General features: G+C 55.2%; 51 protein-coding genes (1 of these 51 running past the window's edge). 23 read left to right on the forward strand and 28 right to left on the reverse strand.

Going from position 1 to position 49,581, the window contains the following annotated elements; genetic code table 11:
- From fliF to fliR, 13 genes are all read left to right on the forward strand, one after another.
- Nucleotides 1–1,548, forward strand: the 3' portion of a protein-coding gene (fliF, locus tag ACFQPC_RS06750) for a flagellar basal-body MS-ring/collar protein FliF (RefSeq protein WP_382270998.1). 210 nt of this gene lie to the left of the window's left edge; only the last 1,548 of its 1,758 coding nucleotides appear in the window; its start codon lies off the left edge, out of view; its stop codon occupies nucleotides 1,546–1,548.
- Entirely contained in the window at nucleotides 1,541–2,536 is a 996-nt protein-coding gene (gene fliG / locus ACFQPC_RS06755) for a flagellar motor switch protein FliG (RefSeq protein WP_012079296.1), read from the forward strand. Before fliF ends, fliG begins: the two co-directional genes overlap by 8 nt.
- Nucleotides 2,529–3,227, forward strand: a complete 699-nt coding sequence (fliH, locus tag ACFQPC_RS06760; RefSeq protein ID WP_382271000.1) for a flagellar assembly protein FliH — start codon at nucleotides 2,529–2,531, stop codon at nucleotides 3,225–3,227. Before fliG ends, fliH begins: the two co-directional genes overlap by 8 nt.
- Nucleotides 3,227–4,630 carry a flagellar protein export ATPase FliI gene (gene fliI, locus ACFQPC_RS06765; RefSeq protein ID WP_382271002.1) on the forward strand — a complete coding sequence of 468 codons (1,404 nt, stop codon included), beginning with the start codon at nucleotides 3,227–3,229 and terminating at the stop codon, nucleotides 4,628–4,630. The genes fliH and fliI overlap by 1 nt, the downstream gene beginning before the upstream one ends.
- 35 nt (nucleotides 4,631–4,665) lie before the next feature.
- On the forward strand, nucleotides 4,666–5,106 hold the full coding sequence (fliJ, locus tag ACFQPC_RS06770) for a flagellar export protein FliJ (protein WP_382271004.1): 441 nt from the start codon (nucleotides 4,666–4,668) through the stop codon (nucleotides 5,104–5,106).
- A gap of 23 nt (nucleotides 5,107–5,129) precedes the next feature.
- On the forward strand, nucleotides 5,130–6,305 hold the full coding sequence (locus tag ACFQPC_RS06775) for a flagellar hook-length control protein FliK (protein WP_382271006.1): 1,176 nt from the start codon (nucleotides 5,130–5,132) through the stop codon (nucleotides 6,303–6,305).
- 364 nt (nucleotides 6,306–6,669) lie between these two features.
- Complete coding sequence (gene fliL, locus ACFQPC_RS06780) at nucleotides 6,670–7,182, forward strand: flagellar basal body-associated protein FliL (RefSeq protein WP_382271008.1); 513 nt, start codon at nucleotides 6,670–6,672, stop codon at nucleotides 7,180–7,182.
- 4 nt (nucleotides 7,183–7,186) lie between these two features.
- A complete protein-coding gene (gene fliM, locus ACFQPC_RS06785; protein WP_012079290.1) occupies nucleotides 7,187–8,185 on the forward strand; it encodes a flagellar motor switch protein FliM in 999 nt (332 codons plus the stop codon).
- Nucleotides 8,178–8,597, forward strand: a complete 420-nt coding sequence (gene fliN / locus ACFQPC_RS06790) for a flagellar motor switch protein FliN (RefSeq protein ID WP_382271011.1) — start codon at nucleotides 8,178–8,180, stop codon at nucleotides 8,595–8,597. The genes fliM and fliN overlap by 8 nt, the downstream gene beginning before the upstream one ends.
- Nucleotides 8,594–9,043: a flagellar biosynthetic protein FliO gene (gene fliO, locus ACFQPC_RS06795; RefSeq protein WP_382271013.1), complete on the forward strand. Its 450-nt coding sequence runs from the start codon at nucleotides 8,594–8,596 to the stop codon at nucleotides 9,041–9,043. The genes fliN and fliO overlap by 4 nt, the downstream gene beginning before the upstream one ends.
- Nucleotides 9,033–9,791: a flagellar type III secretion system pore protein FliP gene (fliP, locus tag ACFQPC_RS06800; RefSeq protein ID WP_382271015.1), complete on the forward strand. Its 759-nt coding sequence runs from the start codon at nucleotides 9,033–9,035 to the stop codon at nucleotides 9,789–9,791. The genes fliO and fliP overlap by 11 nt, the downstream gene beginning before the upstream one ends.
- A 7-nt stretch (nucleotides 9,792–9,798) precedes the next feature.
- Complete coding sequence (gene fliQ, locus ACFQPC_RS06805; RefSeq protein ID WP_041296451.1) at nucleotides 9,799–10,068, forward strand: flagellar biosynthesis protein FliQ; 270 nt, start codon at nucleotides 9,799–9,801, stop codon at nucleotides 10,066–10,068.
- 43 nt (nucleotides 10,069–10,111) lie between these two features.
- Nucleotides 10,112–10,903, forward strand: coding sequence for a flagellar biosynthetic protein FliR (gene fliR / locus ACFQPC_RS06810; protein ID WP_382271018.1), 792 nt, complete (start codon nucleotides 10,112–10,114; stop codon nucleotides 10,901–10,903).
- Nucleotides 10,904–10,981: 78 nt separating this feature from the next.
- Here the strand turns inward: fliR and flgL are convergent, their stop codons facing one another.
- The 11 genes from flgL to flgB form a co-directional block, all read right to left on the reverse strand.
- On the reverse strand, nucleotides 10,982–12,196 hold the full coding sequence (gene flgL, locus ACFQPC_RS06815; RefSeq protein WP_382271020.1) for a flagellar hook-associated protein FlgL: 1,215 nt from the start codon (nucleotides 12,194–12,196) through the stop codon (nucleotides 10,982–10,984).
- A 12-nt stretch (nucleotides 12,197–12,208) separates the two neighbouring features.
- On the reverse strand, nucleotides 12,209–14,152 hold the full coding sequence (flgK, locus tag ACFQPC_RS06820; protein WP_382271023.1) for a flagellar hook-associated protein FlgK: 1,944 nt from the start codon (nucleotides 14,150–14,152) through the stop codon (nucleotides 12,209–12,211).
- A gap of 111 nt (nucleotides 14,153–14,263) precedes the next feature.
- The gene (gene flgJ, locus ACFQPC_RS06825; protein ID WP_382271025.1) at nucleotides 14,264–15,214 is read right to left on the reverse strand and encodes a flagellar assembly peptidoglycan hydrolase FlgJ; all 951 of its coding nucleotides are present in this window, start codon (nucleotides 15,212–15,214) and stop codon (nucleotides 14,264–14,266) included.
- Nucleotides 15,215–15,221: 7 nt separating this feature from the next.
- Nucleotides 15,222–16,349 carry a flagellar basal body P-ring protein FlgI gene (locus ACFQPC_RS06830; RefSeq protein WP_382271027.1) on the reverse strand — a complete coding sequence of 376 codons (1,128 nt, stop codon included), beginning with the start codon at nucleotides 16,347–16,349 and terminating at the stop codon, nucleotides 15,222–15,224.
- Nucleotides 16,350–16,372: 23 nt separating this feature from the next.
- Entirely contained in the window at nucleotides 16,373–17,041 is a 669-nt protein-coding gene (locus ACFQPC_RS06835; protein ID WP_382271028.1) for a flagellar basal body L-ring protein FlgH, read from the reverse strand.
- A gap of 16 nt (nucleotides 17,042–17,057) precedes the next feature.
- A complete protein-coding gene (gene flgG, locus ACFQPC_RS06840) occupies nucleotides 17,058–17,840 on the reverse strand; it encodes a flagellar basal-body rod protein FlgG (protein WP_012079279.1) in 783 nt (260 codons plus the stop codon).
- A 76-nt stretch (nucleotides 17,841–17,916) separates the two neighbouring features.
- Complete coding sequence (flgF, locus tag ACFQPC_RS06845; RefSeq protein WP_382271030.1) at nucleotides 17,917–18,657, reverse strand: flagellar basal-body rod protein FlgF; 741 nt, start codon at nucleotides 18,655–18,657, stop codon at nucleotides 17,917–17,919.
- Nucleotides 18,658–18,730: 73 nt separating this feature from the next.
- Nucleotides 18,731–19,981, reverse strand: coding sequence for a flagellar hook protein FlgE (gene flgE / locus ACFQPC_RS06850; RefSeq protein WP_382271032.1), 1,251 nt, complete (start codon nucleotides 19,979–19,981; stop codon nucleotides 18,731–18,733).
- 30 nt (nucleotides 19,982–20,011) lie between these two features.
- A complete protein-coding gene (locus ACFQPC_RS06855) occupies nucleotides 20,012–20,689 on the reverse strand; it encodes a flagellar hook assembly protein FlgD (RefSeq protein WP_382271033.1) in 678 nt (225 codons plus the stop codon).
- Between the two features lie 31 nt (nucleotides 20,690–20,720).
- Nucleotides 20,721–21,128, reverse strand: a complete 408-nt coding sequence (gene flgC / locus ACFQPC_RS06860) for a flagellar basal body rod protein FlgC (protein WP_382271035.1) — start codon at nucleotides 21,126–21,128, stop codon at nucleotides 20,721–20,723.
- Nucleotides 21,129–21,130: 2 nt separating this feature from the next.
- Nucleotides 21,131–21,550, reverse strand: coding sequence for a flagellar basal body rod protein FlgB (gene flgB / locus ACFQPC_RS06865; protein WP_382271037.1), 420 nt, complete (start codon nucleotides 21,548–21,550; stop codon nucleotides 21,131–21,133).
- A 187-nt stretch (nucleotides 21,551–21,737) separates the two neighbouring features.
- Here flgB and flgA point away from each other — a divergent pair, with 187 nt between their 5' ends.
- The 3 genes from flgA to ACFQPC_RS06880 are packed head-to-tail and all read left to right on the forward strand — an operon-like array spanning nucleotide 21,738 to nucleotide 23,345.
- Complete coding sequence (gene flgA / locus ACFQPC_RS06870; RefSeq protein WP_382271039.1) at nucleotides 21,738–22,442, forward strand: flagellar basal body P-ring formation chaperone FlgA; 705 nt, start codon at nucleotides 21,738–21,740, stop codon at nucleotides 22,440–22,442.
- A 57-nt stretch (nucleotides 22,443–22,499) separates the two neighbouring features.
- Nucleotides 22,500–22,859, forward strand: a complete 360-nt coding sequence (flgM, locus tag ACFQPC_RS06875; RefSeq protein ID WP_343217625.1) for a flagellar biosynthesis anti-sigma factor FlgM — start codon at nucleotides 22,500–22,502, stop codon at nucleotides 22,857–22,859.
- A 6-nt stretch (nucleotides 22,860–22,865) separates the two neighbouring features.
- Nucleotides 22,866–23,345 carry a flagella synthesis protein FlgN gene (locus tag ACFQPC_RS06880; RefSeq protein WP_382271041.1) on the forward strand — a complete coding sequence of 160 codons (480 nt, stop codon included), beginning with the start codon at nucleotides 22,866–22,868 and terminating at the stop codon, nucleotides 23,343–23,345.
- Between the two features lie 91 nt (nucleotides 23,346–23,436).
- Here the strand turns inward: ACFQPC_RS06880 and ACFQPC_RS06885 are convergent, their stop codons facing one another.
- Entirely contained in the window at nucleotides 23,437–23,745 is a 309-nt protein-coding gene (locus ACFQPC_RS06885; RefSeq protein ID WP_382271043.1) for a hypothetical protein, read from the reverse strand.
- Nucleotides 23,746–23,954: 209 nt separating this feature from the next.
- Here ACFQPC_RS06885 and ompR point away from each other — a divergent pair, with 209 nt between their 5' ends.
- A complete protein-coding gene (gene ompR / locus ACFQPC_RS06890) occupies nucleotides 23,955–24,722 on the forward strand; it encodes an osmolarity response regulator transcription factor OmpR (protein ID WP_041296449.1) in 768 nt (255 codons plus the stop codon).
- A 29-nt stretch (nucleotides 24,723–24,751) separates the two neighbouring features.
- A complete protein-coding gene (locus tag ACFQPC_RS06895; protein WP_382271045.1) occupies nucleotides 24,752–26,119 on the forward strand; it encodes a sensor histidine kinase in 1,368 nt (455 codons plus the stop codon).
- A gap of 95 nt (nucleotides 26,120–26,214) precedes the next feature.
- On the opposite strand, the gene ACFQPC_RS06900 is transcribed toward ACFQPC_RS06895, so the two are convergent.
- From ACFQPC_RS06900 to ispD, 3 genes are all read right to left on the reverse strand, one after another.
- The gene (locus ACFQPC_RS06900; protein WP_382271047.1) at nucleotides 26,215–26,523 is read right to left on the reverse strand and encodes a hypothetical protein; all 309 of its coding nucleotides are present in this window, start codon (nucleotides 26,521–26,523) and stop codon (nucleotides 26,215–26,217) included.
- Nucleotides 26,524–26,775: 252 nt separating this feature from the next.
- On the reverse strand, nucleotides 26,776–27,282 hold the full coding sequence (ispF, locus tag ACFQPC_RS06905; RefSeq protein WP_382271049.1) for a 2-C-methyl-D-erythritol 2,4-cyclodiphosphate synthase: 507 nt from the start codon (nucleotides 27,280–27,282) through the stop codon (nucleotides 26,776–26,778).
- On the reverse strand, nucleotides 27,279–27,986 hold the full coding sequence (gene ispD, locus ACFQPC_RS06910; protein WP_382271050.1) for a 2-C-methyl-D-erythritol 4-phosphate cytidylyltransferase: 708 nt from the start codon (nucleotides 27,984–27,986) through the stop codon (nucleotides 27,279–27,281). Before ispD ends, ispF begins: the two co-directional genes overlap by 4 nt.
- Before the next feature lie 202 nt (nucleotides 27,987–28,188).
- On the opposite strand from ispD, the gene mfd reads away from it, so the two are divergent.
- The 3 genes from mfd (at nucleotide 28,189) to ACFQPC_RS06925 (ending at nucleotide 32,957) form a co-directional block, all read left to right on the forward strand.
- Nucleotides 28,189–31,632, forward strand: a complete 3,444-nt coding sequence (mfd, locus tag ACFQPC_RS06915) for a transcription-repair coupling factor (RefSeq protein ID WP_382271052.1) — start codon at nucleotides 28,189–28,191, stop codon at nucleotides 31,630–31,632.
- Between the two features lie 36 nt (nucleotides 31,633–31,668).
- Nucleotides 31,669–32,511 carry a phosphoserine phosphatase SerB gene (serB, locus tag ACFQPC_RS06920; protein ID WP_382271054.1) on the forward strand — a complete coding sequence of 281 codons (843 nt, stop codon included), beginning with the start codon at nucleotides 31,669–31,671 and terminating at the stop codon, nucleotides 32,509–32,511.
- A gap of 86 nt (nucleotides 32,512–32,597) precedes the next feature.
- Nucleotides 32,598–32,957 carry a DUF4870 family protein gene (locus ACFQPC_RS06925; RefSeq protein WP_382271056.1) on the forward strand — a complete coding sequence of 120 codons (360 nt, stop codon included), beginning with the start codon at nucleotides 32,598–32,600 and terminating at the stop codon, nucleotides 32,955–32,957.
- A gap of 58 nt (nucleotides 32,958–33,015) precedes the next feature.
- Here the strand turns inward: ACFQPC_RS06925 and ACFQPC_RS06930 are convergent, their stop codons facing one another.
- From ACFQPC_RS06930 to ACFQPC_RS06975, 10 genes are all read right to left on the reverse strand, one after another.
- On the reverse strand, nucleotides 33,016–34,014 hold the full coding sequence (locus tag ACFQPC_RS06930) for an ABC transporter ATP-binding protein (RefSeq protein ID WP_382271058.1): 999 nt from the start codon (nucleotides 34,012–34,014) through the stop codon (nucleotides 33,016–33,018).
- A complete protein-coding gene (locus ACFQPC_RS06935) occupies nucleotides 34,011–35,072 on the reverse strand; it encodes an ABC transporter ATP-binding protein (RefSeq protein ID WP_382271060.1) in 1,062 nt (353 codons plus the stop codon). Before ACFQPC_RS06935 ends, ACFQPC_RS06930 begins: the two co-directional genes overlap by 4 nt.
- Nucleotides 35,069–35,965 (reverse strand): ABC transporter permease, encoded by an 897-nt coding sequence (locus tag ACFQPC_RS06940; protein WP_382271062.1) that lies wholly within the window; start codon nucleotides 35,963–35,965, stop codon nucleotides 35,069–35,071. The genes ACFQPC_RS06935 and ACFQPC_RS06940 overlap by 4 nt, the downstream gene beginning before the upstream one ends.
- A gap of 2 nt (nucleotides 35,966–35,967) precedes the next feature.
- The gene (locus ACFQPC_RS06945; RefSeq protein WP_124575073.1) at nucleotides 35,968–36,918 is read right to left on the reverse strand and encodes an ABC transporter permease; all 951 of its coding nucleotides are present in this window, start codon (nucleotides 36,916–36,918) and stop codon (nucleotides 35,968–35,970) included.
- Nucleotides 36,919–36,981: 63 nt separating this feature from the next.
- Complete coding sequence (locus ACFQPC_RS06950) at nucleotides 36,982–38,589, reverse strand: ABC transporter substrate-binding protein (protein WP_382271064.1); 1,608 nt, start codon at nucleotides 38,587–38,589, stop codon at nucleotides 36,982–36,984.
- A gap of 349 nt (nucleotides 38,590–38,938) precedes the next feature.
- The gene (locus ACFQPC_RS06955; protein ID WP_382271066.1) at nucleotides 38,939–40,111 is read right to left on the reverse strand and encodes a cystathionine beta-lyase; all 1,173 of its coding nucleotides are present in this window, start codon (nucleotides 40,109–40,111) and stop codon (nucleotides 38,939–38,941) included.
- A gap of 19 nt (nucleotides 40,112–40,130) precedes the next feature.
- Nucleotides 40,131–40,619: a hypothetical protein gene (locus ACFQPC_RS06960; RefSeq protein WP_382271068.1), complete on the reverse strand. Its 489-nt coding sequence runs from the start codon at nucleotides 40,617–40,619 to the stop codon at nucleotides 40,131–40,133.
- On the reverse strand, nucleotides 40,616–41,977 hold the full coding sequence (rimO, locus tag ACFQPC_RS06965; RefSeq protein WP_382271070.1) for a 30S ribosomal protein S12 methylthiotransferase RimO: 1,362 nt from the start codon (nucleotides 41,975–41,977) through the stop codon (nucleotides 40,616–40,618). Before rimO ends, ACFQPC_RS06960 begins: the two co-directional genes overlap by 4 nt.
- Nucleotides 41,978–42,078: 101 nt before the next feature.
- Complete coding sequence (gene phaR / locus ACFQPC_RS06970) at nucleotides 42,079–42,651, reverse strand: polyhydroxyalkanoate synthesis repressor PhaR (protein WP_012079253.1); 573 nt, start codon at nucleotides 42,649–42,651, stop codon at nucleotides 42,079–42,081.
- 179 nt (nucleotides 42,652–42,830) lie between these two features.
- Nucleotides 42,831–44,459: a PHA/PHB synthase family protein gene (locus ACFQPC_RS06975; RefSeq protein ID WP_382271072.1), complete on the reverse strand. Its 1,629-nt coding sequence runs from the start codon at nucleotides 44,457–44,459 to the stop codon at nucleotides 42,831–42,833.
- Between the two features lie 71 nt (nucleotides 44,460–44,530).
- Here ACFQPC_RS06975 and ACFQPC_RS06980 point away from each other — a divergent pair, with 71 nt between their 5' ends.
- On the forward strand, nucleotides 44,531–44,776 hold the full coding sequence (locus tag ACFQPC_RS06980; RefSeq protein ID WP_382271073.1) for a hypothetical protein: 246 nt from the start codon (nucleotides 44,531–44,533) through the stop codon (nucleotides 44,774–44,776).
- A gap of 17 nt (nucleotides 44,777–44,793) precedes the next feature.
- Here ACFQPC_RS06980 and pgeF read toward each other — a convergent pair whose 3' ends face one another.
- Entirely contained in the window at nucleotides 44,794–45,546 is a 753-nt protein-coding gene (gene pgeF / locus ACFQPC_RS06985; RefSeq protein WP_382271075.1) for a peptidoglycan editing factor PgeF, read from the reverse strand.
- 9 nt (nucleotides 45,547–45,555) lie between these two features.
- A complete protein-coding gene (locus tag ACFQPC_RS06990; protein WP_382271077.1) occupies nucleotides 45,556–46,536 on the reverse strand; it encodes an RluA family pseudouridine synthase in 981 nt (326 codons plus the stop codon).
- 92 nt (nucleotides 46,537–46,628) lie between these two features.
- On the opposite strand from ACFQPC_RS06990, the gene ACFQPC_RS06995 reads away from it, so the two are divergent.
- On the forward strand, nucleotides 46,629–47,426 hold the full coding sequence (locus tag ACFQPC_RS06995) for an outer membrane protein assembly factor BamD (protein ID WP_382271079.1): 798 nt from the start codon (nucleotides 46,629–46,631) through the stop codon (nucleotides 47,424–47,426).
- A gap of 70 nt (nucleotides 47,427–47,496) precedes the next feature.
- Here ACFQPC_RS06995 and ACFQPC_RS07000 read toward each other — a convergent pair.
- A partial coding sequence (locus ACFQPC_RS07000; RefSeq protein ID WP_382271080.1) for a beta strand repeat-containing protein occupies nucleotides 47,497–49,581 on the reverse strand: 2,085 nt, incomplete at its 5' end.

Here is a 49,581-nt window from a genome sequence, read left to right on the forward strand (position 1 = left end):
TCCAATTTCTCGGATCGCGACGGCGGTGCCATCATGTCTTCGTTGCAGGCATCCAACGTCCCCTACAAATTCGCCGAAGGTGGCGGTGCCATCCTGGTACCGGCAGATAAAGTCCACGAAATCCGCCTGAAACTGGCCGCTGAAGGTTTGCCGAAAGGCGGCGGCGTCGGTTTCGAGCTGATGGAAAATCAAAAGCTCGGCGTTTCCCAATTCCTCGAACAGGTCAACTTCCAGCGCGCACTGGAAGGCGAACTGGCACGTTCTATCCAGTCCGTCGGCGCAGTACAGGCCGCACGCGTACACCTGGCGATGCCAAAAGCATCGGTATTCGTACGCGACCAGCAAAAACCAACCGCTTCCGTCTTATTGAACCTGCGCCAGGGTCGTGCCCTCGACCAGCAGCAAGTCAGTGCCATCGTGCATCTGGTTGCCAGCAGCGTGCCTGAGCTGTCGCCGAAGAATGTCACCATCGTTGACCAGTCCGGCAACCTGCTGTCGGAAACCAACAAGCCGGCCGGTTCCAATACGCTGGACCCATCGCAACTCAAATATGTGCAGGAACTGCAGCAAAGCATTACCAAGCGCATCGAATCCATCATTACGCCTATCGTCGGCGCGAATAATATCCGTGCCGAAGCAACCGCCGATGTCGATTTTTCGACCAGCGAACAAGCGGCCGAAATCTATAAACCGAACCAAGTACCGAACAGTGCCACCGTACGCAGCCTGCAAACCAGCGAATCGCGCGGCAATGGCAATGGCGCTTCCGGCGTTCCTGGCGCGCTCACCAATCAACCTGCTCCGAATGCCACTGCGCCACTGACTGCACCGCCATTGGCAGCCGACGGCACACCGGCTACCGCGACCAATCCACCGGCCCCGGGAACGCCTGCAGCAGCCGCTGCTGCGGCAGCTGCGGCCAGCGCAGCAGCGAATGCCACGCCAACGCAAAAAGACACCACGACCAATTTCGAAGTGGATAAAACCGTACGCTATGTACAACAACCTATGGGCGGCTTGAAACGCCTGTCGGTAGCGGTCGTGGTCAACTATAAACGCGTAGTGGCAAAAGACGGCAAAGTCACCATCGCCCCGTTGAGCGAAACGGAAAAGAACCAGATCACCGACCTCGTCAAAGAAGCAATGGGCTATAACAAAGACCGTGGCGACACATTGAACGTCGTTAATAGTCCTTTCGCCGGTGTAGAAAAAGACGAAATCGTCCAGCCACCTCTGTGGGAACGTCCGGAAATCATCGAAATGGCGATCCAGGCGGCCAAATACCTGGCCATCGGTATCGTACTGTTCCTGCTCTATCGCAAATTGTTGAAGCCTATGCTCAACAAGCTGAACCCGCCACCACCGGAACCGCTGGCGCTGGAAAATGAAAATGCGGAAGCCCTCGAACGGATGCACCTGGAAGAAGATGGCAAGCCGATGGGTATCCAGAATACCTATCAACAGAACCTGGAAGCCGCCAAAGAGCTGGCCAGGAAGGATCCGAAAGTCGTCGCAAACATTGTGAAATCGTGGGTGGGAAATGATTGATAACGGCGTACATAAAGGTGCCATCCTGATGCTCGCACTCGGTGCTGATGAAGCAGCCGAAGTGATGAAATATCTGGGTCCGCGCGAAGTGCAAAAACTCGGTGCAGCGATGTCGACGATGAAGGCGATCCAGAGCGAAGAACTGGTGGCCGTACTCAGTGAATTCCGTGCCGAAACCGAGAAAAATACCTCGCTCGGCCTCGATTCCGACGACTATATCCGCGATGTACTGACCAAGGCCCTGGGCGACGACAAAGCCGCTTCCCTGCTCAACCGCATCCTCGGTGCACGCGATGCCAGCGGCATCGAAAGCCTGAAATGGATGGATGGCCAATCGGTAGCCGACCTGGTGCGTAACGAACATCCGCAAATCATTGCCACTATCCTGGTCCACCTTGAGCGCGACCAGGCATGTGAAGTATTGGAACGCTTTACCGAACGCCTGCGCAATGACGTGGTGCTGCGTATTGCCACGCTGGATGGCGTGCAACCGGCTGCCTTGCGCGAACTCAATGAAGTGTTGACCAAGCTGCTGACCGGTAACGAAAACCTGAAAAAGAAACCGATGGGCGGTGTCCGCGCTGCGGCCGAAATCCTCAACTTCTTCAGCGGCGAAAATGAAATCTCCGTCATGGCCAACCTGAAAAGCTATGACAACGATATGGCGCAAAAAATCATGGACGAGATGTTTGTCTTCGACAACATCATGGATATCGAAGATCGCGGCATCCAGTTACTGTTGCGCGAAGTCCAGTCCGAATCGCTGATCGTGGCACTGAAAGGTGCGACACCGGAATTGCGCGAAAAATTCTTCAAGAATATGTCGCAACGTGCGGGTGAAATGATGCGCGAAGATCTGGAATCGAAAGGTCCGGTGCGCCTGTCCGAAGTGGAAACCAATCAAAAAGAAATCCTGCAAATCATCCGCCGCCTGGCAGATGAAGGCCAGTTGACCCTGGGTGGCAAAGCGGAAGATGCATATGTCTAATGTCATTCCAAAAGAACGGCAATCGGCTTATCAACGTTGGGAAATGACTTCGTTCAACGAAGAAAAGCCCAGCGCAAAAATCGAGCCGCTCAAGGACAGTGCCGCCGAACTGGCAGCGGCCAATGCCGCCGCTGCCGCGCATACCGCCAATATCGCGGCAATGGCCGAACAAATTGAAAACGCACGCGCTGAAGCACATGCGGAAGGTTATGCCGCCGGCATGGAAGAAGGTCGCGCTGCCGGCCTGGCCGAAGGCCGGGTGCAAGCCGAACAGGAAAAGCAAACCTTGCTGCAAATTGCCGATACTTTCGGTACCGAAGTTGCGCAAGCCAATGAACTGATCGCCAGCGATATGCTGGACCTGGCACTCGACCTGGCCAAGGCGATGCTAAAAACGGCGCTGAATGTAAGGCCCGAACTCATCGTACCGCTGGTGCGTGAAGCCATCCATTATTTGCCTACACTGCAACAACCCGCCCTGCTGCATTTGCATCCGGATGACGCCGCCATCATTGCCAGCCACCTCGGCGATGAACTGAGCAGCGCGGCCTGGCGCGTGGTTGAAGATCCGCATATGGATAGAGGCAGCTGCCGCGTCGAAACCGTCACCAACCAGATCGACGCCACCACCACGACCCGCTGGCAACGTATAGCCGCGGCCCTCGGCAAAGAATCCGACTGGCTGCTCTGATGCTGACCGACCACCCAAACAGCGGACGCTGGCAAGCCTATCTGCGCGATTGCCGCATGCTGCTGGATATCGCCGAACCGATGCTGGTCTCGGGACGTATCACACGGGTCGCCGGCCTCGTGATGGAGGCAGTCGGCCTCAAACTGGCAGTTGGCAGCGCCTGTACCGTACCGCTCGCCAATGGAGCACGGATAGAAGCCGAAGTGGTTGGCTTTGAAAATGACCGCCTGTTCCTGATGCCGCAAAGCGATGTTGAAGGTATCGTTCCCGGCACCCGGGTTTATCCGGTAGAAGTCGTGCAATCGCTGCCGCGCCCCGGTGCCGTTACCCATCCGCGCCGTCGTCCCAGCGACCGTGGCCGTCACCTGCCGGTCGGGATCGAATTATTGGGCCGTGTGCTCGATGGCGCCGGTCGCCCGCTCGACAACCTCGGCCCCTTGAATGCAGCACACGCCGCACCTTTGAACGTACGTGCCGCCAATCCTTTGTCACGTGCCCCGATTACCGATGTACTCGATGTCGGCGTACGCGCCATCAACAGCATGCTGACAGTCGGTCGTGGCCAGCGCATGGGCTTGTTCGCAGGCTCCGGCGTCGGTAAGAGCGTCTTGCTCGGCATGATGGCGCGCTACACCACGGCGGATGTAATCGTGGTCGGCCTGATCGGCGAACGGGGTCGCGAGGTAAAAGAATTCATTGAACAAATCCTGGGCGCCGAAGGCCTGGCGCGCTCGGTTGTGGTCGCCGCCCCGGCCGATACGCCACCGCTGATGCGCCTGCAGGGTGCCGCATATGCCACCGCCATCGCCGAGCATTTCCGCGATGAAGGCAAGGATGTCTTGCTGATCATGGATTCGCTGACCCGTTATGCAATGGCACAACGTGAAATCGCACTGGCAATCGGTGAACCGCCGGCTACCAAAGGGTACCCGCCGTCGGTATTTGCCAAGCTGCCGGCACTGGTTGAACGCGCCGGTAACGGCAAGGAAGGCGGCGGCTCGATTACCGCCTTCTATACCGTGCTGACCGAAGGCGATGACCAACAGGATCCGATTGCCGATTCCGCCCGCGCCATCCTGGACGGCCACATCGTGCTGAATCGCTCGCTGGCGGAAGCCGGCCATTACCCGGCGATCGATATCGAACAGTCGATCAGCCGCGCAATGCACAACATCACCACCCCGGAACACCAGAAGCAGACGCGCAAGCTGAAACAGCTGACGTCCCGTTATCAACGCAATCGTGACTTGATCAGCGTGGGCGCTTATAGTGCAGGTTCCGACCCTGTGCTGGATGAGGCGATTGCCTTGAACTCGAAAATAGAGTCATTTTTGCAACAGGACATTACCGAACGCTGCGGCATAAACGAGAGCTTGGGGCAACTTGCCTCGCTATTCGACTGATTGCCGCCGCCCTGCGAAAAATATAATTAAGCACGATGGCTACATCTACTGCATTAGACACACTGATAGAACTGGCGACCAAGGAAACCGACGAGGCCGCCAAACGTCTTGGAAAATGCATGAAGACCGCCGAAGAATGCGAGCAGAAACTGGCTTTGCTGGAGCAATACCGCGACGACTATGCAGCGCGTTTCCAGCAAAACCTGAGTACCGGCCTGAGTGCACTCGGCTACCAGAATTACCAGCAATTCCTCGGCAAACTGGAACAAGCCATCAGCAGTCAGCAATCGGTAGTACGCGATGCCCATACACGGGTGGAACGCGAACGTTCAGCCTGGCAAGCCAGTGAACGTAAACGCATGTCCTACGGCACCCTGGCCAATCGCGCATTGAAAGCCAAGCAGTTGCAGGAAAACAAACGCGACCAGAAGCAGACTGACGAACACGCAGCAAGAGCCTTGCTCTACAAACGATAAACGACTTGGACGGACGCATAACGATGAACACTTCAGCAGTCAACAACCCACTCAGCGTATTGCAGGCACCGGTGCCAAACAGCAAACAGGACAGCTCTCCGAGTCCTGAAGCCGGTGCGTTCAATCAGGTTTTGTCGCGTGAAATGTCCGGTCGTGGCAATACTGCCAACAGCACCAGCGAAGCCAACAAAAATCCGGGCAAAGATACTGCCAGTCAGGGCGACAAAACCAAAACCGAGACCGGCCCTGCCGCCGAAGTGGCCAAGCCCGCAGAAGAAGGTAAAGTCGCGACACCCGAGGCAAAAACCGAGGAAAGTGACGCCGAACCGGTTACCGTTTCTGCAGAACTGCTGGCCTTTGTCGCCGCCCTGACCCAGGCCAATACTGCGGTGGTAGCGACACCGGCCCCGGCAGCCAGCGCTGACGCCGAACTGGGCGTCGCAATCAAGGTTGAAGGCGAACTGGACCCGGCGGTCGATACCAAGCTGGGTGCCAACCTGATCACGGCCGCCGCCGATAGTGAAAAAGAAGCCGTAGGCAAGAAATCAGACTTTGTCGCCGCACTGGATAAAGCGACCAAAGGCGGCGCTGAAGCCAAAAATACACCCGTCGCTGCACCGGTAAAAACCGAGATCGACCTCGCCACCGCTATCGCACAAGGCAGCAAAGCCCTCGAGCCGGCGACCGTCAGCAATCCGCAAACCGTGGCAGCCGTCACTGCGGCCGCCTTGCAGCAGTTGAGTGAGGCACAAGGTCCGCAATCGAACAAGATCGCGCCACAAGTCGGCAACCCGGGCTGGGACCAGGCCCTGGGCCAGAAAGTATTGTGGATGGTGCAAGGTGCACAACAAAGTGCCACCCTGACCCTGAATCCGCCCGACCTCGGACCTATGCAAGTCACACTGCATGTGAATAACAACCAGGCCACTGCCAACTTTACGGCGCACCAGCCGGAAGTCCGCCATGCACTGGAAGCAGCGATGCCGCGCCTGCGTGAGATGCTCAATGATGCAGGTATCCAGTTGGGGCAATCGAACGTCAGCGCCGGCTCGCCGAACCAGCAAGGCAGCTTCGGTGAACAGCGCCAAAGCAACGGTGCACGCCAATCGAACCAGGTGGATATCGCTGATGCGGCAGTCCACGTCAGCCATGTGCCGGTCCCGACCGGCAGCAATGGGCTGGTCGACACCTTCGCCTGATCGTTTTCACAAGGTGGCAAGCGCGCTCCGCGTTTGCCATCCCGGCCTGCAGAAAATTCCCGTATCCGTCAGAACCAAGTCGCTGAACTGCAACGCCAGCAGCGGCAGCGGAAAAATTCGCATAGTTTTCGTCTGTCATCAGTGTTTGCCGCAATTAATAATGGTTTAATAGCGGCTGAAGCCTCGCTCCGTCTGCGCCATAGCGTCCAGCCGGGGCCGGCCAGAAGAATCGACCCAGGTCCGGAGCAGCGAATACGTCGATATGCGTCGTGTTCCCCTCTCTTTTCAATGCATCCTGTGTGTCGTTTTTTTTTAATAATGGCATGTGACTTTAAAAAACTCATGTCGTACTTGAGGAAGACAGATGGCAACAGCAGCAAAGGCAGGCGCTAAAGCAGGCGCAGACGCAGCGGATAAACCGAAGAAGTCCCGCTTATTGATCATCATCCTGGCCGCCTTGCTCGTGCTCGGTGGTGGCGGTGGCGCGGCTGCCTGGTATTTCCTCGGCCAGAAAGCCGAATCGCATGCACCGAAGGCGGCGGATGCTGTCGACTTGAGCAAGCCACCCGTGTTTTTGCCGATGGAAGCCTTCACGGTCAACCTGCAACCTGAGAATGGCGAACAATTCCTGCAAACCAGTTTCACGCTGCAAGTATCGAATCAGGCGCAACTGGATTTGATCAAGTTATACATGCCGCATGTGCGTAGCCGCCTGCTGCTTTTGTTATCCGGCAAAAAGGCGTCTGAAATCCTGACCGTAGACGGTAAAAACAAATTATCGGAAGAAATCATTGCTGTATTCAAACAGCCATTTACGCCACAAGGCCCTAGCGTGACCATTACCAACGTTTTATTTACTTCATTCGTCGTCCAATAAGACCATGGCTGATAATTTCCTCTCTCAAGAAGAAGTTGATGCGCTGCTCAAGGGCGTCAACGGCGATCAGGATGAGACCGGCAAGCCGGAAGACTCAGCGGGCGTACGCCCGTACAATCTGGCGACCCAGGAACGTATCGTCCGTGGCCGGATGCCTACGCTGGAAATTATCAATGAACGTTTTTCGCGCCTGCTGCGCATCGGCCTCTTCAACTTCCTGCACCGCAGTGCCGAAGTATCGATCGGTCCGGTCCGCGTTTCCAAGTACAGCGAATTCATCCGCAACCTGGTGGTGCCGACCAACCTGAACCTGATCCACATGAAGCCGCTGCGCGGTACCGGCCTGATCGTGCTCGATCCGAACCTGGTATTCCTGCTGGTGGACAATCTGTTCGGCGGCGATGGCCGCTTCCATACCCGGGTTGAAGGACGCGACTTTACCCAAACCGAACAACGCATCATCCAGCGCATACTCGGCATCATTTTCGAGACCTACGCTAAATCATGGGAACCGGTCTACCCGGTTGAATTCGAATACATCCGTTCGGAAATGAATACCCAGTTTGCGAATATCGCGACGCCGAACGAAGTCGTGGTGGCCACTACCTTCACCATCGAACTCGGTCCGGTCAGCGGCGATATGCACTTCTGCACCCCGTACGCGATGATCGAACCAATCCGCGATTTGCTGACCAGCAGCATGCAGGGTGAAACGCTGGAAATGGACAAGCGCTGGATCCGCCTGATGACACAACAAATCCAGACCGCTGAAGTGGAAATCCTGGCGAATATGGGTTCGGCCAAGGTGACTTTGGGCGACATCCTCAATATGCAAAAAGGCGACATCATCCCTATCGCCGTGCCGGATACGATTACCGCCGAAGTGGACAGCGTGCCAGTGATGGAATGCTCGTACGGAAAACTGAATGGACAATACGCATTGCGCGTGGAAAAACTGATCTACAGCGCAAACGATACAACGCAAGGAGAAGATCATGGCTGATGAAAACGAACCGCAAACCACAGTAGAAGACGATTGGGGTGCAGCGATGGCGGAACAGGAGCAGACCGAAGCTGCTGCCCTCGATGCCAAACCTGCATCTGCTACCGTATTCAAGGATTTTGCCGGTGGTGACCTGAAGACAGGTACGCACAACGACATCGACTTCATCCTCGATATCCCGGTACAACTGACAGTAGAACTCGGCCGTACCAAGATCGCGATCAAAAACCTGCTGCAACTGGCGCAAGGTTCAGTCGTCGAGCTCGACGGCCTGGCCGGTGAGCCAATGGACGTATTGGTCAACGGCTGCCTGATCGCACAAGGCGAAGTCGTGGTCGTCAACGATAAGTTCGGTATTCGCCTGACCGACATCATCACACCTGCGGAACGCATTCGAAAACTGAACCGATGATTTGTCTTCACCCTGCCTTACTGCGTTCTGCACTGCTGACGGTCGCTTTCAGCGCCGGCAGTGCCTACGCTGAAAGCGCTGCCACCGTCACCCCCGGCAGCGCAGTTCCTTCTACTGCCGGCAATCTGTTCCAGGTCTTGCTCGGCCTGGTCGTGGTACTCGCCCTGATGGCCGGTGCAGCCTGGCTGCTGCGTCGTTTCAATACGGCCAAAGGCATCAGCAATGCCAATATCAAAATCGTCGGCGGCGTCAGTGTTGGCAGCCGTGAACGTGTGGTCGTGGTTGAAATCGCCGATCAATGGATAGTCGTCGGCGTGGCACCCGGACGCGTCAATTCGCTCGCCACCATGCAAAAACAGGAAACCACGCTGACACCTGAAGCGCCGTCTTCCGGCAACTTCTCGACCTGGCTCGCGCAAACAATTGAAAAACGCAATGGCCAATAATATTTCCCCACTGCTGCGCCGTGCATTGCCGCTGCTGCTCCTGATCCTGCCGGTTGCCGCGATGGCGCAACAAGCCGGCCTGCCTGCATTCACCAGTTCGCCGGCACCGGGCGGCGGCCAAACCTATTCGCTCAGCCTGCAAACGCTGCTGCTGCTGACCGGCCTGTCCTTCCTGCCGGCCATCTTGCTGATGATGACCAGCTTCACCCGTATCATCATCGTACTGTCGCTGCTGCGCCAGGCACTGGGTACGCAAAGCTCGCCACCAAACCAGGTCATCATCGGCCTGTCCCTGTTCCTGACCCTGTTCGTCATGAGTCCGGTACTCGACAAAATCTATGTCGATGCTTACCAGCCTTTTTCACAAAACAAGATACAGATGCAGGAAGCGCTGGACAAGGCAGTCACGCCCCTGAAAACATTCATGATCAAGCAAACGCGTGAATCTGACCTCGCACTCTACGTCAAGCTGTCGAAGGGACCGGAGTTACAAGGACCGGAAGACATCCCATTACGTATATTGGTACCTGCATTTATCACCAGTGAGTTGAAGACGGCCTTCCAGATCAGCTTTGCGATCTTCATCCCCTTCCTGATCATCGATATGGTGGTCGCCAGTGTGCTGATGTCGATGGGTATGATGATGGTATCGCCGGCGATTGTGGCGCTACCCTTCAAGCTGATGCTCTTCGTTCTGGTCGATGGCTGGCAATTGCTGATCGGCTCGCTCGCACAAAGTTTCTACTGAGGACGCTATGACACCAGAAACCGTCATGACCATGGGCCGTCACGCGATTGAAGTTACCTTGATGGTGGCGGCGCCGATGTTGCTGGTCGCTTTGGGTATCGGTTTGATTGTCAGTATTTTCCAGGCTGCGACCCAGATCAATGAAACCACCCTCTCCTTCATCCCCAAGCTGATCGGCATTTTTGTTGCCCTCGTAGTCGCCGGCCCGTGGATGCTGACAGTATTACTCGATTACATGCGCGAGATGTTTACCAACATCCCGCTCTACGTCAGCTAGTGCCGTATCCAGGCACTGCTGTCGCCGCATCCGGCACCATCGCATGATTTCTCTTACCAGCGCCGAACTCAACACCTGGATTGCCGCCTTCCTGTGGCCGCTCACGCGCATCATCGGCATGATCTCGGTCGCCCCGCTGTTTGGCAATGTCAGCGTACCGGCACGCGTCAAAATCGGGCTCGGCATCATGCTTGCGATGATCATCGCACCGACCGTCCCCGCGATGCCCGCACTGGATCCGATGTCACTGCAAGGCTTGCTGATCCTGGCGCAACAACTGATTATCGGGCTATCGATAGGCTTTGCAATGCGCATCACCTTTGCCGGCGTCGAAATGGCCGGTGAAATTATCGGCATGACGATGGGACTGGGCTTTGCCAGCTTCTTCGATCCGCAAACGCGTGCACGGTCATCCGCCATCAGCCAATTTCTGGCCTTGCTGACGCTGACGATATACCTTGCCACCAATCTGCACCTGGTGGTGTTATCGACGCTGGCGCAAACCTTTGAAATGCTCCCGATCAGCAGCAGCTTTCTCTCGGCCGGCGGCATGCTGGAAGTCGTGAAATGGGGTGGCCGTATTTTCAGTGCCGGCGTACAGCTGTCCCTGCCTGTCGTTGCCGCTTTGCTGATTACCAATATCGCACTCGGCATCCTGACCCGTGCCGCGCCACAACTGAACATCTTCGGTATCGGCTTCCCGATTACGATCGGTGTCGGCTTCATCATGATAGGCATAGTATTGCCTTACCTGATGAATCCGATCATCAACCTGATCCAGGAAGGCATCGTTGCAATGGGCCGCATTACGATGGCAATGACGCCGCTTAACTAGGATTCGACATACGAATCTTGCCGCAAACAAAAAAAGGCTTGCCGATCAGGGCAAGCCTTTTTATTAGGTCAGGCCGGATCAGCTCAGCATATTGAAGAGCGACAAGCCGGCGATCTTGATAAAGGTTTTTTGCGCCGCATCCAGGGCAAACTGTTGCTGCGTAAAGCGTGAGTACGCTTCAACCGGATCGATTTCTTGCAACTGCTTCAGGGTAGCGGTGTATTGCAAGGTCAGGCTCGAACCAACGTTGTCGAGGTTTTCAATTTCCTGCAAACGTGTACCTACCGTGGTCCGTACTTTGGAAATATTCGCCAGCGCATTATCAATATTATTGTTTGCGGTATTGAGGCCATTCGTCAAGCGTGTCTTGCCGCCGTCACCCGTAGTGGATGTCGAGAGGACATTCAGCAAATCCGTGATCGTAGTGAAGATACTCTGGTTCGTACTCGGCTCGATGCTAAAGGTATCACCATTCGCAGGTACGCCTTTGACATCAAAGGTCATGCCATCAAAGGTAATTGCCTGGCCGCTGACGTAAGGCTGCGGCGTCGCCGGAGTTGCCGGTGGTGGCGTTTGCGTGACCAGGTAAGTCGTTGCACCGGCAGCATCAATGCTGAAGGTAATATCGTATTTGGCGCCGGTCAGTTGCGACACGTCTGTGACCGAACCGGTACTGATGAGGCCGCTACCGGTATTGGCGTTGCCTGCCGAAGTCTGGAAGCGACCGTTACCTGTCATGCCACCTTCAAAGATGGAGGAACCGGAATCGCTGGATGACAGTTGACGGGCAGCGCCGACTTGTAACATGCGCTGTCCCTGGTCGCCGTTGTAGACCGCACCGCCGGCCGATTCCGTAAACGGTTTGGACCCTACCTGGTATCCGGCAAACAGATAATCGCCGTTGGCACCGCGTGTATTCGCCAGACCCAGCAATTCTTCGAAATTGTTCCGCAATTGTGTCACGTATGCCTGACGCTGCGAATCATCCATGGAAGCATTACCGGCCCCCACCACCGAAGTCTTGATCGACTGCAGCAATGTCGTCACGCTTTGCAGTACGCTCTCTTCTTCCGATAAGGCACTTTTCGCATTCGCACGATTGGTGGCAAACTGGTTATTGATCGAGATCGCCTGGTCCACGCCCAGAGCGGCAGCCGCAGCAACCGGATCATCGGCCGGCGACAAAATACGAAGTCCCGTTGCAATTTGTTGCTGGGTTTTGAACATGGCAAGGGTCATATCGCCGATCTTGCCCGAGCCCATTTCAAATATCGTATTCGTGCTAATACGCATGATCAGTAATCCTTATCGACCTAAAGAAATCAACACATCGAACATATCGCTGACGGCCTGCATCACCTTGCCGGATGCCTGGTAAGCCTGTTGATAGCGCAACAGATTGGTTGCTTCCTCATCAAGATTGACACCTGATTCGGATTGTTGCGCGGTTTGCATCTGTTTCAACAGTGCGCCTTCGGACGCACTATTGGTTTGTAGTTCGCGTGTTTTATTACCGACCAGGCTGACCAGCTGGCTGTATGCGCTGTTATAGCTGGCGGTACCGCCTTGCAGTACGTTCTTGGTCTGCAGTTCGCCCAGCGCCAGCATATTGCGATTGTCGCCGTCGCCATTCGTATTGGCACTAATGGTAAATTTGTCGCCATTCGCCGGCGCACCGCTGATCTTGATTTCGGCACCGCCGAAGCTGATCACAGAGCCTGCGGTATAGGTAACCGGTGTACCGGCCGGGAATGTCGTCGGTACGCCATTGGTGGTGACTGTCACCGGCATGCCGGCCGGGAAACCGGTCAGCGTATTGGCTGCCGAATCGTAGGTCAGCGTGACAGGCGTCGTCACTGCCGAACCATTAAAAGCGGAAGTGATGTTGCCCGCACTGATCGCACCAGTACCGGTATTCGTGCTCGGTGCACCGGTACGGATAGGCGTGGCCGCGGCGATCTCTTTCACATCCTTGATCAATACATTCAGACCGGATGCGCCATTGACAGTCGGCCGGATGAGGAACTCATCACCTGAAGCCATGGCGCCCGAGGTGGCACTGAAATCCACACCATCGATCGTACCGGTCGGGAAAGCTGCACCGGAATACATCGATGCATTGTCCGACAAACGCGTCACCTTGTAATTGGTGCCGTCGTATGACAGGCGGTAATCGCTGGTGGTCAGGGCATCGACATTACTGATGCTGGCACCGATCTGGGCATTGCCGGTATTTTTGGTGCTGCCGGTCACCGCAGGCGAAGCAAGGCTAAAGAAATCACCGCCGAGATTGCCATTCTGATCCTGTCCCAGCTTGTGTTGGGCATTGAAGGTAGCGGCCAGGCCAAGTGCAATACGTCCCAGCGCATTCTGTATCGGATCCAGCGACTGGCTGCGATACTCAAACAAACCACCCAGGTTGCCGCCGGTCAGCGAATTTTCCGGAATGGTGTAGGTATTACCGTTGGATACATAGCCGACTTCGAGACGTCCCGGATCAGTAGGCGACGTAACTGTGACCAAATCATAATTGCTGTTACCGACCACCAGTGGCTGTCCATTACCGATAAACACGTTGTAGTCACCGGCTTGCTGAACGATGGAAACCTTGGTTTGCTTGGCCAGCTCCGCCACCAGCAGGTCGCGCTGATCGAGCAAGTCATTTGGCGGTTGTCCACCGCTGTTTTGCGCCTTGGCGATCGCATCGTTGAGCTGTGCGATTTGCTTGGCATAGGCATTGATATTGGTGACCGCGCCGGTTATTTCGTTGTTGACACCTGCCCGCATGCTGCTTAATTGCCCATCCATGCTCTGGAAACGCGAAACCAGGGCTTCTGCACCGGATAACATGGCCTGGCGCGACGAAGCACTGCCCGGATTACTCACCAGGTCCTGGATACCTTTAAAGAAACTCTGGATAACCGGTGCCAGGCCAACAGAAGAATCGGCCAACATATTGTTGACCTTATTCATCTGCGCGTAATAGGTATCGAGCTGGCTGGTACTGGACTGTGCAGCGACCACTTGCGCGGCAAGGAAGTCATTAAAAATACGTTTGACGCTGTCTACATTGGTACCGTTACCGATGTAGCCACCGCCGGTCAGATTTTGTCCGCCCAGCGAGGACTGGATTACCAGCTGACGGCTGTAGCCTGGCGTCTTTTCATTGGCAATATTGTGTCCGGTCGTGGCGACACCTGCCTGCGCTGCGGCGAGTCCTGATTTGGCAATGCTGAGTAAGTTGGACATAATTTATTTTCTGACTCTATGTTCGTGTGTACGGCACATCGATGAAAAACTTGAGCCGCCGGTCATGCCGAAAACACAAAATTCTTGTGCTTTCCATAAAACCAGGCGTGATCAGGCCGACAAGTTGCGATTGATGATATTGGTCAGCTTGGTGGCGTAATTCGGATCAGTTGCATACCCGGCGCGCTGCAAGCCCTGGGCAAAACCTTTGGCATCGCTGGCGTTGGCCAGCACTTTTTCGTAACGCGGATTGTTGCGCATCAATTGCGCGTAATCACGGAAAGAGTCGGCATAACTATCGTAAGCGCGGAATTTCTCCACCCGTTTTTGCGCGACGCCATCAACGTATTCGGTAGTCACCGCATCCACGGTTTTACCCTTCCAGCCCGGGCCGGCCTTGATGCCGAACAGATTATTACTGCTGCTACCGTCGGCCGTCCGCATGACGCGCTTGCCCCAGCCGCTTTCCAATGCCGCCTGGCCCATCATGAACTTGGCGGGGATGCCGGTGGTACGGCTCGCCTCTTCCGCATGTGCGGCTACCTTGTCCTGGAAGGCCTGTACATGCGCCGGTTTGCTGGTAGCCGATGCGACTGCTGCAGAACCGCCGGCCTGCGCCGCATGGGCCGCATTAGAGCGCTGGTGTGCCAGTGCATTACGTTCAGCCATATTGCGCAGGATTTCAGCGCGCAGATTCGAGGTATCCGACAATTCCTTGCCTGCATCGGCACCATCCGGCGTCACTGCCGTCGCCATCTGGTTACTGGACAGTTGGCGTATCAATACATCGGCCAGGCCGACGCCGCGGCTCGCCATATTCTGGCTCAGCTGCTGATCCAGCATCGAGGTGTACATCTTGGTCTGCTGGTTGTCGAGGATGCCATCCTGTGGCGAGGCCTCGCGCATGCTCTTCATGATCATATTCATGAAGAGTGCTTCGAATTGCTTGGCTGCCGCCTTGAGTGAATCAGGCGAATTTTGCCGCGCAGATTGTTTGAGCGATTCAAGGCCTTTGGCATCAATCGCCAGGCTGCTGTTCGAATTGTCTGCAGGCGTAATCATATTCAGCTTAGATAATTTCCAATTCTGCGCGCAAGGAACCCGACGCCTTCATTGCTTGCAGGATGGCCAGCAAATCTTGCGGCGTCGCACCGATCGAATTGAGGGCTTTGACTACGTCAGCCAATGAAGCGGAGTTTTTCAGCAAGATGACCTTGCCCGGATCTTTATTGATTTCAATTTGCGACTGTTGCGCCACCACGGTCTGGCCACCGGAGAACGGTGCCGGCTGGCTGATCACCGGTTGTGTATTAATCACCACCGACAAATTGCCATGCGATACCGCACAGGTATCCAGCGTCACTGCCTGGTTCATCACGACCGAACCGGTACGGGCATTCAGGATCACCTTGGCGCTGACTTGGGCCGGTGTGACATTAATGCTTTCCAGCGCTCCGAGGAAGCTCACGCGTTCATCATTGCTAATCGGAGCACGGACGCGGATGACACGACCATCCTGTGCTGCTGCGGTGTCCGGACCAAAACGTTTGTTCACTGCATCGACGACACGACTGGCGGTAGAGAAATCACTATCCTTCAGTTCCAGTACGATCTGGTCGCCCTGTCCCAGGCTGCTAGGTACCGCACGTTCCACTGTCGCACCGGCCGAGATACGTCCCACACCCAGGTGATTGATCTGTGCCTTGCTGCCATTGGCGGCAGCACCGACACCCCCGACCACGACGTTACCCTGCGCCATACCGTAAATCTGTCCGTCCGCACCTTTCAATGGCGTCATCAGCAAAGTGCCGCCACGCAGGCTCTTTGCATTACCCATCGAGGAAACAGTGATATCCAGCGTTTGCCCCGGTTGCGCAAATGCAGGCAATGAAGTCGTCACCATCACAGCGGCGACGTTCTTCAATTGCATGTTCACGCCTTGCGGCAGGTTGACACCCATTTGCTGCATCATGCTGACGATACTTTGGATGGTGAATGGTGTCTGTGTGGTTTGATCGCCACTGCCATCGAGACCGACGACCAGGCCGTAACCGATCAATTGGTTTTGCCGGACGCCTTGCACGCTGGCCAGGTCTTTCAAACGCTCGGAGTGCGCCGCGAATGGCAACAACAGGCAAACTGAGCAAGCAATAACTTGCAGTGATTTTTTCAAAGTCGGTAGAGCTAAGGTATGCATGGTAAATCCTATCTGCCCCGGCATTAAAGAGGCATGACGCTCAGGAAGAAACGTGCCAGCATCGACATCACTTCGGCAGTATCTATACGAGCGTTGGTACGGTATTCAATCCGCGCATCTGCGACGCGGGTCGACGAAACGATATTACCCTTCTCAACTGTGGCCGGATCGACGACACCAGAGAAACGTATGAATTCACCGCCTTTATCAAGTGCGACTTGCTTTTCACCGGCGACGATCAGGTTACCGTTGGACAAGACATCGATCACGGTGACTGTCAACGTACTGACGAAATTATTACCCGAAGTAATGACACCCTTGTCTTCATACTTGGAAGCACTTGAAGCACTTGCACTGAATCTGTCCGTGGCATTTCCGAATATGCCAAAAATATTTGGTGCTGCCGCGACCACCGAACCTGTCTTGCTACCCGAGCTGCCCGCCTGTTTGCCGGCCGAACTGCGTTCATTGATGGTAATGGTGATGGTGTCGCCTATCAGGCGTGCGCGCCTGTCTTCAAACATCGGACGATATGAAGCGGTTTGAAAAATCGCGCCATTCATAGGCGGCGTTACCGCACTCGCCGCCTGTGGTCGGGCAGTCAATGGTGTCTGTATTACGGTTTCCGGCATGCCGCCGCAACCTGCCAGCAAGGCAGCAAACATCATTAATGCTGATAATTTGAATTTCATTGCCTGTCTCCTACGCTTACAACTGTGTCAAACGTTGCAGCATTTGATCTGACGTACTAATGGCCTTGCTGTTGATTTCGTATGCACGTTGCGTCTGGATCATATTGACCATCTCTTCGACCACGTTCACGTTCGAGGTTTCAACATAATTCTGTTGTACATAACCGGCACCATTGGTGCCCGGGTTATTGGTGGTCGGATTACCTGAAGCGGTGGTTTCCACGTACAGGTTCTCGCCCTTGCTTTCGAGGCCGGCCGGGTTGATGAAGGTCGCTACCTGCAAGGCACCGACTTCGGTTTGTGCGGTAGTACCCGGCACCGTCACGCTGACGATACCGTCACGGCTGATCGAGATCGCCGTCGCATTGGCCGGGATCACGATCGCAGGCTGGATAGGGAAACCGCTGGATGTCACCATCTGGCCCTGGTTATCGGTCTGGAACGAGCCATCACGGGTGTAAGCGGTAGTCCCGTCCGGCATCAGCACCTGGAAGAAGCCGTCACCGAGGATAGCCATGTCCTTGCTATTGCTGGTCAGTTGCAGGTTGCCTTGGGTATGGATACGTTCGGTTGCAACCGGGCGTACACCGGTACCGATTTGCAGGCCTGACGGCAATTGTGTTTGCTGCGATGAGGCTGCACCCGGCTGGCGGATGTTTTGATACAGCAAATCTTCGAATACTGCGCGCGAACGCTTGAAGCCGCTGGTACTGACGTTGGCCAAGTTATTGGAAATGACGTCCATCTGCGTTTGTTGCGCATCCAGACCTGTTTTAGCAATCCATAGTGAACGTATCATTCTTTTCTCCAATATTTCGACTGGCGTCTGGCATTAATCACCACTTGCAGCCAACATCATTTTGCCTGTAGCGGCATTAACTCAAAGCGAGGAACTGATCGGCTTTAGCAGCATTGCTATCGGCATCCTTCAGCATCTTCATGTTTAATTCAAACTGGCGCGCCAGGCTGATCATATTGACCATCGCATCGACCACATTGACGTTGCTGCCTTCAATCGCACCGCTGATCACACCCACATTGGCGTCGACATCCGCCGGCAATCTGTCTTTGGTGACAAAAATGCCATCACTGCTCCGCTCCAGATTGCCGACATCAGGGTTCACCAGCTTCAGGCGGGCAATTTCAATCGTCGCACCCGGGATGTTGCCGGAATCCACAGAAGAAATCGTGCCATCCTTGGCAAAGGAAATCTTGACGTTGGGCGGTATCGTGATCGGACCGCCGTCGGCCAGCACATTCAAACCACCTTCGGTTTGCAACACGCCGTTTTCATTGATCTTCAGACTACCGCTGCGGGTATAACCCTCGGTGCCATCGGCGCGTTCCACCGCCAGCCAGCCTGGGCCCTGTACCGCCAGATCCAGCGTACGCCCGGTTTGCTGTATCGGCCCGGCACGGAAGTCCGTGCCTATCGTCGAATCAACCACGAAGGTACGTGTCGGCAAGCCATTGCTGACAACCGGTACGGCGCGGAAGGTATCCATCTGCGCGCGGAAACCTGTGGTCGAGACGTTCGCCAGATTGTGTGCAGTTGTCGATTGCTGCTCCAGAATCTGCTTGGCACCCGACATCGCGGTATATATCAGCCTATCCATTTCATTCCTCCTGTGACTACGCGTAGCTGCCTGTAAACATGGCAGCTACGGCGGTCATTGCTGGCTCAATGCATTAACGCAAATTCACCAAAGTCTGCATGATCTGATCTTGCGTCTTGATGGTTTGCGCATTAGCTTGATAGACACGTTGCGCGGTAATCATATTGACCAGCTCTGCCGTCAGATCAACGTTCGATTCTTCGATACGCGCCGATTGCACGACACCCAGTCCGCTGCTGCCCGGCGTGCTGGTGAGCGGCACGCCCGACTCGGCGGTTTCCACCCATTGGTTGTCACCAATGTTTTGCAAGCCGTTTGGATTGGCAAAGGAAGACAGGATGACCTGGCCCAGCACATTCACCTGGCCGTTGCTGTAACGCCCCATGATCGAACCATCGCTGGCCACGTCGAAACCGGTCAATGAGCCAGGACGATAACCGTCCGGCAGATTTTTGCTCACGCCAAAAGCCTGTGCAAATTGTTGGGTACCGGTCACATTGAGCGTGATATTGAAAGGTGTTGCCGCACCGGTTGTGACTACCATCTGCGCCACCATAGGCGAAGGTGTGGTGCTGATCAGCGCGCCGCCGTTACCGAAATCCATCGTACCGATAGGCACTGGCGGATTGGTTGCAGTCACCGGCAGGGTGTAACCGATAGGTACGCCGTCATTGGTAGCGAATACGCTCCACTCGCCACCCGCGGTTTTGACATAGAAGGTACGCAGGATGTGCGAGTTACCCAGGCTGTCGTAGACCGGTGCAGAAGTGGAATCGCTGAATGTGCTGGCATCGTCCGGATTGAAGTTCAGTGGATTCAATACATCCTTGCGTGAGTCCAGTGTCAGCTTGACGTCATACTTGCTAGTGGCTTGCGGACCCATATCGGCCTTGTTAATCACCAGTTCAACCGGCGCACCGTTTTGCACCACGCCGTTTGCATCAGCCATGTAGCCGGTCAGGCGCGCGCCTGACGCATTCTGGATATAACCTTCCTTGGTCAATTCGAACTGGCCGTTACGACCATAGGTAATCGTGCCGCCGCTGCTCATGCGGAAAAAACCATCGCCGTTAATCGCCATATCCAGCGGATTGTTGGAAACCGCGATATTGCCCTGGCTGAAGAGCTGCGCCACGCGCGCCACCTGGACGCCGATACCGATCTGCGCTGCGCCGGAACCGGACAAGGTGCTGGCGTAAATATCTGCAAACTGGACTTGTGATTGCTTGAAACCTACGGTGCCCGAGTTGGCAACGTTATTACCGATTGCTTCGAGACTTTTGCTGGCGGCATTCAATCCGCTCAAACCTTGCTGGAAACTCATACTATTTCTCCTGGTTGATGTGCCGCTGTATTAAAGAACTTGACGAATGTCTGCCAAAGTCAATCCACCCAGGCCGGGTACATTGAGCAATACGCCGTTAGCCGAGCTCGAAACTGTAGTAACCACACCGAACTGCAATGCGGTAGCCTTCACATCCTTGCCGCCAAGGCTGCCCTTGACTTCAAAGGTGTAATTGCCGTCTGCAGCTTTGGTGCCATCCGCCTTGGTGCCATCCCACAATAAAGGTGTGGCACCTGCTTTCTGTGCGGGCATATCAATGGTCTGGACCACGGCGCCGGCAGCGTCCTTGATCACGATTTGTCCCGCATCCACATCTGACGGGAACTCAACACCAAAGATCGCTTTGCCTTCGGCCAATGCCAATTGCGAACCAGGGGCGAGGACACCGTGATCAATCATATTGGATGCCTGCAGTAACTGCGCTGACTGGTAATTACCCATCAGGGATTCCAGCGTGCCATTGAGTTTGTCGATACCGGTTACGGTCGACAATTGCGCCAACTGGCTGGTCACCTGCGCGTTATCCAGCGGATTCAGCGGATCCTGGTTTTGCATTTGCGTAACGAGCAATTTGAGGAAGCGATCCTGTGCTTCTTCTGCCGTGCTTTTTTTGCTCGCAGCGGCGCCATTCATCTGGTCCAGCAAAGATTGCGGCAGGATGGTCTGGTTGTTATTAACAGCGGTCATGATGGGTCCTTAATAATGGGTTCTTATTGTCTTACTGACCGAGCGTCAGGGTTTTAAGAAGCATGGTCTTCGCGGTGTTCATGGTTTCGACGTTGGTCTGGTAGGAGCGCGAAGCGGAAATCATATTCACCATCTCTTCCACCACATTCACGTTCGGCATCGCGACATGGCCGGTCTCGTCCGCATTCGGATGTTTTGGATCAAACACCATCTTCAATGGCGAGTTATCTTCCACCACGCGATTGACACGGACGCCGGTCGAAGTCGCGCCACCCTTCATTTGCTGCGCCTGAAACTCCACCTGCTTGGCGCGGTAAGTCTTGCCATCTGCGCTGGTGGTACTTTCGGCATTCGCGATATTGCTGGATACGACGTTGAGGCGCTGAGCCTGTGCGCTCATCGCCGAACCGGAAACATTAAATATATTAAATAGCGACATGATTATTGCCCCTGGATAGCGGTGAACATTCCCTTGATCTTCGACGAGACCAGGGTCAGGCCAACTTCGTAACGCAAGGCGTTATCTGTAAACTGATTACGCTGCACATCCATATCCACGGTATTGCCGTCGATATTGCCTTGTGCGGTATTGCTATACAGCAGCGGCGCGCCGCCCAATGTCGGCAAAGCCTTGGATGACAGATGCGTGGTGGAAGTCTTGGTCAGTTCGGCCGGTGCCGCGGCGCCGCTCTTGCTGCGCGCTAGCGCACCTTGCAAAGCCTTGTTAAAATCGACGTCACGCGCCTTGAAGTTGGGCGTGTCTGCATTCGCAATATTCGACGCCAGTATTTGCTGCCGCTGGCCGCGCAAACTTAGTGCGGTTTCCTGGAAGCGCAGCATGTCATCAAGTTTTCCTATCATTCCGTTCTCCGAAGTGTGCGTTCAAGGAATAGCTACCCTGCACTGATAATGGATTTGTATAGCGTCGATCATACGGAGCGCCCTTACCCTTCGATCAAACGATAAGAAGACAAAAATCCATCCTATTCCCCGCTTTAGCTGAACGCCAAATCAGTACCATGATCGTGCAATCACAACTTTGGCCGCCATGAAACACTTTTTCTACATCGCTATCGCCGCTCTCTCCTTGTCTACGCAACTGGCGTCGGCACAGACTGCCGCTGAGCCGCGTCAGGATCTGGCCGTGCTGAAGCAAACCGCGGAACAATTCCTGCAAACGCAAGCCAATGGCTTGCCAGGCGAGGTACGCGTAACAGTCGGAGCAATTGATCCGCGCCTGAAATTACCGGTGTGTCCGGTACCGGAAGCCTTCCTGCCGCCATCCAGCAAGGCCTGGGGCAAAACCACGGTAGGTGTGCGCTGCAATGTGCCATCGGCATGGACCATCTATATATCTGCACAGGTACGCGTGCATGGCGAATACATCGCTGCCGCAGCACCGCTGGCACAAGGACAAAATATCGGCCAGGGCGATATCGCCAAGGTCAAGGGCGACCTGACGAATTTGCCATCCGGCGTCATCACTGATGCCGCGCAGGCCATCGGCCGCACTGCTGCCACCACGATCGCGCTGGGCGCACCATTGCGGCAGGACGCCTTGCGCAACCAGCAGGCGATCCAGCAAGGCCAGGCGGTACGGGTGATATTGAATGGTGACGGCTTCAGTGTTTCCAGCGAGGCACGGGCTTTAAATAATGCTAACGAGGGTCAACTAACCCAGGTCAGGACCGCTGCGGGCCAGGTAATTAGCGGAATCGCCAAGTTGGGCGGCATAGTCGAGTTGGCATATTAGCAATACAAATTAATACACAATATTTTACGTTTGACCCATTTAGGACTAAAGTTTGCCGTGATAACGCCGATAGACCAAGCAGAGATAGGCGTTTTGCCGCAAACCAAACGGGGTGAAGTCGTGAAAATTAATGACGCAAGCAAGAAAATCGCGGGAGTCGGCGTAGCAGCCACGCAGACTCGCGCAGGCAAGGCACCGGAAAAAGCCGATACCGGCAAGGTGTCTTCCAACGTGACGTTATCGTCGCAAGTGCAGGCGCTGACCAGCCAGGTTGCCAGCGCCAGCGTATTTGATGCTAAAAAAGTTGATGAGATCAAGGCAGCTATTGCCGGTGGTCAATTCCAGGTCAATGCAGAACGCGTTGCCGACGGATTGATGGATACGGTGAAAGACCTGATCTCCACACGTAAAGGTTAAAAATTCATGGAATCTTTCGGTACCAGCCCTGCAGATAGTTTGAGTGAAGAACACAAAGCCATTCGTGCTCTGACGCAATTATTGCAGCTGGAACAGGAACACCTGATCGCCGCCGACGTGGAAGGCATCACCGCCCTCACCGAAGCCAAGGCCAAAGCCGCCGCCCGTATGGCGGAGCTGGCCAACTGGCGCCACAATGCGCTGGCCGCAGCAGGCTTTGAACCGACCGAATCGAGCATGAAATCGTGGCTGGAAAGTTCAGCCCAGTCCAAGACCGCGAGCAAGTCCTGGCATGAACTGGTCGAATTGGCCGAAGTCGCCAAAGAACTCAATCGCGTCAACGGCATCCTGATCAACAAGCAGATGGTGCGCAATCAAAACGTGCTCAACATCCTGCAGCACGGCAATGTGCACGGCAACAATGTCTACGGCCCGAATGGCCAGACCGCCAGCAAGAGCGTCGGTCGCCATATCGTTGTCGGTTAAGCGCACCTCTCCCCCATAAAGTATTCAGCAAAGAAAAAGCCACCAGATCCTGGTGGCTTTTTTTATTGCACAACGTCAAGCTGAAGTCGCGTTAGCGGCGCGGTGCGTATATATCGCGCCCGGCTTCATCGATCTGGCGACGCAATGCGCGACGCTCATCCGGCGACAGGCGTGCATCACGGCGCGATTGCTCCTGCTGCTGCCGCTCCATATTGCGATTGGCATTATTGTCGTAACCGCGATCATTCTGCTGGCGTCGGCCGTCGTAGCCGCCCTGCCCCTGATTACCGCCGTAGCGGTTATCGCTTTGCACGTAAGAAGAACCGAATGGATTATTCTGAAACCGCGATTGCGCAAGCGCCATCGTCGTACTTGCAAAGGTACTGATCAGTAGCAACACCAATCCTATTCTTTTCAATGTAATATTCATCATCATCTTCCGCAGCGCTTTGAACAGCTCTCACGTCCTTCGCACGTTTTGTTTAGCATGTTCAAAGTTTATGCTGCTTTGCTCCCAGGCCTAAGCCCAATTCCGTAAAGGTTGTAACACTTTGTAATGCCTCTACTCCTCGCTATGTCGAGAAGACGTTCTGAAGTTACCATAGCCATATGAATACGACAAATGCATCCATGAAGGACACGGCCCATTCGACCAATTCCCACCAGACCAAAGTGTTGGTGGTTGACGACGATCTGCGCTTGCGCGATCTGCTGCGCCGTTATTTATCCGAACAAGGTTTCAATGTAGTGACCGCCGAAAATGCCCAGGCGATGAACAAGCTCTGGTTGCGCGAACGCTACGATTTACTGGTACTCGACCTGATGTTGCCGGGCGAGGACGGCTTGTCCATCTGCCGCCGTCTGCGCGGTGCGGGCGACAAGACCCCGATTATCATGCTCACCGCCAAGGGCGAAGACGTCGACCGCATCGTCGGCCTCGAAATGGGCGCCGACGATTATCTCGCAAAACCTTTCAATCCGCGCGAATTGGTGGCTCGCATCAGCGCCGTCCTGCGCCGTGTCGGCCCCGAAGAAATTCCGGGTGCCCCATCCGAAACACCGCAATCATTCACCTTCGGCGAATTCGTACTCGATCTGGGTACGCGCACGCTGAAAAAGAATGATGAAACCGTGCCGCTGACTACCGGCGAATTCTCTGTATTGAAAGTATTTGCACGCCATGCACGCCAGCCGCTGTCCCGCGAAAAGCTGATGGAACTGGCCCGTGGCCGTGAGTATGAGGTATTTGATCGCAGCCTCGACGTGCAGATTTCACGCCTGCGCAAACTGATAGAACCCGATCCTTCGACACCGCTGTACATCCAGACTGTCTGGGGTCTCGGTTATGTCTTCATCCCTGAAGGCAAGCCACGCTAAGCGCATTGCCTTCAGCCGAAAACCCAAGGATGCCCACTACTACAAATCGCCTGAACTGGATCAAAAGCGGCCTTTTCTGGCGGACTTTTTTCCTGCTCGCCTTCCTGATTGCAGCCAGCATGGCGGCCTGGGTTGCCAGCTACCGGATAGTGGAACAAACCCCGCGCGCCAACCAGATCGCGGCGCAAGTGATTTCAGTCGTCACCATTACGCGTGCCGCGCTGACCCACTCCGCCCCTGACCTGCGGCGCGAACTCTTGTTCGACCTCGCCAGCAACGAAGGTATACGCGTCTACCCGCTGGAAGAAAACGACCGCATCGAGCCGCCTATCCAGAACAGCATGATGCAAACCATACAGGAACATGTGCGTTCAGGCCTCGGGCAAGACACCCGCTTTGCGCGTGCAGTGAATGACGTCGCAGGTTTCTGGGTCAGCTTCACCATTTCCGATGACGAATACTGGCTGATGCTGGATCGTGACCGGATTGAAGGCAGCTCCGGTGTGCAATGGCTGGGCTGGGGTGCGATGACACTACTGCTGTCACTGCTGGGCGCACTGATGATTTCCGGCCTCATCAACCAGCCGCTGGCACGCCTGACCGCCGCTACCCGCGCCATCGCCAACGGCCAGCGTCCCGCACCGTTGCCGGAACGTGGCCCGACGGAAATCCGCGAAGCCAATCACAGCTTCAATCAAATGGTCGACGACCTGAATCGGGTGGAGTCGGATCGCGCCGTGGTACTCGCCGGTATTTCGCATGACTTGCGTACCCCGCTCGCACGCATGCAACTGGAAGTTGAGCTGGCCGGCTTGCCACCTGATGCCCGCGTCGGCATGCAATCAGACCTCGAGCAAATGGACGCCATCATCGGCCAATTCCTTGATTACGCCAAACCCAGCGACAGCAGCCATTTCCAGCCGATAGACATGACGGCGCTGATGCATGGTGCGGCACAGGAAGCGCTGCGCATGCAGGATGTACGCATCAACAGCAAGATAGACGACAAGCTGGTCGTACTCGGTAATGCGATCGACATCAAACGCGTCGTCAATAACCTGATCGAGAATGCACGGCGCTACGGCAAACTGCCGGGCAACGATTATGTCGAAATCGATTTGCGCTGCCAGGCCGAAGGTGACAAAGTCATCATAGAGGTCACCGACCACGGTGCCGGCGTGCCGGAAGCGGAGATAGACCGTTTGTTACGCCCGTTTACAAGGATGGATAGCGCGCGTGGCCAGGCGAATGGCGCAGGACTCGGCCTGGCTATTGTCGATCGTATCGTGAAACGGCATAGCGGCAAGCTGCAATTGCTGAATCGGGAAGGTGGCGGTTTGGTCATACACATCACGCTGAACCAGGCAAAAAAACGCCACGGTGCTTACACCGGCTGAAGCACGAGCACCATATAAAACAAAACGCACATGCTCGATGAGGATGTGCGTTTTTTATTGCTGCGGCAGCCTGTCAGGCTGCGCACAAAAATGCTTTAAGCGCGTTCGTCTTTTACCTCGGTGATACCACCTTCGATAATGATATCGCTACGGCCTTGCGATTGCTGGTACGCATAACGTTCAGCGGCAAAACGCGCCTTCGCCGCCTTGCGCTTTTTAAACAGCAGCACAGGAATCAGCAGCCAGCTCAACAGCAGGACGGTAACAACCACGAGCAAACCTGCCGCGAGAACCATGCCCAATACCAGCCACGCGATCAGGCGCGAGAAAAATCCGCCGGATTGATGACGGCGAAATACTTGTTGCCAGTTTTGAGCCTGCTGGCTGAAAAAGAAAGATGCCATAGATGTAATTACTCCTGTCTCAGTACTCTGTACTATACGCCAATTCAGCGCTTTCGATATTTTCTGAACGCGGGCAGCGCCACCCTGGCAGGCTGCGTGCGCTATGCGTATGTCTTGATAGATAGCGCTTTTACCTAAAAATTCAATATGTGAAGGTGTTTATTCTTAAAAACTTCTGCTAAAACAGCAAAAATTCCGCAAATCCCCACACAAAATTATTCTTTTTACACCAATTTAGCTTCTCGGCCAGCCTCAGGTGCTCCGATAAATCAGCGCCACCGCCTCCGCCGCGATTCCCTCTTCCCGTCCCAGGTAACCAAGCTTCTCATTCGTTTTAGCCTTGATATTGACCTGATCCGGTGCCACGCCCAGATCGGCTGCAATATGCGCGACCATCGTTGGAATATGCGGTGCCATCTTCGGTCTTTGCGCAATAATGGTGGCGTCCACATTGCCTATGCGGTAGCCCGCTGCCGCCACACGCTTGACCGCCTCGCGCAACAGCACACGTGAATCGGCACCGGCGAATTCGACCGCCGTATCCGGGAAATGACGGCCAATATCGCCCAGTGCGGCGGCGCCGAACAAGGCATCGGTGATTGCATGCAGCAAGACATCGGCATCTGAATGCCCGAGCAAACCGGTACTATGCGGAATCGTGACGCCGCCTATGATCAATTTGCGACCCTCGACCAGCGCGTGGCAGTCATAACCTTGCCCGATACGGAAAGGCAGTGCGGCAGCTTGTGGAACACTCATACAAATCCTTTTAAATATAATTCAGCCAGTGCCACATCATGCGGCAGCGTGACCTTGAAATTGCGTGCGTCGCCTTCGACCAGCTTGGGCTGCAAGCCCTGGGCTTCGATGGCACTGGCTTCATCGGTAACCGCAGTCGCCTGTTCCAGCGCTTTACGCAACAAACCATAGCGGAACATTTGCGGCGTCTGCGCCGCCCACAGGCGATCGCGCGTCACGGTCTGGTCGACCCGCCCTTCAGCCCCGGCACGCTTGAGCGTATCAACCACCGGCATCGCCAGCAAACCGCCGACTTCATCGTCCTGCAGGATATTGATCAGCTTGTCTATCAGGCCGATGCTCAGGCCGGGGCGCGCTGCATCATGCACCAGCACCCAGTCATCGTCATCAATCGGCTCATTTACCTGCTTCTGCATCGCCTGCAAACCATTCAAAACCGACTGGTGACGCGTTGCGCCACCGACGCGCAGGACGGTCGCGTAAGAACTGTCGTGCAAGGCGGCCATGGTTGCGTCGATATAGCCATCTTCCGCACTCACTACCACATAGGTATGCGTAATCACGTCGGCGCGGCAAAAGGTGTCCAGTACATGCCGCAGCATGGGCTTGCCGGCGATTTGCAGGTACTGCTTGGGAATTTTTTCACCCATGCGGGCGCCGACACCGGCAGCGGGAATCAGGGCGAAATAACGCGGTAATTTCATGTTTTGGTCAGCGGAAAATGCATGGGTGCGCTCTTATTGTAGGGGCTATCGTTACTGGATATTGCGCACACGCCCGACGGGAAGGAGGGCTTGGTTTATAATCTCATCATAATTTTTCACTGTCAAATGAAGTGCCCAAGGGCAAGTAGGCAAGTCTGCCTATACTTTTTGACCACCCTGACATGTGCAATGTCGCTATTTGATGTCATTCGACCTAAAAAAATCACTCCCCAAGCCCGCTACGCGTTTTGTCCTGCCCCCGGTTCACGGTTCGGCGGATGCCTTCGTATTGGCGCAAGCCGCAGCCGAACTGAAGTCGCAGAAACGCATGTTAACAGTCGTCGTGGCCAATGCCAGCGACGCGCAACGCCTGTTAGCGGAAATCCCGTGGTTCGGCAGTGAGCCGAATGAGCTGCGCTGCCATTTGCTGCCGGATTGGGAAACCCTGCCTTACGATGCATTTTCGCCGCACCAGGACCTGGTCTCGGAACGGCTGGCGACGCTGTATGAGGTACTGAACGGGCAATGTGACGTCCTGATCGTACCGGCCACCACCGCGCTGGTGCGCATGGCACCGCCCGCCTTCCTCGCTTCCTATACCTTTTTCTTCAAACAGGGTGAAACCCTGGATGAAGCGAAGCTCAAGGCGCAATTGCAACTGGCTGGCTACAGCCCGGTCAAGCAGGTCATGTCGCCGGGTGAATACTCGGTACGCGGCGGCCTGATCGATATCTATCCCATGGGTTCGGTCCTGCCCTACCGTATAGACCTGTTTGGCGACACCATAGACAGCATACGTACCTTCGACGCCGATTCGCAGCGTTCATTGTATCCGGTCAAGGAAGTACGCCTGCTGCCGGCACGCGAATTCCCGATGGATGAAGAAGCCCGCACCGCCTTCCGCGGTCGCTGGCGTGAAATATTCGAAGGCGATCCAAGCCGCTCCGTCATCTACAAGGACATAGGCAGCGGCATTGCATCTGCCGGTATCGAGTACTACCTGCCGCTCTTCTTCGAACAAACCAATACCCTGTTCGATTACCTGCCGGTCGATACCACGTTCGCACTGATAGGCGACATCGAAGCCGCGATCAAACGCTTCTGGGACGATACGCAATCGCGCTATCGCTTCCTCAAATCGGATCGCGAACGTCCTATCCTGGCACCGGAACAAATTTTCCTCAGCGACGAAAATTTCTTCACACTGGCCAAGCCTTACGGTCGCTGGATCATCCAGAACCAGGACCTCGCGTCGGAGCTGTCTGCACCTTTACCGAATATCGCCGTCAATCGCCGCGCCGACGATCCGCTGGTGAACCTGCGCGCCTACCTGCTGCAAACCGACAAGCGCGTAATGATTTGTGCCGAGAGCAATGGCCGGCGCGAAACCCTGCAGCAGTATTTCAATGAATACGATCTGCCATTGGCAGCGACCGAAGGCTTTGCCGATTTCAGCAGTGCATCGGCCAAACTCATGCTCGGTGTCGCACCTATGCATGCCGGCTTCGAACTGGGCAATGCACTGGGTGGCCTGGCCTTCATTACCGAAACCGAGTTGTACGCCGGTTCCGGCCGTCGCGTCGGCAGCAAGAAACAGGAAGGCGCAACCCAGGTCGAGTCCATGGTGCGCGACCTGTCCGAACTCAAGATCGGCGATCCGGTCGTTCATGTGAATCACGGTATCGGCCGCTATATGGGCCTGACCAGCATGGACCTGGGTGAAGGTGAAACCGAATTCCTGCACCTCGAATATGCGAAAGACACCAAACTCTATGTGCCGGTGTCGCAACTGCATGTGATTTCCCGCTATTCCGGTGCCTCACCGGAAGATGCGCCGCTGCACGCGCTCGGTTCCGGTCAATGGGAAAAAGCCAAACGCCGCGCCGCGGAAAAAATCCGTGATACCGCCGCCGAACTGCTGAACCTGTATGCCCGCCGCGCACTGCGCGAAGGCCACAGCTTTGAGTATTCCGCACATGACTATGAAGCCTTTGCTGAAAGTTTCGGCTTTGAAGAAACTGCCGACCAGGCCGCTGCCATCAATGCCGTGATCAAGGATATGACCAGCGGCAAACCGATGGACCGCCTGATCTGCGGCGACGTCGGCTTCGGCAAGACTGAAGTCGCCTTGCGTGCGGCTTTCGTCGCAGTACTTGGCGGCAAGCAGGTCGCCATCCTGGCACCGACTACGCTGCTGGCGGAACAACATGCGCAAACCTTCGCCGACCGTTTTGCCGATTGGCCGGTGCGCATCGCCGAACTGTCGCGCTTCCGCACTGCAAAGGAAGTAACGCAAGCAATCAAGGGCATGGCTGACGGCACGATCGATATCGTGATCGGCACGCACAAGTTGCTGTCCGGCGATATCAAATTCTCGCGCCTCGGCTTGGTCATCATCGATGAAGAACATCGTTTCGGCGTCCGCCAAAAAGAAGCGCTGAAAGCCTTGCGCGCCGAAGTCGATGTGCTGACGCTGACGGCGACGCCTATCCCGCGTACGCTGGGTATGGCACTGGAAGGTTTGCGCGATTTCTCCATCATTGCCACCGCACCGCAAAAACGCCTGGCAATCAAAACCTTCGTACGCAGCGAAAACGATTCCGTCATCCGCGAAGCCTGCTTGCGTGAATTGAAACGTGGTGGCCAGGTGTACTTCCTGCACAATGAAGTGGAAACCATCCAGAACCGCAAGGCGATGCTGGAAGAATTGATGCCGGAAGCGCGCATAGGCGTGGCGCACGGCCAGTTGCATGAGCGTGACCTGGAACGCATCATGCGTGACTTCGTGGCGCAACGCTTCAACATCCTGCTGTGTACGACAATTATCGAAACCGGTATCGACGTACCGACGGCGAACACCATCATCATGCACCGGGCGGATAAATTCGGTCTCGCGCAATTGCATCAGTTGCGCGGCCGGGTCGGTCGTTCGCATCACCAGGCTTATGCCTATTTGCTGGTGCACGATGTACAAGGTTTGAGCAAACTCGCGCAACGCCGCCTCGACGCAATCCAGCAAATGGAAGAATTGGGTAGCGGCTTCTATCTGGCAATGCATGACCTGGAAATCCGTGGTGCCGGTGAAGTGCTCGGAGACAATCAATCCGGCGAAATGAGCGAAATCGGCTTCCAGCTGTATTCGGATATGTTGAATGAAGCCGTACGTTCACTGAAGAATGGCAAGGAACCCGACCTGGCGGCACCATTGGCCAGCACCACCGAAATCAATCTGCACGTGCCGGCACTCTTGCCGAATACCTATTGCGGAGATGTGCATGAGCGCCTGTCCATCTACAAGCGCCTGGCCAATTGCAAGACCGCGGATGCCATCAATGACTTGCAGGAAGAATTGATTGATCGTTTCGGCAAACTGCCGGATGCCGCGCAGGCATTGGTGGAAACACACAGATTACGGGTTGCCGCGATTCCGGTTGGCATCATCAAGATTGACGCGCACGCAGAATCTGCGACACTGCAGTTTGAACCGAATCCGCCTATCGATGCGATGCGCATCATTGAGCTGATTCAAAAGAATCGTCATATAAAATTGAATGGCCAGGATAAATTGCGCATCACGGCCAGCATGCCTGACCTGGCGGCACGCGTGAGCCAGATCAAGAACACCATACGTGCGCTACTCGCCTAGTGATGTGCTTAACGACTTTATTGAATTGATATTCCCATGAACCTGATCTTGCAAGGCCTCAGCACTCAACGCCATATCGTCGAACAAATCGCCGGCCTTGCCCGTCCACGTTCTATCGTCGCCATCGGTGAACATGCATATCGCTGCCTCGATATCAGCTATAACGATGAAGTCAAATCGCAAATCGATATCGCCGCCTGGGCCGCCAGGCTGGATTACGCCTTCATCGAGCGTCAGCCGCTAGCCGATTTCAAGCTGGTGGCGATGGACATGGATTCGACCCTGATCACAATTGAATGCATAGATGAAATCGCCGACATGCAAGGCTTGAAGCCGCAGGTGGCGGAAATTACCGAAGCCGCGATGCGCGGTGAACTCGAATTCAAGGAAAGCCTGACACGTCGCGTGGCCCTGCTCAAAGGTCTGGATGCCAGCGCCTTGCAGCGCGTCTACGATGAACGCCTGCAACTGTCACCCGGCGCGGAAAACATGCTGGCCGCGATGCAGGCGGCAGGCATGAAAACCTTATTGGTTTCCGGCGGCTTCACCTATTTCACCGATCGCATGAAGCAACGCCTGCAACTCGACTACACGCATTCCAATCAGTTGGAAATCGTGGACGGCAAGCTGACCGGCAAGGTCATAGGCGGCATCGTCGACGGCGAAGAAAAAAAATTGACGGTGGAACGTGTCTGCCGCGAAATGGGTATTTCGCCCAAGCAAAGCATCGTCATGGGCGATGGCGCCAATGATTTGAAAATGATGGGTATCGCCGGCCTGTCGGTAGCCTTCCGCGCCAAACCGGTGGTGCGTGCGCAAGCCGATATCGCGTTGAATTTCGTCGGCCTGGACGGTGTACTGAATCTGTTTCACACGTAAACGAGAATCAATCGGCAAATGTTGATTCAAGGAACTTTAGCGTCTATGCATCATCTTATGAGCATGAATATAAATAGGGACCTGCCATGAACCAAGACCTCGTTTTAGACAGTTCATTGCAATCCGCAAAGAACCTTGCCTGGTGGCTATACCTCGGGCATGCGGCTAGCCTGGTATTTTCGCTGGGTGCATTTTCCTTCATCCCGCTGATCATCAATTACGTCAAACGCGAAGATGCGGCCAATACCTTTGTCTATAGCCATCATGGCTGGCAAATCCGCTCCTTCTGGTGGTATCTGGTGTGGATGGCTTTGGGCGGCATCCTGTTCATGACCATAGTCGGCATCCCGGCCGCCTTCCTGTTGTGGACTGTTGCATGGCTATGGAAACTATATCGCCTGATCAAGGGCATAGTCGACCTGAACGACAACAAACCCATGCCCTGAGTTGGCAGCAGCCATAAAAAAAGCGTCCGTATGGACGCTTTTTTATTGCCGGCCCTGCTTATGCAGTAGCGAGTTCAGTCTCCTCTTTCAGCAAAGGTGACACCGGATTCCAGCAAGCCAGGCGTTCGCCATTCACTGAAATCACTTGCGGTTTCTCGCTGGTGCATTGCTGCCGCGCATTGCTGCAACGTGGCGCAAAGCTGCAGCCCGGTGGCAAGGCGGACAAATCCGGCGGCGAACCCGGCACGGCCAGCAAAGGCTTGCCGCGATTCTCGGTGCTCACTGTCGATGCCAGCAAGCCGGCCGTGTACGGATGGCGCGGATTATGCACGATGCCGGCCACCGAATTCTCTTCAACAATACGACCGCCATACATCACGGCTATCTTGTCCGCGACTTCGACCGCCGCGCCTATATCGTGGGTGACAAAAATCACCGACATACCGGTTTCCTTTTGCAGCTCGCGCAGCAAGAGCAGAATCTGGATTTGCACCGTCGCATCCAGTGCCGTCGTCGGCTCATCCGCCAACAAAAGCCTGGGCTTGCAAGCCAGCGCCAGCGCGATCATCGCACGTTGGCGCATGCCACCGGAGAGCTCGTGCGGGTATGCATCATAGCGACGGCGTGCTTGCGGTATCTGCACCCGCTCCAGCATTTGCAAGGCACGCTGCATCGCGCTGCGATGGTCCAGCGCTTCATGTGCACGTATTGCTTCGGTGATCTGCTGCCCTATCGTGTACACCGGATCGAAAGCCAGCCCCGGCTCCTGGAACACCATCGATGCCGTACCTCCACGATATGCTTCCAGCTCACGGCCTTTCAGTGCCAGCACATCCATGCCATCCACTTCCATACTGCCACTGATGCGCGTAGTGCGTTGCGGATGCAGGCGCAGCAAGGTACGCAAGCTCACACTCTTGCCGGAACCGGATTCCCCCAGCAAACCCAACACTTCGCCGGCCTGCAAGTCAAAACTAATCTTGTCCAGCGCATGCGCACGGCGATTACCGACAAATTCCACCGTCAAATCACGTACCGATACCAAAGGCTTGCTCATGCTGCCACCTCCATCAAAGTTTGCGTGTGGCCGGATAGCGGATTATTCATATGGCAGGCCACGGTATGCGCAGCGTTACCTGCAGCCGCCATCAGGGCCGGCACCTGCGCCGCGCATACTGTTTCTGCATGTGGGCAACGCTCACGAAAACGGCAACCACTGGGCGGATTGATGGGGTTAGGCGGATCACCGCTGAGTGGCGTATGTTGTGTCCGATTAGCCGGGTCCATCGATGGCACTGCAGACAGCAAGGCGCGCGTATAAGGATGACGCGAGTTGCCGTAGATATCTTCGACCGGCCCCATCTCTACAACCTGGCCCATATACATCACCATCACTTCATCGCTGATGTAATGCACTACGTGCAAATCATGCGAGATGAAGAGATAAGTCAGGTCATGTTCGGCCTTCAGTTCCTGCAACAGATTCAACACCTGCGCCTGCACCGATTTATCCAGTGCCGCGACCGCTTCATCCAGGATCACCAGACGCGGCTCGAAAGCAAGCGCGCGGGCGATATTGACACGCTGGCGCTGACCGCCCGACAGCTCATGCGGATAACGTGTAGCGAACAGCTCGGGCTTGAGTCCTACACGTGTCAGCAAGGCGTGCGCACGTTCGGTAGCCTGCGCTTTCGAAACACCATGCGCTTGCGGACCGTAAGCAACGGTCTCGCTAATCGTCAGGCGCGGATTGAGCGACGCAAAGGAATCCTGAAACACCATTTGCAGGTTGCGCCGGAATTCCTTGAATTCGAGGCCGCCAAATTCAGCCACGCCTTCACCGTCAAAAATCATGCTGCCGCTATCAGGTGTAAGCAAACGTGCGATCAGGCGCGCCGTGGTCGACTTGCCGCAACCGGATTCACCGACTATGCCCAGCGTCTTGCCCTTGGCAACCGAGAAGCTGACACCATCGACTGCGTGCACGAATTTGCGTTCGCGCTGGAACAATTCGCCGCGCACCGGGAAGTATTTCTTCAAATCCTTGATCATCAACAATGGTTGCGCAGGACCGCCCCTATCGCTTGATGCCAGGTTTACAGTTTCTTGTTTCATCGGCGTATATCCATAGCAGAGCGCACGCCATCAGCCAGCAGGTTGAAGCCGATAGACGTAATAAAAATCAGCAAGCCCGGCAAAGCCGCGACCCACGGATTACGGAAAATGGCCGAACGCAAGGTATTCAGCATCAGCCCCCACTCAGGCTCCGGCGGTTTGACGCCGAGGCCGAGGAAGGACAAACCTGCTGCCAAAATCATGCTGACGCTGAGCAAACCGGTCGCATACACAAATACCGGCCCCAATACATTGCCCAGTACGTGCACACGGATAATCGAGAACGCACTCGCACCACTCATGCGCGCCGCTTCGATGTAATCGAGCTTGCGCACCTGGGTCGTCACGCTCTCTGCCACACGCACTACCTGTGGCACAAAGACCAGTGTCAGCGCGAGTATGCTATTCGTCATGCCCGGTCCCAATGCGCCGGAGATGGCGACTGCCAGCAACACCGACGGGAAGGCATAGAACACGTCCAGCACGCGCATGATGACCATGTTCACGCGTCCGCCTACATACCCGGCCAGCAAACCGATAGAGGTACCGATGCCGAAAGCTGCCAATACCGGTGTCACACCCATCAGCAAGGACAAGCGACCGCCGTACATCAGGCGACTCAACATATCGCGCCCCAGTTCATCGGTACCGAGCAGATAGCCTTCGCTACCTATAGGCAGCAGGCGCTTGATCATGCTGCCCTTGTATGGGTCCATAGGCGCCAACCATGGTGCAAACACGGCCGCACATACGATCAGGAACACCACCAGGGCCGCCGTCATTGCGACCGGATCGCGCATCAGCTGGCGCAAGACCTTGCTCCAGTAGCCACGCGCCGGGGTCGGCAGGACGGGAACCGCGACCTGCGATGCAAAATTCAAAGAAAAAGCCATAGTCAACGTCCCATACGTGGGTCAAGCAACGGTTGCAGGATATCGACGATCAGATTCAAGCCGACAAAGAACATGCACAGCACCAGGATCGTGCCTTGCAGCAGCGGCATATCCCGCTGGAAGATCGCAGTGTTCAGCAGGAAGCCGGTACCCGGCCACGCGAACACGGTTTCCACCAGGATGGAACCACCCATCAGGTACCCGATCTGCAAACCGGCGACGGCCAGCACAGTCGGTGCCGTGTTCTTCGCGATATGACGGAAGATGGCGCGATTGCTCAAGCCGCGAGCACGCAGCGCAATCACGAATTCCTGTTCCAGCATATCGGCTACCAGGGCCCGTACCGTGCGCGTGATGATGCCCATGGGAATCACCGCCAGCGTAATCGCCGGAAGTATCAAATGACGTATATGTTCGTAATCCCACAGCCACTCGGACGAGCCGCCGGGTCCTGCCCCCATCGCCGGGAACCAGCCCAGCCAGATGGAAAAAATAATCGTTAATACCAGCCCCAGCCAATAGTGCGGCACGCTCACGCCTATGACCGACAGGAAGGTCGCAATGCGGTCTATCCAGCCGCCGTGCCAGTAACCGGCCAGCGCACCGAGGACACAACCAAACAGCACACCGATGAAACCGGCCACTCCGGCCAGCAGCAGTGTATTGCTGACCGCACTCATGACTTCGGTCACCACCTGACGACCGGATGCGATAGAGGTGCCAAGATCGCCTTGCACTGCACGCAACAACCACATGCCGTATTGGACAGGCACAGGTTTATCGAGGCCGTAGGCGCTCTTCAGTGCGGCGATCACATCAGCAGGTGCATCGGCCGGCGCAATCGCATTCAAGGGATCGCCAGGTGCCAGGTACACCAGCATGAAAGACAACACCGTCACGCTCAACGCAATTGGAATTGCATATAGCAAACGCTTCAAAATATAGGAAAACATGGACAACTTTCAGTGATACAGCAAGGGTGGACGAGGCGTGTACGCCCCGCCCTTCACGCTTTGTTACATACGGATCGTGGTCAGATCCTGGAACCAGTGTTGAGCCTGGATAAAGCCCTTCACTTTTGGCGAAATCACGTGCGGATTGACGTCATGTACTACCCACAGCATCAAGGCATCGTCCACCATCGCCTGGTGCACTTGCGCCAGCAATTTGTCCTGCGCCTTGACGTCGAAGGTGGTGCGGATTTGATCCAGCTCGGCATCCACTTTAGGATTCGACCAGCCCCCCCAGTTCACGCCGTTCGGTGCGACATAACGGCTGTCAGCAAAACGGGTGAGCGCATAGAAAGGATCTGCCGTCACATAACCAAGGTTGATCGCCGTGATGCCCTTGCCTGCGTTGATATCGCCCTTGGCGCCACTACGCCAGTGCAGGTACAGGGTTTCCAGTTCCACTACTTCAAACTGCACCTGGATGCCGATTTCCGCGAGGCTTTGCTGGATGTATTCATTCATAGGCAAGGACAACATCTGGCCGGTACCACCTTGTGCGATGACGATCTTCGCTTTCAATGGCTTGCTTGGGCTGTAACCGGCTTGTGCCATCAGGGCACGTGCAGCAGCGAGGTCATACTTGATTTTGAAAGTCGGTTTGCCGAACCATGGACTGGTCGGATCGAGCTGACCATAAGCAGGTACTGCCAGGCCATTCATCAAGGCCACGATGCCGCTGCGATCGACCGCCAGGTTGGCAGCCTTGCGTACACGGATATCGGTCCATGGCGAACCAGGCTGGGTGCTGAAATGGTAAGGCCAGACGTGTGGTGTCACGTTGGTCACCAGTTTGAAGCCCGAGCTTTTCAGTTGCGGCAAGACATCAGGCGGTGGCGTTTCAATGATGTCGACCTGGCCGTTCAGCAAGGCATTGGCACGTGTCAATGCATCCGGAATCGGCAACAGGATCACGCGATCGGTTTGCGCCAAACGTGATTTATCCCAGTAACCGGCATTCTTGACCAGCTCGGCACGTTCACGCGGCACCAGTTTGTCCAGTTTGAACGGACCGGTACCGGATGCCTGCGAGGCAAACTTGTTCCAGTCGCGACCGAGCTTTTCCCATTGCGCCGGGCTGGAAATCAGGAACCATGGCAATTGGTAAGGAAATAGCGCATCGACTTCCTTGGTCGTGATTTCTACTGCGTAGTCATTCACCTTGCGATACGAGACGATGGATGGAATACGCGGACGTACTTGCGCACTTTGCTTGGCATCGAACTGCGGTGACTTATCGTTCAATACCTTGTCCAGGTTCCACACCACGGCGTCTGCCTTGAAGTCGGAACCATCATGGAATTTCACGCCTTTGCGCAGCGTGAACAACCATTTCTTTTGATCCTTGGGATCAACCTTCCATTCGGTTGCCAGGCCGGGGATCAGCTTGCCCGGACGTGTACCGATATTCGCTTCCCACGCGATCAGCGGATCGTAAATCGTGTGACCTGTAAATTGATAAGCACCAGCACCGCGATCCGGCTGGCCTGTAGTCAGCGGAATATCCGCCATCGAAATCCCGTAGCGTGCTACTGTTTCGGCATGTACTCCCGAATGCAGTGCCAGCGCGACTGGAACCACCATCAACCATCGTGCAACCCATTTGTCCAACGCCATAACAATCTCCCAGTAAATAAGCCACCAAAACAATGTGACATGCCAGAGATAAGCACGTGGCATGCCAACCCTTGTCCGGATGGAAGATTGCACTCTGACAAGCTGCTTAAATCCTTTCTTTTACTGAGCAATTTTCGTACTCGGCCCTGGGCGATCTTTTGGCCGAATACGCGCAATCGTGATGCGCATATCGCTACGAGCACCGTTTTGGCACAAACGGCTTGCCCAATCTTGGGGGCGTGCTTTGGTGCAGCGCTTGTGAACGGGAGACAGATGAAAAGCATGCGGAAAATAAAAAAGCACCCGGTGCGGGTGCTCTCTATTCGCCTGAAAATCAGTTTGCTTAGTATCAGGCCTGCATCGCCTTGAACGCTTGTTCGATATCGGCAATCAGGTCTTGCGGATCTTCCAGGCCGATATTCAAACGTACCAGCTGTCCCTGATGCGGCCAGTTGCTGCGCATATGCTGCATCCGGTACGGCACCGCCAGGCTGTGCACGCCCCCCCAGCTGAAACCGATCTTGAAGAGTTGCAGGCTGTCGACAAAGCGATCCGTCTGCGCTTCGCTGTAACGGGGATCGAACACAACTGAAAACAAACCGCCGGCACCGCTGAAGTCGCGCTGCCAGATCGCGTGCCCTGGGCATTCCGGCAAAGCCGGATGTAATACAGCAGCGATTTCCGGCCGCGCCTGCAGCCAGGCAGCCACGGTCCGCGCCGCCGCATCATGCGCTTCGAAGCGCAATTTCATAGTCGGCAGGCTGCGTAATACCAGATAGACGTCATCGGCAGCCACACCAAAACCAAGACGCATATGCGCCGTTTCCAGGCGCTGGTTCAAGGCCTTGTCTTGCGTAATCACGGCGCCCATCAAGACGTCAGAACCGCCGGACTGATACTTGGTCAGCGCCTGCATAATGATGTCCACGCCCAGTTCGAAGCCGCGCAAGGCGAGGCCGGCCGCCCAGGTATTGTCCAGTGCCACCAGCACGCCTTTCGCATGCGCGGCCTGGCAGATGGCCGGCAAATCCGGTACTTCCATCGAGACCGAACCCGGTGCCTCGGTCCAGATCAGGCGTGTATTCGGCTGGATCAGCCCGGCGATGCCGCTGCCTATCAGCGGATCGTAGTAGCGTGCGGTGATGCCGAAATCCTGCTGCAGCCAGTTGGCCAGCTCGCGGTTCGGGTTATAGACGTTATCCGGGATCAGTACATCGTCGCCGCTTTTGAGGAAGGCGAAATCGACCAGGGCAATTGCTGCCAGCCCGCTAGGAGCCAATACGCAATGCTTGCCGTCTTCTATCGCGGCCAGTCGTGCTTCCAGCGTGAAGGTGGTCGGCGTGCCATGCAAGCCGTAGGTGTAGGCATTCTTGTCTTGCCAGTTGCGTGAACGCATGCTGGCGACATCCTTGAACAGGACGGTGGACGCGTGATGGATGGCTTGCGGCAGTGCGGAGAACCCATCCGGGGCGCGATAGTCATTGTGGATCAATGCCGTCTGTAACGAAGTACGGTCAGTCACGCGCGCTCCCGGAGGTGAATTATGGTTTGGCGGTATTGCTTGCGGCTTTCTTCGCAGCGTGCGCTGGTGCAGCGGCAGGCTTTTGCACGACGGCTTTCAAGGTGAATGGTTTGGTGATCGTGCCATCCGCAGACATCCAGCTACCAACCAGGCTGTCGCCTTCCAGCTTACCATCCCATTGACCGGAAATATTGGTACCGTTTTCCGATTCTTCCATGAAGAGCTGATTGCCTTCGATTTCACCTGCCAACAGGATTTTGTGCGAGTTACCGAAGATGAAGTATTCGCCTTCTATACCTTCATCGATATCGGCTTTCGGGCGGATATTGACTTGCACATTGATGTCGCCGACCACGCCACGGAAAAATACCGGTTTGTGGAACAGCACCGGCACGTTGCTGCCTGGTACAGGTGCCGCTTGCGCTGCAGGCGCAGCACCTTGTGCTGATACGCCGGTGCTGACTGCTGCCAGCGCGATCAGGGTACTCAGTAAAACTTTTTTCATCATGCTTCGGCCCACAAATCATGTGCATCGGCGCCGGTGATTTTGACGTCGATGAATTCACCTACTTTTAATTTCAGATGCGGTTCATACGGTGGTTTGACGTAGACCACGCCATCGATTTCCGGTGCATCAGCAGCTGAACGTGCAACGCCACCATTGCGATTGACTTCATCCACCAGGACGCGCATGGTCTTGCCTACTTTGGCTTGCAGGCGCTTCTTGGAAATTTCTTCCTGCAGCAACATGACGCGGCCGCGACGTTCTTCGCGCACTTCTTCCGGCACGGCATTCGGCAAGTCGTTGGCGGTCGCGCCTTCTACCGGCGAATAAGCAAAGCAGCCGAGGCGGTCGATTTCGGCTTCTTTCAGGAAGTCGAGCAGGTATTCAAATTCGGCTTCAGTCTCACCGGGGAAACCCGCGATAAAGGTGGAACGTATCGTCAGGTCCGGACACATCGCACGCCAGGCCTGGATGCGTTCGATATTTTTTTCACCACTGGCCGGACGCTTCATGCGTTTCAATACATCCGGATGCGCGTGCTGCAGCGGCACGTCGAGGTAAGGCAGGATCTTGCCTTCGGCCATCATCGGGATGATAGCGTCCACGTGCGGATATGGATAAACATAGTGCAAACGTACCCATGCACCGTATTGCTTGGCCAGTTCGCCCAGTGCTTCAACCAGTTGTGTCATATGGGTCTTGACCGGCTTGCCGTTCCAGAAGCCCATGCGGAATTTCACGTCCACGCCATAAGCGCTGGTGTCTTGCGAAATCACCAGCAACTCCTTGACGCCGGCCTTGAACAGGTTTTCCGCTTCCAGCATGACATCGGCAATCGGGCGCGATACGAGGTCGCCGCGCATCGATGGGATGATGCAAAAACTGCAACGATGGTTGCAACCTTCGGAAATTTTCAGATAGGCAAAATGCTTGGGCGTCAGCTTGATGCCTTGCGCCGGCACCAGGTCGATGAAAGGTGCATGCGGCTTGGGCATGTGTTTGTGGACGGCATCCATCACTTCGCCCAGCGCATGCGGGCCGGTGACAGCCAATACCTTGGGGTGGACTTTCTGGATGATGTCGTCGCCGTCTGCGTCTTTCTTGGCGCCGAGGCAACCGGTGACGATGACTTTACCGTTTTCATGCAGGGCTTCACCTATCGCGTCCAGTGATTCCTGTACCGCGGCATCAATGAAGCCGCAAGTATTGACGATCACCAGATCTGCGCCGTCGTAGGACTTGGCAGTGTCATAACCTTCAGCGCGCAGCTGGGTAAGGATTTGTTCTGAGTCGACCAGGGCTTTCGGGCATCCGAGGGAAACGAAGCCGATTTTGGGTGTTGCTTGAAGAGCGTTGGTCATGGCTGAGGCGGGCAAAAAGCTGGCAATAGAAGCGAAGCCGCTATTGTACCCTTTTGCCTGCCACGCCCGCCACATGCACTGCGACGGGCGGACGGATCAGCTTACTTGTTGTTTTTATCGCCAGGAGGTGGCGCTGGCGGGGCAAACGGGAAGGCGCCGAACATGTTTTTCGACTGGGTTTGCATTTGTTCCTGCATTTGCACGAACAGGCTTTTGCTCTGTTCTATGTAATTGCTCATCATGCCTTGCATGATGGGGCCTTGCACATTCATGAACTGGGTCCACATCTCCGGACTGAAAGGCTTGCCTTCGTACAGGTCCTTGGAGTTTTCGGTCAGCTTGTTTTGGATATCGATGAAGGCCTGGATATTCTTTTCCAGGTAAGAACCCATCATGCCCTGCATCGCGTGGCCATAGTAGCGAATGATTTGCGACAAGGCAGCGCTGGAAAACATGGGCGAACCATTAGCTTCCTCTTCCAGGATGATCTGCAACAGGATGCTACGCGTCAAATCTTCATCGGTCTTCGCATCGAGCACGGAAAACTGCTCGCTATCCAGTACCAACTGTTTGACATCGGCGAGCGTAATGTAAGAACTCGTTTGCGTGTCATACAGACGACGGTTTGGATATTTCTTAATCAAGCGCTCGGAGATTTTTTTTGTACTCGTCATCAGTCTTCCCAACTTGTAGCGTCACAACGCGTTTATATCAATCAACCAAAAAAGGCCAACGGAGTCTACCTCGACAATTCATTATAGTGCGAAAAAACAAAGGTTTACGCAACATTACGCGACACCTTGACTTACCTCAAGAAGTACGATTTCCCATCCCGGTACGCCACGGCGACCATTTACGCCGCTTTTGCCTTTACGTAACGGCCGGGCGCGGCTTCTATCGGTTTGAATTTGGCATTACCCAATTTGCTCCGCGCCTTCACCTGCTTGCCGGAATGACTGGCCAGGAATTCAGTCCAGGCCGGCCACCAGCTGCCTGCCACCTCTTGTGCGCCGGCCAGCCACGACAGCGCATCCAGCCCGTCCTGCATATCATTGACCCAATATTGCCGCCGACTCTTGCCGGGGGGATTGATGACACCGGCAATATGTCCGGCAGCCCCGAGTACAAAACGATTCTGTTGCGGCTTTTTACGATTGAGGATGTTGACTGATTCATATGCACTGGTCCACGGCACGATATGGTCTTCGCGCGAACCGTAGATAAAACTCGGCGCATCAATCTGGCGCAAATCTATAGGCTTGCCACCCAACATGAATTTGCCGAATTGCTTCAAATTGTTTTCCAGATAAGTATTGCGTACATACCAGCAATACATCGGGCCGGGCAGATTGGTACTGTCGGCATTCCAGTACAGCATATCGAAGGGAGCAGGATTTTCCCCTTTCAGGTAATTCGATGCGACGTAATTCCAGATCAGTTCATTTGAACGCAAGCTGGCAAATGCCGCATTGAAATCCAGTCCTTTCATCAAACCGCCGCTACCGATCTCCTGCTCGATCTCTTTGATCTTGCCCTCGTCGATATACACATCGAGGATGCCGGTATCGGAAAAATCCAGGAAAGTCGTCAGCAAAGTCAGGCTGGCAGCCGGCTCTTCGCCGCGTGCGCAAGCCAGCGCCAGCGCATTGGTCAGCATCGTGCCACCGACGCAAAAGCCCAGCACATTGATTTTGTCCTGACGCGTGATGGCTTTGGCGACATCCATCGCCTGCAATACGCCATCCTCGATGTAATCGTTCCACGTCGCATGTGCGATCGTGGCGTCGGCATTGCGCCATGAAATCAGGAAGACCGTATGGCCCTGCTCCACCGCATAGCGCACGAAAGAGTTATGCGCCTGCAAATCGAGTATGTAATATTTATTGATGCATGGCGGCACCAACAACAAGGGGCGCTCATAGACGGTAGGCGTCAGCGGCTTGTATTGCAGCAGCTGGAATAAATCATTTTCAAACACCACCGCGCCTTCGGTGATCGCCACGTTGCGACCCACTTCAAAGGCGGTTTCATCGCTTTGCGAAATGCGGCCTTTTTGCATGTCTTCAAACAAATGCTTGAGCCCGTTCGTCAGGCTCGCACCTTTGGTCTCGATCAGCTTTTGCTGCGCTTCCGGATTCGAAAACAGGAAGTTCGCTGGCGACATTGCATTCACCATTTGTTCCACAGCGAAACGGATTTTTTGCTTGGCTTTGGGAGGTATTTGTACCGCATCCGCCATTGCGGCGAGGAATTTGGCATTCAACAGATAGGCGGCCGCATTGAAGGCGTGCATAGTGCTGGATTGCCAGGCCGGATCGGCAAAGCGCTTATCGGCAATCGGCGGCACCTGTGAATTCAGCATCTGCTGCCATAGGGTCATGAACTGCTGTGCGTAATCATTTTGCAGTTGCGTCGCCACTGCCGGATCTATCCCCATCCCGGGTCCAAACATTGAATGGGGGGAAGATTGCTGCTGATTCATGCTCGCTCCTCGCTTTTTCGCCGCTTTTTCAAGTATCTTTGCGGTTTGAATTCAATCCACCGCAGATATCTATGTACATCATCGCCATCGCCTGGATCTATGTCGTCTTTATGATGGCGATCACGGAAACTTCGATCGTTGCCGGGATTATGACTTTTTTACTCTATGGTGTCTTGCCCGTTACGATTATTGTATACGTGATGGGCACCGGACAACGCAAGCGCAAACGTCATGCGCAGGAAATGCAGCGCCGCGCAGAAATTCAAAAATCGGAGGAGGCGAAAGCGGCTGCGAGCGAACCTCCATCTCAAACCTGAAGTAACAACAAAGCGGCTTACCTGAGCCAGATCAGCGCCGCCATACGACCGGTCACGCCATCGCGACGATAAGAATAAAAACGTTGCGGATCGCTGACCGTACAGGCATTGCCACCAGTGACTTTGCTGACGCCGAGTGTGGCTAAAGCCATGCGTGCCAACTGATAAATATCCGCCAGGTATTTGCCCGGCTTATCAGTTATCGCTTTGAAAGCCGTCGCTGCCGCCGGATCTTTCGCGACGAAGGCCTGCAACACATCTTCCGCTACTTCGAATTGCTGCGGACCGATCGCCGGCCCCAGCCATGCATGTATGGTTTCAGCCCCTGCCGCACGCATTTGCGCCACCGTATTATCCAGAATCCCGGCCGCCAAACCGCGCCAGCCGGCATGTGCAGCAGCGACAACCCGACCGGCCGTATCGGCAAACAGCACCGGCAGGCAATCTGCCGTCATGATCGCGCACACTACGCCCGGCTCGGTAGTAAAACTCGCGTCGGCTTCCGGCGCACCGACAACCTGTGCAGCATCCAGCACGATCGTACCGTGCACTTGCGTCAGCCAGGCCGGTTCAGCCGGCAACTGGCGCCGGATTTGCGCGCGATTGTGTTCTACATTGGCCAGCACGTCGCCGACATGTACGCCAAGGTTTAAACCACCACCACCCTCGCCGTCGTCATAAGGAGCAGCACTGATTCCGCAAGGACGCGTCGTCGCCAGTGCGCCGACTGCCGGCAGGGACATACCCCATTGTGGAAGAATCAGCTCCATGCCGCCTGCTTAGTAAGTTTTGATACCGGCGCGTGCGATCAGCCCGGCAAAATCTTCCGGCACTTCGCTGGACCATTCCACCGCCTCGCCACTGACCGGGTGGATCAGTCCGAGCCGACGCGCATGCAAGGCCTGGCGCGGGAAGACCGTGGTCAAATGCTGCTTGCCGTACAAGCCGTCACCGACCAATGCAAAGCCTATCGATTGCATATGCACACGGATCTGGTGGGTACGACCGGTTTCCAGCCGGCATAGCATCAGGCTGACCGGACGACCATCCAGCATACCGGTTGCGAGGCGTTGGAAATGGGTGACTGCAGGTTTGGCCGTGAGGTTTTCGGAAACCGCCATCTTGATGCGATCACGGGCATGACGACCAATGGATGCATCTATCTTGCCGTTGATATTCGGCGTGCCCCATACCAGCGCCAGGTATTCACGCTTTACGGTACGCGCCTGCAACTGGCGCACCAGGTCGGTATGCGCAATCAGGGTCTTGGCGACCACCATCAAGCCACTGGTGTCCTTATCCAGGCGATGCACGATACCGGCACGCGGCACGCCGGAAATTGATGGCAAATAATGCAATAAACCATTGAGCAAGGTGCCGGACCAATTACCTGCGGCCGGATGTACGACCAGACCTGCAGGTTTATTGATTACCAGCATTTCCGCATCTTCGTGGACGATGGCCAGATCCATGGCTTCAGGCTTGAAAGCCTCTTCTTCCGGCGCTGGTTGCGGGTAAATAACAACTTTTTCATCGCCATAAACCGTCATTTTCGCGCGGGCAACTTCGCCATCGACGCTGACGTGGCCACCATCTATCCATTGCTGCAAACGGCTACGGGAATACTGCGGAACCAGGGTCGAAAGAACCTTGTCCAAACGGACGCCGCAGACTTCAGGGGTCAAATCCAGTTCGATCGGGGGTAATTCCAGCGCCAGGTCGTCGCCATCATCCACGCCCTCCAAATCACTTTCAGGCATGGTTTTATTCAAAATCGGTGTATCGGTTGGTATCACTACAAGTCCCATCGGCTATAATCATTCATTGTCTAGCGGCATTCTCGCGAAATCTCATGCAAAAACCAATGCTAAAAATTACCATCGTCGCTCTCGCCTTCCTACTGTCCGCATGTAGCCTCACACCCGACAAATTCGACGAGACCAAAAACTGGTCTCCATCCAAATTATACTCGGAGGCTCGTGAAGAGATGAACGTAGGTGACTACGCCAAGGCTGTCTCCCACTTCGAAAAGCTGGAATCACGGTATCCGTTCGGTACTTATGCGCAACAGGCACAGATGGAAATCGCCTATGCCTATTACCGACAAGGCGACCAGCCACAGGCTTTGGCCGCCGTGGAGCGCTTCATCAAGCTGCATCCGGACCATCCTAACGTCGACTACATGTACTACCTGCGTGGCCTGATCAACTTCAACGATAAAGTCGGTATATTTGACTTTGTGTCACGCCAGGACCCGACCGAACGCGATCCGAAAGCCGCACGTGAAGCCTTCGATTCCTTCAAATTGCTGACTGAACGCTTCCCGGACAGCAAGTACACCCCTGACGCCAACGCCCGCCTGGCCTACCTGGTCAACAGCATGGCGCAATACGATGTACACGTAGCAAATTATTACTACCGTCGTGGTGCTTACCTGGCCGCTGTCAACCGGGCGCAATCAGCAGTGAAAAATTATCCGGGCGCACCGGCAGTGGAAGGTGCGTTGTACGTGATGATCCGGTCCTATGACGCACTCAACCTGCCGCAACTGCGTGACGATGCGGAGCGCGTGATGAAGACCAACTTCCCTGACAGCGTCTACTTCCGTGGTGGTCCGAAAAAGGACGATCCTTGGTGGAAAGTCTGGTAACCGTCATAAGTTAAGCACCCATAAAAAAGCCTCGCATTGCGAGGCTTTTTTGTGGCGCAAGGAAACGATCTTAAGCGTACAGGAAATTAATGCGCGCCACTTCCGTGGTATTGCTCGCGTCGTAAAAAGCAAAGTAACCATTACCTGCTACGGCATTACCTGATACTTTCAGCGTATCGCCTCCATCCATTCGAACGGTAAGCTGGTTATTCACGCCCATATTAATAACATCCTGCGCAGTAAACGTCAGGGTCGTAGATACACTATCACGCACGTCCAGCGTGGTAATGCCGCTTGCCTTATAGGTATTTGGTGCGGTACCGGCCAGGAAGGTAGTCATATTCAGGTTTGACAGCAAGCCATCTATCCTCAAGGTATCCGCGCCATCGCCACCGGTAATATGATCCACATTGGCAATCGTGGAGCCGTCTGCACCAACCTTTACCCAGAAAAGATCATCGCCGGCACCACCAATCAGCGTATTGTGGCCACCCAAACGTCCGTCCAGGGTGTCATTGCCGGCACCACCATCGAGAATATTGGTAGTGTTGACACCAAGCGCCGTCAAAATGTTGGCTAGGCCATCACCGGTCAGATTGCTATCAACAAATGCACTACCGGTTAAATTTTCGATGGATGTATATCGATCGCCATTCGCATCACCGCCGGTACCCTGGCCGGTGAGCAGGTTCGCCACGATAGGCTGGCCGGTCGAAAACTGATAACTTACCGTATCGTTACCGCCAGTGCCGCCATTAAAATTATTGGCAGCCGCACTTGCATAAAACAGATCGTTGCCGGCGGTCCCGATGACGTTTTCTATACTCACATAGCTATCACCTTGGGCATAGCCACCTGTACCAGTGCCATTAAACAAGTTGACCGTCACCCCAACCGCTCCAGAAGCAGAATAATCAACGGTATCACTACCGGCGCTGCCGCCGTTAAAGACACTGGCAGTACTGTTGGCGACGAAGGTATCGTTAAACGCACTGCCCACCACATTCTGGATACCGACATAAGTATCGCCGGCAGCGAAACCGAATGTGCCCACGCCGGTATTCAGATTGACCGTCACGCCTAAATCTGAATATTGATAATTTACGGTATCAACACCACCATTCCCGGTAAATATATTCGCTTCATTACTTGCGTAAAATATATCGTTGGACGTGCTACCGATGACATTCTGGATGCCGGAGAATGTATCACCATAGGCCTCGCTACCGACCGCCGAACCAATCGCATTACCGTTGAATAAATCAATAGTCACGCCGAGACTGGAACCGGCATAGTTAATCGTATTATTTGTCCCCAGGCCATACATTTTGTCGGCACCCAAACCACCGGTCAGTATCGAACCGCCTGCCGTCAAACCAGTCAGGGTATCGTCGTAATCAGAACCCGTCAGGTTTTCAATGCTGATGTAGACATCGTTCGTCGCATTGCCGGCCGAACCGGTGGTCGTATTCAGGTTGGCGATCACCGCCGCGCCGGAACCCGCATAGCTGACGGTATCATTGCCCGCGCCACCATTAAAGATATTAACCTTGCCGTTAGCGATAAACGTATCGTTGAGGGAACTGCCGATTAGATTATCGATATCGGTTAATGTATCGCCCGCCGCATGACCATTAGCGCCCACGCCCGTCAACAGATTGACCGTCACGCCCACGTTGGAGCCGGCATAGCTTGCATAGGTATTGGCACTGTTGGCCGCGATACCAATCAAGGTATCGTTACCAAGTCCGCCTGTCAGTACGGTCGTGCCGGTTGAGGCACCAATCAATGTGTCATTGCCTGTACCACCTATCGCATTCTGGATATTGGTATAGGTATCGCCCGCTGCGAAACCGCCGCTGCCGGTATTTGCAGCAACGCCACTCATTAATTGCGAGGAAAGATTAACTTTCACGGCAACACTCTGTCCGGCATAGCTCACTGTATTCGAACCGCCACCGCCGTCGAAATTATTCGCTGCAGCACTGGCAATGAAGGTATCGTCACCGCTGCCACCAGTCGCATCCTGGATATTGGTATAAGTATCGCCCTGCGCATTTCCACCCAGGCCGGTCCCTGCTATCAGGTTAATTGTCAGATTAGCCGTATCGCCGGCATAGCTGACGCGGTTATGCAGCGTGCCAAGGCCACCATC

Source organism: Herminiimonas glaciei, assembly GCF_042664955.1.
Classification (GTDB): Bacteria; Pseudomonadota; Gammaproteobacteria; order Burkholderiales; family Burkholderiaceae_D; genus Oxalicibacterium; species Oxalicibacterium glaciei.

Excerpts from the sequence above, each read along its gene's own strand:
- fliG (WP_012079296.1), top strand. The coding sequence starts at position 1,541 with ATGATTGATAACGGCGTACATAAAGGTGCCATCCTGATGCTCGCACTC.
- fliH (WP_382271000.1), top strand. The coding sequence starts at position 2,529 with ATGTCTAATGTCATTCCAAAAGAACGGCAATCGGCTTATCAACGTTGG.
- fliI (WP_382271002.1), top strand. The coding sequence starts at position 3,227 with ATGCTGACCGACCACCCAAACAGCGGACGCTGGCAAGCCTATCTGCGC.
- fliJ (WP_382271004.1), top strand. The coding sequence starts at position 4,666 with ATGGCTACATCTACTGCATTAGACACACTGATAGAACTGGCGACCAAG.
- ACFQPC_RS06775 (WP_382271006.1), top strand. The coding sequence starts at position 5,130 with ATGAACACTTCAGCAGTCAACAACCCACTCAGCGTATTGCAGGCACCG.
- fliL (WP_382271008.1), top strand. The coding sequence starts at position 6,670 with ATGGCAACAGCAGCAAAGGCAGGCGCTAAAGCAGGCGCAGACGCAGCG.
- fliM (WP_012079290.1), top strand. The coding sequence starts at position 7,187 with ATGGCTGATAATTTCCTCTCTCAAGAAGAAGTTGATGCGCTGCTCAAG.
- fliN (WP_382271011.1), top strand. The coding sequence starts at position 8,178 with ATGGCTGATGAAAACGAACCGCAAACCACAGTAGAAGACGATTGGGGT.
- fliO (WP_382271013.1), top strand. The coding sequence starts at position 8,594 with ATGATTTGTCTTCACCCTGCCTTACTGCGTTCTGCACTGCTGACGGTC.
- fliP (WP_382271015.1), top strand. The coding sequence starts at position 9,033 with ATGGCCAATAATATTTCCCCACTGCTGCGCCGTGCATTGCCGCTGCTG.
- fliQ (WP_041296451.1), top strand. The coding sequence starts at position 9,799 with ATGACACCAGAAACCGTCATGACCATGGGCCGTCACGCGATTGAAGTT.
- fliR (WP_382271018.1), top strand. The coding sequence starts at position 10,112 with ATGATTTCTCTTACCAGCGCCGAACTCAACACCTGGATTGCCGCCTTC.
- flgL (WP_382271020.1), bottom strand. The coding sequence starts at position 12,196 with ATGCGTATTAGCACGAATACGATATTTGAAATGGGCTCGGGCAAGATC.
- flgK (WP_382271023.1), bottom strand. The coding sequence starts at position 14,152 with ATGTCCAACTTACTCAGCATTGCCAAATCAGGACTCGCCGCAGCGCAG.
- flgJ (WP_382271025.1), bottom strand. The coding sequence starts at position 15,214 with ATGATTACGCCTGCAGACAATTCGAACAGCAGCCTGGCGATTGATGCC.
- ACFQPC_RS06830 (WP_382271027.1), bottom strand. The coding sequence starts at position 16,349 with ATGCATACCTTAGCTCTACCGACTTTGAAAAAATCACTGCAAGTTATT.
- ACFQPC_RS06835 (WP_382271028.1), bottom strand. The coding sequence starts at position 17,041 with ATGAAATTCAAATTATCAGCATTAATGATGTTTGCTGCCTTGCTGGCA.
- flgG (WP_012079279.1), bottom strand. The coding sequence starts at position 17,840 with ATGATACGTTCACTATGGATTGCTAAAACAGGTCTGGATGCGCAACAA.
- flgF (WP_382271030.1), bottom strand. The coding sequence starts at position 18,657 with ATGGATAGGCTGATATATACCGCGATGTCGGGTGCCAAGCAGATTCTG.
- flgE (WP_382271032.1), bottom strand. The coding sequence starts at position 19,981 with ATGAGTTTCCAGCAAGGTTTGAGCGGATTGAATGCCGCCAGCAAAAGT.
- ACFQPC_RS06855 (WP_382271033.1), bottom strand. The coding sequence starts at position 20,689 with ATGACCGCTGTTAATAACAACCAGACCATCCTGCCGCAATCTTTGCTG.
- flgC (WP_382271035.1), bottom strand. The coding sequence starts at position 21,128 with ATGTCGCTATTTAATATATTTAATGTTTCCGGTTCGGCGATGAGCGCA.
- flgB (WP_382271037.1), bottom strand. The coding sequence starts at position 21,550 with ATGATAGGAAAACTTGATGACATGCTGCGCTTCCAGGAAACCGCACTA.
- flgA (WP_382271039.1), top strand. The coding sequence starts at position 21,738 with ATGAAACACTTTTTCTACATCGCTATCGCCGCTCTCTCCTTGTCTACG.
- ACFQPC_RS06880 (WP_382271041.1), top strand. The coding sequence starts at position 22,866 with ATGGAATCTTTCGGTACCAGCCCTGCAGATAGTTTGAGTGAAGAACAC.
- ompR (WP_041296449.1), top strand. The coding sequence starts at position 23,955 with ATGAATACGACAAATGCATCCATGAAGGACACGGCCCATTCGACCAAT.
- ACFQPC_RS06895 (WP_382271045.1), top strand. The coding sequence starts at position 24,752 with ATGCCCACTACTACAAATCGCCTGAACTGGATCAAAAGCGGCCTTTTC.
- ACFQPC_RS06900 (WP_382271047.1), bottom strand. The coding sequence starts at position 26,523 with ATGGCATCTTTCTTTTTCAGCCAGCAGGCTCAAAACTGGCAACAAGTA.
- ispF (WP_382271049.1), bottom strand. The coding sequence starts at position 27,282 with ATGAGTGTTCCACAAGCTGCCGCACTGCCTTTCCGTATCGGGCAAGGT.
- ispD (WP_382271050.1), bottom strand. The coding sequence starts at position 27,986 with ATGAAATTACCGCGTTATTTCGCCCTGATTCCCGCTGCCGGTGTCGGC.
- mfd (WP_382271052.1), top strand. The coding sequence starts at position 28,189 with ATGTCATTCGACCTAAAAAAATCACTCCCCAAGCCCGCTACGCGTTTT.
- serB (WP_382271054.1), top strand. The coding sequence starts at position 31,669 with ATGAACCTGATCTTGCAAGGCCTCAGCACTCAACGCCATATCGTCGAA.
- ACFQPC_RS06925 (WP_382271056.1), top strand. The coding sequence starts at position 32,598 with ATGAACCAAGACCTCGTTTTAGACAGTTCATTGCAATCCGCAAAGAAC.
- ACFQPC_RS06930 (WP_382271058.1), bottom strand. The coding sequence starts at position 34,014 with ATGAGCAAGCCTTTGGTATCGGTACGTGATTTGACGGTGGAATTTGTC.
- ACFQPC_RS06935 (WP_382271060.1), bottom strand. The coding sequence starts at position 35,072 with ATGAAACAAGAAACTGTAAACCTGGCATCAAGCGATAGGGGCGGTCCT.
- ACFQPC_RS06940 (WP_382271062.1), bottom strand. The coding sequence starts at position 35,965 with ATGGCTTTTTCTTTGAATTTTGCATCGCAGGTCGCGGTTCCCGTCCTG.
- ACFQPC_RS06945 (WP_124575073.1), bottom strand. The coding sequence starts at position 36,918 with ATGTTTTCCTATATTTTGAAGCGTTTGCTATATGCAATTCCAATTGCG.
- ACFQPC_RS06950 (WP_382271064.1), bottom strand. The coding sequence starts at position 38,589 with ATGGCGTTGGACAAATGGGTTGCACGATGGTTGATGGTGGTTCCAGTC.
- ACFQPC_RS06960 (WP_382271068.1), bottom strand. The coding sequence starts at position 40,619 with ATGATGAAAAAAGTTTTACTGAGTACCCTGATCGCGCTGGCAGCAGTC.
- rimO (WP_382271070.1), bottom strand. The coding sequence starts at position 41,977 with ATGACCAACGCTCTTCAAGCAACACCCAAAATCGGCTTCGTTTCCCTC.
- phaR (WP_012079253.1), bottom strand. The coding sequence starts at position 42,651 with ATGACGAGTACAAAAAAAATCTCCGAGCGCTTGATTAAGAAATATCCA.
- ACFQPC_RS06975 (WP_382271072.1), bottom strand. The coding sequence starts at position 44,459 with ATGAATCAGCAGCAATCTTCCCCCCATTCAATGTTTGGACCCGGGATG.
- ACFQPC_RS06980 (WP_382271073.1), top strand. The coding sequence starts at position 44,531 with ATGTACATCATCGCCATCGCCTGGATCTATGTCGTCTTTATGATGGCG.
- pgeF (WP_382271075.1), bottom strand. The coding sequence starts at position 45,546 with ATGGAGCTGATTCTTCCACAATGGGGTATGTCCCTGCCGGCAGTCGGC.
- ACFQPC_RS06990 (WP_382271077.1), bottom strand. The coding sequence starts at position 46,536 with ATGCCTGAAAGTGATTTGGAGGGCGTGGATGATGGCGACGACCTGGCG.
- ACFQPC_RS06995 (WP_382271079.1), top strand. The coding sequence starts at position 46,629 with ATGCAAAAACCAATGCTAAAAATTACCATCGTCGCTCTCGCCTTCCTA.